The organism is Limosilactobacillus ingluviei DSM 15946, from assembly GCF_001435775.1.
GTDB lineage: Bacteria > Bacillota > Bacilli > Lactobacillales > Lactobacillaceae > Limosilactobacillus > Limosilactobacillus ingluviei.
In genome coordinates, this window is the sequence record NZ_AZFK01000011.1 from 1 (window position 1) to 42,472 (window position 42,472).

Annotated in this window: 44 protein-coding genes; 12 read left to right on the top strand and 32 right to left on the bottom strand. The window is 48.7% G+C overall.

The window, feature by feature from the left end:
* Nucleotides 1-92: 92 nt before the first annotated feature.
* The 16 genes from FC43_RS01875 to FC43_RS01950 form a co-directional block, all read right to left on the bottom strand.
* Complete coding sequence (locus tag FC43_RS01875; RefSeq protein WP_019205295.1) at nt 93-515, bottom strand: F0F1 ATP synthase subunit epsilon; 423 nt, start codon at nt 513-515, stop codon at nt 93-95.
* Nucleotides 516-526: 11 nt separating this feature from the next.
* A complete protein-coding gene (atpD, locus tag FC43_RS01880; protein WP_019205294.1) occupies nt 527-1,948 on the bottom strand; it encodes a F0F1 ATP synthase subunit beta in 1,422 nt (473 codons plus the stop codon).
* A 23-nt stretch (nt 1,949-1,971) separates the two neighbouring features.
* Nucleotides 1,972-2,892: a F0F1 ATP synthase subunit gamma gene (locus FC43_RS01885; protein WP_019205293.1), complete on the bottom strand. Its 921-nt coding sequence runs from the start codon at nt 2,890-2,892 to the stop codon at nt 1,972-1,974.
* A 32-nt stretch (nt 2,893-2,924) separates the two neighbouring features.
* Nucleotides 2,925-4,463, bottom strand: a complete 1,539-nt coding sequence (atpA, locus tag FC43_RS01890) for a F0F1 ATP synthase subunit alpha (protein ID WP_019205292.1) — start codon at nt 4,461-4,463, stop codon at nt 2,925-2,927.
* 31 nt (nt 4,464-4,494) lie between these two features.
* Nucleotides 4,495-5,037, bottom strand: coding sequence for an ATP synthase F1 subunit delta (atpH, locus tag FC43_RS01895; RefSeq protein WP_019205291.1), 543 nt, complete (start codon nt 5,035-5,037; stop codon nt 4,495-4,497).
* Nucleotides 5,027-5,536, bottom strand: coding sequence for a F0F1 ATP synthase subunit B (gene atpF, locus FC43_RS01900; RefSeq protein ID WP_019205290.1), 510 nt, complete (start codon nt 5,534-5,536; stop codon nt 5,027-5,029). Before atpF ends, atpH begins: the two co-directional genes overlap by 11 nt.
* 41 nt (nt 5,537-5,577) lie before the next feature.
* The gene (atpE, locus tag FC43_RS01905; protein ID WP_019205289.1) at nt 5,578-5,790 is read right to left on the bottom strand and encodes a F0F1 ATP synthase subunit C; all 213 of its coding nucleotides are present in this window, start codon (nt 5,788-5,790) and stop codon (nt 5,578-5,580) included.
* Between the two features lie 24 nt (nt 5,791-5,814).
* Nucleotides 5,815-6,525: a F0F1 ATP synthase subunit A gene (atpB, locus tag FC43_RS01910; RefSeq protein ID WP_056953651.1), complete on the bottom strand. Its 711-nt coding sequence runs from the start codon at nt 6,523-6,525 to the stop codon at nt 5,815-5,817.
* Nucleotides 6,526-7,038: 513 nt separating this feature from the next.
* Nucleotides 7,039-8,310, bottom strand: coding sequence for a uracil-xanthine permease family protein (locus tag FC43_RS01915; protein WP_056953653.1), 1,272 nt, complete (start codon nt 8,308-8,310; stop codon nt 7,039-7,041).
* A gap of 195 nt (nt 8,311-8,505) precedes the next feature.
* On the bottom strand, nt 8,506-9,252 hold the full coding sequence (locus tag FC43_RS01920) for a YibE/F family protein (protein ID WP_056953655.1): 747 nt from the start codon (nt 9,250-9,252) through the stop codon (nt 8,506-8,508).
* Nucleotides 9,249-10,361 carry a YibE/F family protein gene (locus FC43_RS01925; RefSeq protein ID WP_056953657.1) on the bottom strand — a complete coding sequence of 371 codons (1,113 nt, stop codon included), beginning with the start codon at nt 10,359-10,361 and terminating at the stop codon, nt 9,249-9,251. Before FC43_RS01925 ends, FC43_RS01920 begins: the two co-directional genes overlap by 4 nt.
* A 129-nt stretch (nt 10,362-10,490) precedes the next feature.
* Nucleotides 10,491-11,126: a uracil phosphoribosyltransferase gene (gene upp, locus FC43_RS01930; protein ID WP_056953659.1), complete on the bottom strand. Its 636-nt coding sequence runs from the start codon at nt 11,124-11,126 to the stop codon at nt 10,491-10,493.
* Between the two features lie 101 nt (nt 11,127-11,227).
* A complete protein-coding gene (locus FC43_RS01935) occupies nt 11,228-12,244 on the bottom strand; it encodes an L-threonylcarbamoyladenylate synthase (protein ID WP_056953660.1) in 1,017 nt (338 codons plus the stop codon).
* Nucleotides 12,245-12,278: 34 nt separating this feature from the next.
* Nucleotides 12,279-13,127, bottom strand: a complete 849-nt coding sequence (gene prmC, locus FC43_RS01940; protein WP_019205281.1) for a peptide chain release factor N(5)-glutamine methyltransferase — start codon at nt 13,125-13,127, stop codon at nt 12,279-12,281.
* Nucleotides 13,120-14,202 (bottom strand): peptide chain release factor 1, encoded by a 1,083-nt coding sequence (gene prfA / locus FC43_RS01945; RefSeq protein WP_191979088.1) that lies wholly within the window; start codon nt 14,200-14,202, stop codon nt 13,120-13,122. Before prfA ends, prmC begins: the two co-directional genes overlap by 8 nt.
* 8 nt (nt 14,203-14,210) lie before the next feature.
* Nucleotides 14,211-14,801 (bottom strand): thymidine kinase, encoded by a 591-nt coding sequence (locus FC43_RS01950; protein ID WP_056953665.1) that lies wholly within the window; start codon nt 14,799-14,801, stop codon nt 14,211-14,213.
* 198 nt (nt 14,802-14,999) lie between these two features.
* Here FC43_RS01950 and FC43_RS01955 point away from each other — a divergent pair, with 198 nt between their 5' ends.
* The 4 genes from FC43_RS01955 (at nt 15,000) to FC43_RS01970 (ending at nt 17,971) form a co-directional block, all read left to right on the top strand.
* Entirely contained in the window at nt 15,000-16,337 is a 1,338-nt protein-coding gene (locus FC43_RS01955) for a Mur ligase family protein (protein ID WP_056953668.1), read from the top strand.
* Between the two features lies 1 nt (nt 16,338).
* On the top strand, nt 16,339-17,070 hold the full coding sequence (locus FC43_RS01960; RefSeq protein WP_056953669.1) for a type 1 glutamine amidotransferase: 732 nt from the start codon (nt 16,339-16,341) through the stop codon (nt 17,068-17,070).
* 14 nt (nt 17,071-17,084) lie between these two features.
* On the top strand, nt 17,085-17,378 hold the full coding sequence (locus FC43_RS01965) for a hypothetical protein (RefSeq protein ID WP_019205276.1): 294 nt from the start codon (nt 17,085-17,087) through the stop codon (nt 17,376-17,378).
* Nucleotides 17,379-17,467: 89 nt separating this feature from the next.
* Nucleotides 17,468-17,971, top strand: coding sequence for a DUF1440 domain-containing protein (locus tag FC43_RS01970; RefSeq protein ID WP_019205275.1), 504 nt, complete (start codon nt 17,468-17,470; stop codon nt 17,969-17,971).
* Nucleotides 17,972-18,043: 72 nt separating this feature from the next.
* On the opposite strand, the gene FC43_RS01975 is transcribed toward FC43_RS01970, so the two are convergent.
* Genes FC43_RS01975 through FC43_RS01990 form a run of 4 tightly spaced genes read right to left on the bottom strand, consistent with a single transcriptional unit; the run spans nt 18,044 to nt 23,122 of the window.
* Complete coding sequence (locus FC43_RS01975; protein ID WP_235807566.1) at nt 18,044-19,078, bottom strand: serine hydrolase domain-containing protein; 1,035 nt, start codon at nt 19,076-19,078, stop codon at nt 18,044-18,046.
* A gap of 16 nt (nt 19,079-19,094) precedes the next feature.
* Entirely contained in the window at nt 19,095-20,927 is a 1,833-nt protein-coding gene (locus FC43_RS01980; RefSeq protein WP_056953673.1) for an ABC transporter ATP-binding protein, read from the bottom strand.
* Nucleotides 20,920-22,659, bottom strand: a complete 1,740-nt coding sequence (locus tag FC43_RS01985; RefSeq protein WP_056953675.1) for an ABC transporter ATP-binding protein — start codon at nt 22,657-22,659, stop codon at nt 20,920-20,922. Before FC43_RS01985 ends, FC43_RS01980 begins: the two co-directional genes overlap by 8 nt.
* Nucleotides 22,652-23,122: a MarR family winged helix-turn-helix transcriptional regulator gene (locus tag FC43_RS01990; protein ID WP_019205271.1), complete on the bottom strand. Its 471-nt coding sequence runs from the start codon at nt 23,120-23,122 to the stop codon at nt 22,652-22,654. Before FC43_RS01990 ends, FC43_RS01985 begins: the two co-directional genes overlap by 8 nt.
* Nucleotides 23,123-23,323: 201 nt before the next feature.
* On the opposite strand from FC43_RS01990, the gene FC43_RS01995 reads away from it, so the two are divergent.
* Nucleotides 23,324-24,580, top strand: a complete 1,257-nt coding sequence (locus FC43_RS01995) for an LCP family protein (RefSeq protein ID WP_019205270.1) — start codon at nt 23,324-23,326, stop codon at nt 24,578-24,580.
* A 230-nt stretch (nt 24,581-24,810) separates the two neighbouring features.
* Here FC43_RS01995 and thiI read toward each other — a convergent pair whose 3' ends face one another.
* From thiI to ezrA, 3 genes are all read right to left on the bottom strand, one after another.
* Complete coding sequence (gene thiI, locus FC43_RS02000; protein ID WP_056953706.1) at nt 24,811-26,013, bottom strand: tRNA uracil 4-sulfurtransferase ThiI; 1,203 nt, start codon at nt 26,011-26,013, stop codon at nt 24,811-24,813.
* A gap of 44 nt (nt 26,014-26,057) precedes the next feature.
* Entirely contained in the window at nt 26,058-27,206 is a 1,149-nt protein-coding gene (locus tag FC43_RS02005; RefSeq protein WP_056953676.1) for a cysteine desulfurase family protein, read from the bottom strand.
* Nucleotides 27,207-27,413: 207 nt separating this feature from the next.
* Nucleotides 27,414-29,123 carry a septation ring formation regulator EzrA gene (gene ezrA, locus FC43_RS02010; protein ID WP_019205266.1) on the bottom strand — a complete coding sequence of 570 codons (1,710 nt, stop codon included), beginning with the start codon at nt 29,121-29,123 and terminating at the stop codon, nt 27,414-27,416.
* A gap of 300 nt (nt 29,124-29,423) precedes the next feature.
* Between ezrA and rpsD the strand changes: the two genes are divergently transcribed.
* The gene (gene rpsD / locus FC43_RS02015; protein WP_019205265.1) at nt 29,424-30,032 is read left to right on the top strand and encodes a 30S ribosomal protein S4; all 609 of its coding nucleotides are present in this window, start codon (nt 29,424-29,426) and stop codon (nt 30,030-30,032) included.
* 257 nt (nt 30,033-30,289) lie between these two features.
* Here rpsD and FC43_RS02020 read toward each other — a convergent pair whose 3' ends face one another.
* Together FC43_RS02020 and thiD are read right to left on the bottom strand one after the other, a co-directional pair.
* The gene (locus FC43_RS02020; RefSeq protein WP_056953678.1) at nt 30,290-30,661 is read right to left on the bottom strand and encodes a DUF1304 domain-containing protein; all 372 of its coding nucleotides are present in this window, start codon (nt 30,659-30,661) and stop codon (nt 30,290-30,292) included.
* 23 nt (nt 30,662-30,684) lie between these two features.
* Nucleotides 30,685-31,491, bottom strand: a complete 807-nt coding sequence (thiD, locus tag FC43_RS02025) for a bifunctional hydroxymethylpyrimidine kinase/phosphomethylpyrimidine kinase (RefSeq protein WP_056953681.1) — start codon at nt 31,489-31,491, stop codon at nt 30,685-30,687.
* A gap of 184 nt (nt 31,492-31,675) precedes the next feature.
* Between thiD and FC43_RS02030 the strand changes: the two genes are divergently transcribed.
* Both FC43_RS02030 and FC43_RS02035 read left to right on the top strand, forming a co-directional pair.
* Nucleotides 31,676-32,404: a DUF6198 family protein gene (locus tag FC43_RS02030; RefSeq protein ID WP_056953683.1), complete on the top strand. Its 729-nt coding sequence runs from the start codon at nt 31,676-31,678 to the stop codon at nt 32,402-32,404.
* Nucleotides 32,405-32,436: 32 nt separating this feature from the next.
* Complete coding sequence (locus FC43_RS02035) at nt 32,437-32,844, top strand: VOC family protein (protein ID WP_056953685.1); 408 nt, start codon at nt 32,437-32,439, stop codon at nt 32,842-32,844.
* A 52-nt stretch (nt 32,845-32,896) separates the two neighbouring features.
* On the opposite strand, the gene FC43_RS02040 is transcribed toward FC43_RS02035, so the two are convergent.
* The 4 genes from FC43_RS02040 to FC43_RS02055 form a co-directional block, all read right to left on the bottom strand.
* Nucleotides 32,897-33,739 (bottom strand): helix-turn-helix domain-containing protein, encoded by an 843-nt coding sequence (locus tag FC43_RS02040; RefSeq protein WP_056953687.1) that lies wholly within the window; start codon nt 33,737-33,739, stop codon nt 32,897-32,899.
* A 297-nt stretch (nt 33,740-34,036) separates the two neighbouring features.
* A complete protein-coding gene (locus tag FC43_RS02045; RefSeq protein ID WP_056953689.1) occupies nt 34,037-35,170 on the bottom strand; it encodes a D-alanine--D-alanine ligase family protein in 1,134 nt (377 codons plus the stop codon).
* Nucleotides 35,171-35,246: 76 nt separating this feature from the next.
* On the bottom strand, nt 35,247-36,206 hold the full coding sequence (locus tag FC43_RS02050) for a DUF2785 domain-containing protein (protein WP_056953691.1): 960 nt from the start codon (nt 36,204-36,206) through the stop codon (nt 35,247-35,249).
* 49 nt (nt 36,207-36,255) lie between these two features.
* On the bottom strand, nt 36,256-36,549 hold the full coding sequence (locus FC43_RS02055; protein WP_156648224.1) for a glycine cleavage system protein H: 294 nt from the start codon (nt 36,547-36,549) through the stop codon (nt 36,256-36,258).
* 134 nt (nt 36,550-36,683) lie between these two features.
* On the opposite strand from FC43_RS02055, the gene FC43_RS02060 reads away from it, so the two are divergent.
* Nucleotides 36,684-37,322, top strand: a complete 639-nt coding sequence (locus tag FC43_RS02060; protein WP_162258977.1) for a phosphatase PAP2 family protein — start codon at nt 36,684-36,686, stop codon at nt 37,320-37,322.
* Between the two features lie 79 nt (nt 37,323-37,401).
* On the opposite strand, the gene metK is transcribed toward FC43_RS02060, so the two are convergent.
* Nucleotides 37,402-38,586, bottom strand: a complete 1,185-nt coding sequence (metK, locus tag FC43_RS02065) for a methionine adenosyltransferase (protein WP_056953698.1) — start codon at nt 38,584-38,586, stop codon at nt 37,402-37,404.
* Between the two features lie 180 nt (nt 38,587-38,766).
* On the opposite strand from metK, the gene FC43_RS02070 reads away from it, so the two are divergent.
* Nucleotides 38,767-39,498 carry a hypothetical protein gene (locus FC43_RS02070; protein ID WP_056953699.1) on the top strand — a complete coding sequence of 244 codons (732 nt, stop codon included), beginning with the start codon at nt 38,767-38,769 and terminating at the stop codon, nt 39,496-39,498.
* Between the two features lie 50 nt (nt 39,499-39,548).
* On the opposite strand, the gene FC43_RS02075 is transcribed toward FC43_RS02070, so the two are convergent.
* Both FC43_RS02075 and FC43_RS02080 read right to left on the bottom strand, forming a co-directional pair.
* Nucleotides 39,549-40,088 carry a DNA-3-methyladenine glycosylase I gene (locus FC43_RS02075; protein WP_056953702.1) on the bottom strand — a complete coding sequence of 180 codons (540 nt, stop codon included), beginning with the start codon at nt 40,086-40,088 and terminating at the stop codon, nt 39,549-39,551.
* 95 nt (nt 40,089-40,183) lie between these two features.
* A complete protein-coding gene (locus FC43_RS02080) occupies nt 40,184-41,614 on the bottom strand; it encodes an MFS transporter (protein ID WP_420865125.1) in 1,431 nt (476 codons plus the stop codon).
* A gap of 117 nt (nt 41,615-41,731) precedes the next feature.
* On the opposite strand from FC43_RS02080, the gene FC43_RS02085 reads away from it, so the two are divergent.
* Both FC43_RS02085 and FC43_RS11220 read left to right on the top strand, forming a co-directional pair.
* The gene (locus FC43_RS02085) at nt 41,732-42,193 is read left to right on the top strand and encodes a Fur family transcriptional regulator (RefSeq protein ID WP_019205251.1); all 462 of its coding nucleotides are present in this window, start codon (nt 41,732-41,734) and stop codon (nt 42,191-42,193) included.
* Nucleotides 42,194-42,217: 24 nt separating this feature from the next.
* Nucleotides 42,218-42,388, top strand: coding sequence for a hypothetical protein (locus FC43_RS11220; protein WP_019205250.1), 171 nt, complete (start codon nt 42,218-42,220; stop codon nt 42,386-42,388).
* Nucleotides 42,389-42,472: the final 84 nt, after the last annotated feature.

Consider the following 42,472-nt stretch of genomic DNA (forward strand, 5'->3'; position numbering starts at 1 on the left):
TGGGGGTAGACCAATTATTCTTCTAAAAGTTCATCAGTACCAGTTGACGAAGAACCGAAAAAAGGCTGAGAAAATTTCTCAGCCCTTGAAAATTAATTGCCACCAGAAACCCGCAACCGGTTAAGGGCCCGGGCAAGGTGAACTTCGGCCCGGGCAAGCTCATCAGCATTGTGCACTTGCTTAGCGTGTGCAATTTGCTTCTCTGCCCGTTCCTTGGCACTTTGGGCCCGAGCAACGTCGATCGTTTCGGCCAGTTCGGCACTGCCCGCAACAACCGTTGCAACTTGCCCGTTAAAATCAATGAAACCCCCGTTGACCGCAATCACGGTATCTTCCGTTTCACCGGCGTGCTTTAACCGTAATTCATCAATTGCCAAAGCGGCAATGATTGGTTGGTGGTTCTTCATTAACCCCATTTGCCCCTCACTGGTCTTCATTACCAGCAAGGTTGCAGGTTCATCATAGATGGTCCCATCAGGAGTGACAATGGTGACGTTGAAAGTCGACTCAGCCATGGTCATCCCTCCTAATCGTTAGCCGTCGTGTCCGCCTGCATCTTCTTTGCCTTGGCAACTACTTCGTCAATTCCCCCGACTAAACGGAAGGCTTCTTCAGGTAAGTCATCGTACTTCCCATCCAAGATTGCCTTAAAGTCCTTGACCGTTTGTTCCAGTGGCACGTATGCCCCTGGTTGACCCGTAAATTGTTCAGCCACGCTGAAGCTTTGGGATAAGAAGTTTTGGATCCGCCGGGCCCGAGCCACGACCGTCTTTTCTTCATCGGACAATTCGTCCATCCCTAAGATCGAGATAATATCTTGCAATTCACGGTACCGTTGCAACACGTGTTGCACCCCAGTAGCCACTTCGTAGTGTTCTTTTCCGACAATTTCTGGCGCTAACGCCGTTGACGTTGATGCCAACGGGTCCACGGCCGGATAAATCCCAATTTGGGTTAACCGCCGTTCCAAGTTCGTCGTCGCATCCAAGTGAGCGAACGTCGTCGCTGGGGCCGGGTCGGTGTAGTCATCGGCTGGCACATAAACAGCTTGAATCGACGTAATCGACCCCTTCTTCGTGGAAGTGATCCGTTCTTGTAACTGACCCATTTCCGTTGCTAAGGTTGGTTGGTAACCAACAGCTGAAGGAATCCGGCCCAGCAAGGCTGAAACTTCGGAACCGGCTTGCGTAAACCGGAAAATGTTGTCAATAAAGAGCAATACGTCTTGCCCCTTAACATCCCGGAAGTATTCCGCGATCGTCAAACCGGTCAGGGCAACCCGCATCCGCGCACCCGGTGGTTCGTTCATTTGACCATAAACCATGGCCGTCTTTTCCAGAACCCCAGAAGCCTTCATTTCGTAGTACATATCGTTCCCTTCACGAGTCCGTTCACCGACCCCCGTGAAGACAGAGATCCCGTTGTGCCCTTGGGCAATGTTATGGATCAATTCTTGAATCAAAACGGTCTTACCAACCCCGGCACCACCAAAGAGCCCAATCTTACCACCCCGCACATACGGCGCAAGTAAGTCAATAACCTTAATCCCGGTTTCCAGGATTTCCGTTTGGGTACTTAATTCTTCATACTTTGGTGCATCGCGGTGAATTGGCATCCGCTTTGCGTCTGGTCCAAATTCAGGACCATCGTCAACTGGTTCCCCTAAGACATTAAAGACCCGGCCCAAGGTATCATCGCCAACAGGTACACTGATCGCGGCTTCCGTGTTTTCAACGGTCATGCCCCGCGTTAACCCATCAGTTCCGTCCATGGCAATCGTCCGTACGACCCCGTCACCCAGTTCAAGGGCAACTTCGACCGTCAAGGTCTTGTCGTCGGCTTCTTGAATCTTTAAAGCCGTGTTGATTTCTGGCAGCTTTTCGTCTAAGGGAAATTCAACGTCAACAACTGGCCCAATGACTTGAACCACTTTACCAGTAGCGCTCATTTCATTTCCTCCAAAATCTCAATTTATTCTTGTGCTGTCATCCCACCGGTAATTTCAGTAATTTCCGTCGTAATGGCAGCTTGACGTGCCCGGTTGTATTGTAATTGCAAGGTCGAAATAATTTCATCGGCATTATCTGAAGCGGCACTCATCGCGTTGGCACTTGATGCGTGTTCGCTGGTTTTGGCATCTAAAATCGCCCCATAAACCAAGCTTTCCGCAAACTGGGGCACCAACTTACCAATTAATTGTGGCAAATCCGGCTCCAAGTCGTATTCAGCCCCGACTATCTTCGTCGCTTCGGTATCTTCTTGCAATGCTAATGATTCTGCTGAAATTGGCAAGACCAATTCCACCCGGTCCCGCGAAACGATCCGGTTCACAAAATGACTGTATGATAATAATAACTGATCATACACACCATCGGCGTACATCTGAACCGCATTCTTGACAATGTCATGCGTTTCGCGATACGTCGGCACGTCACTGATCCCAGTGGATTCAAAGACAACGTTCATTCCGCGTTTCTTAAAGAACTCGGTCCCAGTCCGACCTACCGTCAAAAAGACAGTATTGTCTTTATCCAGGCCCGCTTTTTTCATCTTATCCAGGGTCGCCTTAATCACATTACTATTGTAGGATCCGACTAATCCCCGGTCTGACGTAACAACTAAGATCCCAGTCTTTTTAACTGGACGCTTGGTGAAAAGTGTCCCCAAATGATCTTTATCATCGGAAACCCCGTTCTTTAAGGTCGCGTTATGAGATTTAACCAAGGATATTAACACCGACTTAACCCGGTCAGCATAAACTTCATAAGTCTTCGTGTGACCTTGGATTTGGTTGAGCTTGGCGGTGGAAACCATGTTCATGGCAGCTGTAATCTGCCGAGTGTTCTTGGTTGATTCTAAACGCCGCTTAACCGCAGCTAATGAAGCTGGCACTAAATCTCACCGTCCTTTCTTAGCGGTCAATCTTAGTCGTTGGCCTCTGTTTGATTATTTGCTTTTTTAGTAACTTGGAAGCCAGCAGCAAATTCCGCTACGGCCTTTTCCAATGCGTCGCCTTCTGGCAACTTGCCACTAGCTTTAATGCCATCATACAAGTCTTGGTGGTTGGCATGCATAAAGGCAGCTAATTCTTCTTCAAAACGCAAAACGTCTTCCACCGGAACCTTGTCCAAGAAACTGTGCCCTAAGGCAAACAACGTAACGACTTGTTGTTCAATTGGTTGCCCGGCGTGCAGACCTTGCTTTAAAACCTCAACCGTGCGTTCCCCACGCGCTAACTTAGCTTGCGTGGCCGCATCCAGGTCCGACCCGAATTGCGCAAAGGATGCCAATTCGTTGTAAGAAGCAATGTCCAACCGCAAAGTCCCAGAAACCTTCTTCATGGCCTTAATTTGCGCATCCCCCCCGACCCGGGAAACGGAAGTCCCGGCATCGATGGCTGGCCGCTGCCCAGCGTAGAAGGAGTCGGCATTCAAGAAGATTTGCCCGTCGGTAATGGAAATCACGTTCGTTGGGATATAAGCCGAAACGTCCCCGGCCTGCGTTTGAATGATTGGCAGGGCCGTCATGGACCCCCCACCCATATCATCAGACAACCGTGCAGCCCGTTCCAGTAACCGTGAGTGGGTGTAGAAGATATCCCCTGGATAAGCTTCCCGACCCGGTGGCCGCCGTAAGATTAAGGAAAGTTCACGGTAGGCATCGGCTTGCTTGGAAAGATCATCGTAAACAATCAAGACATCTTGACCATTGTACATAAATTCTTCCCCCATTGCGGCCCCAGCGTAAGGCGCAATGTAGAGCAATGGAGCCGGGTTAGACGCACTAGCTGAAACCACGATCGTGTAGTCTAAGGCCCCATAACGCCGTAACGTTTCAACTTGCGTACGGACCGTAGATTCCTTTTGCCCGATTGCCACGTAAACACAGATCACGTTTTGGTCCTTTTGGTGAATAATCGTATCAATGGCAATCGAAGTCTTACCAGTCTTCCGGTCCCCAATGATCAATTCACGTTGCCCCCGACCAATCGGAACTAAGGCATCAATCACCTTAATCCCAGTTTCCAACGGAACGGACACACTCTTCCGTTGCATAACCCCTGGGGCTTTCTTTTCGATTGGGCGCGTTTTGTCCGTAGCGATTTCCCCTAAACCATCCAACGGACGACCTAAGGGGTCAACTACCCGGCCCAATAAAGCATCGCCAACCGGAACTTCCATAATCCGGCCGGTCCGCTTTACGGAATCACCTTCGCGAATGCCCGTGAAGTCCCCTAAAATAACGATCCCAACATCGTTACTTTCGAGGTTTTGGGCCATCCCGAAGACGCCATTACTAAATTCGAGCAACTCACCAGCCATGGCATTTTCCAAACCATCGGCCCGGGCAACCCCGTCACCTACGTAGGTTACCGTTCCCGTTTCTTGAACGGAAATGTCATCTTGGTAGTTGGCGAGTTGCTTTTTGATGAGTGAACTGATTTCCTCAGTTTTAATGCTCATACAAATCTCACCTCTTCAAGTCCAAAAATTACTATTTAACGAGTAAACGACGAATCTGCTCAATCTTGGACTTTAAACTGCCGTCCAAAGTCTTGTGTTGGGCAGTAACAATTACGCCCCCCAAGATTGATTCATCAACCGTTTCGTGCAAAACAATCTCTTTTGCCCCATACCGGGTTAAGAGGTTTTGCTTGAGTTGAGCGCGCCGTGGTTCATCAAGTTGCACCGCTGTAACTACGTCGGCATGAACTCGTTTGTTTTGCTGATCGTACCGGCGTTCAAACTCATCAATAATTGCGACCATTGCATTCATCCGGCCGTAATCAAAAACCATTTGGATCAAGTTGGTCGTCAGTTGACTGGCCCCTTGTTGCAAGGCTTGAACCAAGGATTCTTTTTGGCTAAGACTAAGCTTAATGCTAGTTAAAAGGGTCGCTAAACGTGGATTTGCTTGAAAAATCTCACGCAAGCTCATGAGTTCTTGGTGGACCTGTTCCAACTCTCCTTGTTGATCGGCAAGTTCAAACAAGGCCCGGGCATAGCGGTTGGCAACCGTTTGTAGATCAAGACTCATGTTTTACCAACCCTTCAATATAAGAATCAATTAAGGCTTTTTGATCATCTGCATTTAATTGCTTTTGGATGAGCTTGGAAGCAATCTCAATAGACAGGTTTGCGACATCGTCCTTGGCACCACGCAACGCATCTTCGCGCGCTTGCTTTGCATCTCGTTGAGCTTGTTCCTTGAGGTTTTGCGCATCAGCTTGCGCCGCTGCTACAATTTGGTCCCCCTGGGTTTGGGCTGACTTTTTCGCTTGGTCAACAATTTGGGCGGCTTCTGCTTGGGAGCCTTCCAACTGTGCCTTGCGCTTAGCAGCCAATTCCGTTGCTTCCATCCGAGCTTGCTTGGCGGAATCAATGTCTTGGGCCACCGTCTTCGCCCGCTTTTCCATCATTCCCGTTACTGGTTTCCACACGTAGTGCCATACCAATAAAGCGGTCAGAATAAAGGAAATCAAGTAGAAGAGCATGTCCCCGACGTATAAGCTATTGGACTCTGCAATTACCAGCATCTATTGACACCTCCTTTACAAAATGATTTAAAAACCAACAACTACTTGTTCATTACTAAGAATGCGATAACGATGGCCAGGATTGGCATGGCTTCAATCAAACCAACCCCCACAAACATCGTCCCACGCAACGTACCAGACATTTCTGGTTGACGAGCCATCCCGTCGATCGTGTGGCCAATAACTAACCCGTTACCGACACCAGCACCAACAGCTGCCAAACCAGCAGCGATACCTGCAGCAATTGCACCCATTGTATTTTCCTCCTTAAGAAGTGGTTATTCCGCGGTTACCTTCCGAGAAATATAAACCGTCGTTAATGTTACAAAGACATATGCCTGGATTGAACCGATGAAGACTGAGAACCCTTGCCAAATCATTTCCATCGGCAAGCTGACAATCATCGTTGGCAACCCATGTGAAAAGGCCAGTTGCGCCAGCAACTTCAGCAACATTTCACCGGCAAAGATATTACCAAAGATCCGTAGACCCAGCGTTAAGAAATTAGCAAATTCCTCTACCAGATTAATGGGAAGCATTAACACGCTCGGTGTGAGGTATTCCTTAAAGTAAGCTTTAAAGCCCTTTTGCGAAATACCTGCAAAGTGCGTCAAGGTAATAACACACAGCGAGAACGTTAAGGTTACCACCGGATCAGCCGTAGGACTCTTGATTAGTTCGTGACCATTCCAACCGACTTGGAGAATCAGCCCCAGTTGGTTTGCAATGAACAAGAAGACGAACAGCACAAAGGCTAAGAAGCTGTAATTGCCCACCTGTTCCGCTGGCATTTGTGAGCGCACAATCCCATTCGTGAACTCAACCAACCATTCAATCACGTTTTGACCGCCCGTTGGCTTCATTTGCAAATGCCGTGAAAGTCCGAACAAAATAAAGAAAGTCAACAGACAAACGAGTAGGCCCGAGAGGACGTTGGTTGCATTAAAGGTCAAACCGAACAGCTCAAAAGTAAAAGCATCACCGCCCATTTACATCTCACCTCTTTTCCTTATAACATTCAAAGTTGTAATTTATTGCCATAAGTCACTAAAAAAGCTTAGACACCTAAGTTACAGAAAATAATATAGCATTGTTTAAGAAAAAATTCAAAACACTTCTGAACTAAAGAAATCGATTCCAAACTGCTCATTTCAGACGGTAATCGCTTTCACATGATTCACTTTTGAATCCGGTTTCATAATTTTTATAGTGTTTTTATCGGGCTAGCGCCGACCCCAGTAATTTCAAATTAAATTACCATATGATGGCATTAAAAGCCCGCTAATTTAGCGGTTTGCGCTCGTTACTCCGTCTTTTGATTTTATTTTGGTTCGCTTGATTATTAATCGAGGGAAAAATCAATTTTGTGAAATCAAAAACGATTCTGTCAATCGATTTCACCCACCCTTTCCAAGGCATTTTCATCGGTTTGTCGCGCTCATAATTTTTTCGTGAATTCACAAATTAAAAAAGTCACGATGTTACTCGCGACTTTTATTAGTTTAAGCTTTGGTCTCACTGCGTGCTTCTTCGGGGAGAACCAAGTTTAAAATAATCCCCAAGACCGCCGCAACTGCTAACCCCGAAAATTGATATTGCCCCAGTTGCAAGTAGGCATTTCCGATCCCGATCACTAAGATGACCGAGGCAATCATTAAATTGCGCTTTTTATCAAAATTAACGTGGCGTTCAATCAAGACGCGCAACCCAGATGAAGCAATCACCCCAAACAACAGGAATGAAATCCCCCCGATTACCGGGGCCGGAATTGATTCAATCAACGCCGACAGTTTCCCAACAAAACTAAAGAAGATCGCAAAAACCGCGGCGCCTGCTAAAACATAAACGGAGTGGACCCGAGTAATGGCTAAAACACCGATGTTTTCCCCATACGAAGTAACCGGTGGCCCCCCGACAAACCCGGCAATGATTGAAGCCGTCCCATCCCCAGCCAAGGTATGATTTAAGCCAGGATCTTTAAAGTAGTTGCACCCCGTTAACTCATCCAAAACCATAATGTGGCCCAGGTGTTCCGTCATCGTCACAAACGCGATTGGCGCCATGCTTAGAATGGCCCCCCAGTAGAATTGCGGATGATAACTGACAAAAGGAATCTGAAACGCTGGCAAGCTAAACCAATGAGCCGCTTGAACGCCTGAAAAATCGACAATCCCAAAGAGGCAAGCGATCACATAACCACTAATAATCCCGAGTAAGATGGGAATCAGACCCAAAAAGCCTTTAAAGTACATATTAAAAATAATCGTGATCAACAAGGTTAACAGCGCCACGACAAAGTACTTTAAATCATAGTGTGTGCCGTTCATCGTAGCATCTTTGGCCGCCGTTCCGGCTAACGAGAGCCCGATCACCATGACAATTGGTCCCACCACAATTGGTGGCAACACCCGGTCAATCCACGCTGAGCCAATCGCCGAAACAATCAGCGAAACAATCAGATAAACACAGCCAACCGCAATGGTCCCCTGGGCAATTCCCGGATAACCGGTTGTTTTCATCAAGGCCAGCATTGGCACAATAAACGAGAAACTAGAACCCATATAGGCGGGAATTTTATGCTTCGTAATCAGTAGGTACATTAAAGTCCCGACCCCCGAAGAAAACAGGGCAATCCCTGGATTTAAGCCCACCAAGATCGGTACCAGCACGGTCGAACCAAACATTGAAAACATATGTTGCAATGAAAGTCCCAACCAGTGCCCCGGCGTTGGCCGTTGATCGACGTCCAAAATTACGTCACGCTTGTTTTGCATCGTGCAAACTCCTTTCAGCAAAAAAGCCCTTGGGTCCATTTCGACTCAAAGGCTACTAACCGTTACTGAAAGCATAACGGGTATTACTGACCTTTGGAGCCTCACGGGACCCCCTTAAAGGACTCGATATCAATTATCGGTATTTTACCGGCCTTTTCCACCACTGTCAAGCAAGGATTTTCCCGGCAATTAGCTTTACACATGTCGCCGCCGAATCATCACCAACGCCGTCGTCGGCACCGTAACAATCACCGCTAAAAAGGAAATCAAGACCAAGGTCAACTCATGAACAAAAATCTTATTGTTCAATACCGCGCCCCACGTGTAATGCAGACCAAAAAACCAAATCAATAGGGCCAGTAAGCCCCCCACAAACCCAAAAAATAAGGTATTTAAGGTCGTCCCAATAATTTGTCTGCCAATCGCCAGTCCATTGAGAAACAAACGTTGATCCGGCAGGGTCGGATGCTTTTGCAAAATTTCGGCCAGCCCCGCCGCGACTGCCATTGCTGCTTCAGCAATCGCACCTAACGTCGCCAAAAAAGCGGCTGCAATTGTGACCGATAAAAAAGGGACCCCAATCGTCAACGACATCCCCTCTAAATCATCACTGTCTTCCAAACCAAAACCTTGTACCTGCACCCCATGTTCAACCCCAATTATGACCAATAACATGATCATCGCAACCAAGCAGGCGGTCCAAAAGGCCGGCAGCGCAACTTGCAAATCATCTTCTCCCATAAAGATTGTCACTGCTAGCACCACCAGTCCGCTGCCAACTGCCACCCAAACCGCCGGAACCTGCAACGCAATCAATAAAATGGTTAAATATAGGAAACCAAAATTAAGCAAAAAGCTCAAAAAGGCCATCCAACCTTGTTTGCCACCCACTAAAACCATTAACCCCAACAAAACTAAGCCTAAGGCCGTAATCGTTGTCATTTTACCTTCCTCCTTCCTAATAACAGGGCGGCAAAACAACTTACCAGCGGAACGGTTAAGACGATCCCAATCCCAGAAACTAAGCTCTGGACCATTCCCAAGCTCATATTCATATTAAAGGTATAGGCTAAGGAATTGCCGTTTTTTAAATATAACAAAGCAGACGGGAAGGTATCCGCCATAAAAATCAAAAACAACACATTTACCAACGGTCCCATAATCGACTTTCCCACGTTGCGACCAGAAAGAAACAGTTCACGCACGCCAATTGCAGGATTTAAGGTAGTTAATTCAAACAATGTGGCAATGATATCAGTTGCTTCATCCATCACCGCTCCTAACGACCCCAACAGCGTCTCAGCCAAAAATAACGGCCGGGGAATCTGTGTCACGTACTGCATTGACTCATAATAAACCCCTCGTTCACCCGTCATTTGCAAAAGCAAATAGCTGATGCCGACTGCTGTTGCGGTTCCCAAAAAGGTTGCAACCAAGGTCGCAACCATCTTTTTGCTCCACCCTAAAACCAGACTAAGGCTGCTAAAAGCAAAGAGGACCGCCAAACTGGCAAACAACCAGAACGCGTTCCAACTTTGAAATTTCAAATCCAGTTCAATTGCCAGCCCTAACCCCACGGAATTGATCAAAACTGATAATAAGGCAAAGCCGCCTGCCCGCCCCAAGGTTAACAGCAAGAGCGCGGTCACCAGCCAGAACAGCATTATGACGGCTCGATCACGTTTCCGGTCACCAAGGGTCGCTCGGTACGGTCGGTGGGCGGTCTGCAACTGGGTCAAAAAGACTTCATCCCCCACACGATAGGCCTGGTTCAATCCCATCGACTTCACATACTGATTGTTAATTTCAAACGTTTTTCCTGCCTGCCGTCCGTTTAAAAGCCGGAGCCGCAAGCGTTGGGTCACTTCTTGGTCCTGGTTTTCAAACTGATCTTGCGTCCTAGTAGTGTTAAGGGTGTGAACCGCCTCAACGCGCGCAAGCGGCGGCTGGTACAGGCGTTGGTCGTGACCAGTAAACCACCACAAACCCAGGCCCATTAAACCCAAAAAGACCAAGAGCCAACGGCGGCGCTTGGTCAGCCATTTCTTCATTTTCGTTCACCTCAAGTTAAATTTCCTTCTGAGTTTACACCCATTTAACAAACTTAAGGGGCACTTTTAGCCTTTTATAAGAAAAAAGCCCCAAGACCATCAAAATGATCTTCGGACTTTGCTAAATGCTTACTTGGTCCCAAACAACCGGTCACCGGCATCGCCAAGACCAGGAACAATGTAGCCATCTTCATTCAGGCGTTCATCTAAGCCCGCGGTGTAAATGTCAACATCGGGGAACGCATCCCGCACGGCCTTAACCCCTTCTGGGGCTGCAACTAAGCAGGCAAATTTCATATTCTTTTCCGCACAGCCCCGCTTCTTCAAGGCTTCAATTGCCATAATCGCGGACCCGCCGGTAGCTAACATGGGGTCCACAATAAACAATTGCCGTTCTGAAATATCATTTGGCAACTTAACAAAGTATTCGTGGGGCTTTAAAGTTTCTTCGTCCCGGTACATCCCGATAAAGCCAATCTTGGCCGCCGGAATCAATTCCGTCATCCCGTCAACCATACCGATCCCTGCCCGCAGAATTGGCACGATCGCGACTTTTTTGCCAGCCAGTTCCTTTTGGGTCGTTTTGGCAATTGGCGTTTCAACTTCCACGTCCTTTAACGGCATTGAACGCGAAACCTCGTACGCCATTAATGTTGAGAGTTCCTTGACCGTCTCGCGAAAGACCTTCGTCCCAACCTTTTTGTCCCGAATCATCGTTAACTTGTGTTGGATCAGTGGGTGATCCAATACTTCAAATTTGCCCATGATACACACTCCCTTTTGGTTTCTCAACCATTGTACCAAAAACCAACCGGCTTGCGGGAGAAAATTCCGACTATTTTCGTTTGCTACCGGTTTCAGACCACTTAATACTTGAAGTATTGTCCCCCAGCGGACTTATTCAAGCGGTTCATATAAGCCAAGCCCAAGCCGGTTTCCGGGAACGCCTGCACCAAAATCTGCTTGATCGTTGGGTGGTGATCAAAGGTCCGCAACCCATCAAACAAACGGTGGGCAGCCGTCGTTACATCCGTTCCTAACGAAAACGTCAAATCGGTTGCTGGCAATTGAAGTTGCTGCAAAATCGAATCAGTAGCCATCACGCCCACCGGGGCCGCCTGCTCTTGCAACCATTGCTTGACTTGCTGCCAATCCGCATCAGGCCGCACCATGTACACCTGCGCATTCGGGGCATAGTGCTTATACTTCATTCCGGGTGCTTTGGGGATCTCATCTTGCTTAACTTGGTGATGGTTCAATTCGATCGAGCCAATTACTGCCTCAATGTCGGCTTGGGTTACCGCCCCCGGCCGTAAAATTACCGGCTGCGCCGTCGACAGATCCAGGACCGTCGACTCTACGCCGACCCGGGTCGGACCGTTATCTAAGATCCCGGCGATCTTGCCGGCCAAATCATGATAAACGTGTTGGGCCGTAGTTGGACTCGGCTTCCCTGAAGTATTGGCAGATGGTCCCACTAGTGGAACCCCGGCTTCCTTAATTAAGGCTAGCGTCGGGGCACAGTCTGGGTAGCGAAAAGCAACGGTTGACAAACCACCAGTCACCGTTTTTGACAGTACGCCGGGCTTAATTTTTAAAATGATGGTCAATGAGCCGGGCCAGAAATGGGCCATTAATTGCCGGGCTGCCGCCGGAATTTCGGCGGCATATTGTTCCACCATTGCAACGGAATTCACGTGGACAATCAAAGGATTATCACTGGGCCGTCCCTTAGCTTGGTACACCTTTTTCACCGCTGCTTCATTCGTCGCGTCCGCCCCAAGGCCATACACCGTTTCAGTTGGAAAAGCAACCAGTTCTCCCGCGCGAAGCGTAGCGGCAGCGGTGGTAATTTCCTCCGGAGAAAAAATTTGTGTCTTCAAAATGCCATTGACTTCCTTTCTGATCTTTTATTCCTTATTTACCAAGGTCCACCCGAATCATCCGCATCCGATCGGCCATGTCATGCTTGGTTTGAATTTGGCCATCCGCGACTGTCCGGTGGAACAAGTCTTGAATGCGCTGCTCTTGCTTATACCCCGTCTCACCAAAGAGGACCCCACCAGGTACCAAATGTTCTGGTAATTCAGTAAACAGGCGCCGGTAAAAGCCTAAGCCCCCTTCTGAAGCAAATAAGGCCAACGGGGGGACATATTCGATCACTGAACGATCCATCTCATTGACTTCATCAACGGCAATGTAAGGGGGATTAGTTACAATTAAATCGAATTTTTGCCCGGCCAAGCCCGCAAACAGATCACTTTCGACTTGCCGCAGGTTGGTTCCGTGTAAACGTTGATTAGCCAAGGCAACTCGCAACGCACTGGTTGAAATATCACTCAAGGTCACTTGCCAACGGGGGCGTTCCAAGGCCAAAGTAATCCCGATCACTCCGCTGCCAGTTCCTAGGTCTAGCACGCGCAAAGGCCGATCAGCAGGCATCGTCGCTAATACCCACTCCACTAATTCTTCGGTTTCGCTTTCTGGAATTAAGACGTCCCGATTAACCACAAACACCCGACCAAAAAAGGGCGCCTTGCCAACAACATACTGGGCTGGTTCAGCATTGGCAATCCGCTCAACCGCCCGCGTAAACCGAAACGCCTCATCAGCAGGCATAATCTCCCGATTGTGCAAGACCAAATCCGTTAGTTTCCAGTCATGGATCATCTCTAAAATAAATTGCGGGGTGGCCGGATCCATTCCGGCTGCCTTCAAAAAAGAAGAAGCCCACTGCTGGGCTTCAAAATAGGTCCACTTACTCATTACGCAATTGCTCCAACTTTTGGGTTTGGTCAGCAATCATCAGCGCTTCAACAATATCATCCAAATCGCCGGCCATAATTTTATCCAATTTGTTTAAGGTCAACCCAATCCGGTGATCCGTCACCCGATTTTGCGGGTAGTTGTACGTCCGAATCCGTTCTGACCGGTCCCCGGTCCCAATCGCATCTTTGCGTTGGGCATCATAAGCGGATTGCTCTTTTTGTTGGTAGTAGTCATAAACCCGGGCCTTTAAAATCCGCATGGCCTTGGCCCGATTTTGTTGCTGCGACCGTTCATCTTGCATCGCAACCACAATCCCCGTTGGTAAGTGCGTCATCCGCACCGCCGAAGAAGTCTTGTTGATGTGTTGCCCACCGGCCCCAGAAGAACGGTAAACGTCAACCCGAATGTCTTTCGGATCAATTTCAATTTCAACGTCTTCAGCTTCTGGCATGACCCCAACGGTCGCCGTCGACGTGTGGACCCGCCCCGCGGATTCCGTAACTGGGACCCGTTGGACCCGGTGCGCACCGTTTTCAAACTTCAGCTTGGAGTAAACATTTTCCCCGGTAATCATCATGGCAATTTCTTTAAACCCACCAACTTCGGTTTCGGTCTGGTCGATGATTTCAACCTTCCAGCCTTGTTTTTCCGCGTAACGCAAGTACATCCCGTAAAGGTCAGCGGCAAATAAGGACGCTTCATCCCCACCAGCGGCTCCCCGGATTTCCATAATGATATTTTTATCATCGTTGGGATCCTTAGGAATCAATAGCACTTCCAGTTCCTTTTCCAAGGTCGCTTGGCGGGCTTTACTTTCAGCCAATTCTTCCTTAGTCATTTCCGTTAATTCGGGATCGGAGGTTTCCCGCAACAACTCTTCGTCATCTTTAATCGTTTGTGTCACCGTTTGGTACTCATGGTATTTTTCAACCGTTTCCCGTAAACTTCCCTCCTCCTTGGAGAGCTTCATGAACCGCTGACTGTCAGCAATCACTTCGGGATCAGAGATCAGTTCGTTTAATTCATCATACCGATCTGCGACCGCTTGTAATTTATCAAAGATTTCGTTCATTTGCATTCTTAATCAATCTCCTGTCCTGTGGATAATGCGGGGTGGAAGTAGTGATGGCGACAAACTGGGTAGTAGGACTCATTGCCCCCAATTTGGACCTGCTCGCCTTCATAAACTGGCTGACCGTCGTGAATCCGTAAATTCATAATCGCCTTATGTTTACAGAACCAGCAGATTGTCTTCATCTCTTCAATTTTATCGGCATAAATCAAAAGGTACTTGGAACCTTCAAACAGCTCATTTTTAAAATCATTTTTTAACCCAAAGGCCATCACGGGAATCTTTAATTCATCAACAATCCGGGTCAGTTGCAAAACATGCGCCTTGGTTAAAAACTGGGCCTCATCAATCAACACGCAATAAAGGGGGTGTTTAACCGCTTTAACCAATTCATAGATATCAGTATCCATCATCACTGGCGTGACCTGGCGTTCTAACCCAATACGAGAGGCAATAATCCCCCGCCCCGCGCGGGTATCAACCCCACTGGTCAAAAGTTGCACTGGTTTGCCCTGTTCTTCATAATTGTGTGCGACTTTTAAAATGTCAATTGACTTGCCGGAATTCATTGCTCCGTATTTAAAAAACAGCTGTGCCAATTCTTTCACCCTTTTTTAATTGCATAGTGATCTATATTATAGCGAAGATTGCCCCATTTTTAAACCGTCTTCGCCGGGAAGCTTAAAAAAATCTGGTAAAATCCTTGGAACTAAGCCAAAGAAGGGATTGCTTTTCTTTTGATACCAGAACGCTTATAATTTCTAAATGTGATTATTGCGAAATGAAGGAGGCGCCTTATGTCGCTCAAAAGTTCAATTGCTGAAGCCGCTGGCCGATCCAGTTACTGGTTTTTACACAAGTTTTTCAACGGGGGCAGCTCCCTGCCGGGAAAAATCACGCTAAAACTGGATCCCAATATTCTCCAAGCCTTCAGCCAAAAATACGACCTGGTGATCGTGACCGGGACCAATGGCAAGACCTTAACCACGGCCTTAAGTGTCCGGGTCCTCAAGGAAAAATATCCGCAGGTCCTGACCAACCCTACTGGTTCTAACATGGCTCAAGGGATCGTCACCACATTTATTACCGCTCCCCGGCCCAAGCACAAGGGGTTAGCCGTCTTGGAAGTCGACGAAGCCAACGTGGTCCGGGTCTGCCAATACATTACGCCGATTGCCTTTGTAATTACCAATCTCTTCCGTGATCAAATGGATCGCTATGGTGAAATCTATACCACTTACGACAAAATTTTGGCGGGGATCAAATTGGCTCCTCAAGCTACCATTATTACAAATGGGGACGAACAGATTTTTAATACCAAGTCCTTACCTAATCCGACCATTTACTACGGCTTTGACCATACTGAAAAGGGCGACTACATGGCGCCAGCCAATACGGATGGCTTGCTTTGTCCCAAATGCCAGCACATCTTACATTACCATTTGCGGACCTATGCTAACTTAGGGGATTACTTCTGTCCGTACTGCGGCTTTGCTCGGCCCCAATTAACTTATACCGTGACCAAGCTGACCGAACTGACCCCAACCAGTTCGACTTTCGAATTGGACGGTCAAGAATACCGAATTGGGATTGGTGGTTTATACAATATTTACAATGCGCTGGCTGCGTATGCCTTAGGGCGCTTTTTGGGGGTTGAACAAGCCCAGATCAAGCATGCCTTTGAATCTGACGAGCGGGTCTTTGGCCGCCAAGAAATAATTAAGGTTGCTGACAAAGAAGTCACCTTGATTCTAGTGAAAAATCCGGTGGGGCTGAATCAAGTTTTGGACATGATCTTAACGGATCCCGAACCATTTAGTTTTGGTTTTCTTCTAAATGCCAACTACGCGGATGGCATCGATACCAGTTGGATTTGGGATGGGCAATTTGAAAAGCTCAAAGATCACGCAATTCCTTACTTCATGACCGGTGGTGAACGCTACAAAGATATCACCACCCGACTGACGATGGCGGGGATTGAATTAAATACGCATGAACCAGACCTGACCAAGGTGATTGACGACATCAAACAGATGCCAACCCGCCATGTTTACTTGCTGGCAACTTACACGGCGGTCCTGCAACTACGCAAAGAACTGGCGGACCATGGCTACATTAAAGGGGGAATGGATTAAGATGGCGCAATATCATTTACGCTTGGCGCACCTTTACGGTAATCTTTTAAATACGTACGGTGATGAGGGCAATATTTTGGCATTAAAGTACTATGCCCAACAAATGGATGCCGAGATTGAAGTGCAACTAATCAGTATTGAAGAAGATTTTCACGCTGATGACTTCGATTTAGCGCTCTTCGGCGGTGGCCAAGATTATGAACAACTCGTCGTTTCAAAAGACTTACCGCATAAAGCGGCGGAGTTAAAGAAATTTATCGAAGCTGATAAACCGTTGTTGGCAATTTGTGGGGGCTATCAACTCCTGGGCCAATACTATGTTGACGCCAATGGTCAAAAAATTCCGGGGGTGGGCGCATTAGATCACTACACCCTGACGCAAAGCCAACAGCGGACCGACAGCGCTAACGCCACCCGGTTCATCGGCGACATTACGATTAAAAATAAGGAAACGGGCCAACTTTACCATGGCTTTGAAAACCACAACGGGCGAACTTTTTTAGGCCCCAAAGAGCGCCCCTTGGGGATTGTGAAAGAAGGGCATGGCAATAACGGTGAGGACCAAACTGAAGGCGCCATTTACAAGCATACCTACTGTTCCTACTTCCACGGGCCGATTTTAACGCGCAACGGTGAACTGGCGAAGCGAATGCTGCTGCAAGCCCTGGAATTAAAATATCCAACGGCTGACTTCAGCCAACAAAAAGCGTTGAAAATCGCTCCCACTTTCTAACGGGAGGCCCCAAAATGAATCTTTTTTCCACTTTAATGGTCCTGATCTTTTTTGCGGAATCTTTTTGGGAAATCCGCCTGTATTCCCGGCTCTCCCAAAAAGCTCCCACCGTTCGTCAGCCGGCTGAACAGGCGCGCCTCGCTAAAGTCATGCGGCTTGAACGGCGGTGGAATCTTTTTTCATGGCTATTGGTTCTCGCGGCCTTAATCTTACCTGAGCACCTGTTTATGCCCTTAGCGTGCGTGTTAGTGCTTTGCGAAACTTTAGTCGTAATGCGCTTGGATCAGGAAGATCGCCGGCTTAGTTAAGTTGATAACAAGCAAATTGATCGCCTTTTGAAATTAATTATGATAAATTTTTCTTTGTAATCAATTTCATCGAAGAATGAGGTGACAAAATGGCACAAAAAATTAATTTGAAGGCCGCGGTGGCCGCTGGGATTGCAGCCGGTTTAGTTTCTGGTTTGGTCAAACTAGGCTGGGAAAATCTTATGCCCCCGCGGACGCCCGAACGGGATGCGACTAATCCGCCCCAAAAGCTCTTGGAACAACTTGGGGTGCCTAGTGAAGTTACCCACGCGACCTACACTTACGCTGGTCACCAGCTGCCTTGGGTTAGTTATCTGGTCCATTTTGGCTTTTCGGCTGGCTTTGGGGCCCTGTACAGCGTCGGAGGCCAGTTGGCGCCGTGGCTTAAAACCGGCCGCGGCGTTCCATTTGGCTTAGCCGTTTGGGATGCTTTCCACGTTGAGTTAATGCCCCGCTTGGGAACTGTCCCGGCCGCGAAAGACCAACCCCTTGAAGAGCACGTCTCCGAAATTTTAGGCCACGCAGTTTGGATGTGGTCAACCGACCTCATGGCGACGCAACTCTATCAACAGTTTAATCACCACGCGGACTAACTTTAACGCAACACAAAAGTGGCCGCCTTGCCAGCTCCCTTCTTGATAAGGGGGCGCAAGGCGGCCACTTTTTTATTCTAGCTGGGCTTGTTCATTTAAGTAGGTAGCAAAAAGCTGATCGCGGCGGGCAAGGTAAGCCTGATTGTGCCCAGTCGGATGAACGCGATTCGTCAACCCGATCAACCCCTGCTTGGTTTGCTGGTCAATCAACAAAAAGGTCCCTGTAAACCCGGTATGGCTTGCAATCAGGTGGCGGGGCGTCCCCCGGCTGGTGAACAGCTTCCAACCCATCGCCCGGTGGTGTTCACCGGGTAAGGCGGTTTGGTCGCTAAACATCATCGCAACACTGGCCGGCGTGAGGAGACCGTTTAAATTCGTTGTTATTAAAGCCTGGACATAGGTCAGGACCCCGGTTAACGTCCCGAACAACCCTGCACTGCCACAGTGCTCTTTTAAAACCGCAGCTTTGGGATCATGTACCTCCCCCCGCAACAAGCCCCGGTGCGCCGTAATGGCCGTTGGCACCGTCTCATTTGGCTGCGGCCGAAAGGTGAGTTCGGACGCTAAACCAAGGGGAGTAAACAGGACGCGGGTCGCCAACGTTTGAATGGGCACCCCCGTAACTCGTTCGGCAATTAAGCCGGCAAAGATCAGCCCCAAGTCGGTATAACAAATATTGCGCTTGGCATTTGGGCCAAACTGCTCCGTTTGTAACAAAGCCGTCAACAGCTCCGTTTGGTTTAGGCGCTCCCGGTGCGGAATATAGCCTTCAATTGCCGCCGTGTGGGTTAACAATTCCCGGAGCGTTACGCTTTGGCCCTTGAGTTCAGGGAGGTACTTTTGAACTGGATCATCCCAGCGCAATTGCCCTTCTTGTACCAACCAGGCGATTACCGGCGTCGTTGCCAACACCTTGGTTAACGAGGCCAAATCGTAAAACATTCCCGGCTGCAACGCTTCGCGGGTCGGCTGTAATTGAGCCCAGCCTTGCTCTTTGGTCCAAACCTGGTCTCCTTCAAATAGCGCGTAGGAAAGCGCCGGGACGACTTGATCATGGACCAACGCTTCCAATTGGGCCAAGGTTTGTTGGTACTTATCTTGCCACACTGCTACCATCTTCTTCCTAACTTAATTGATTCCCCATAAATTGGCTATTGTACAGATCCGCGTAAAAGCCGTGCTTCGCCATTAAAGTCTGGTGGTTCCCCGTTTCAATGATGTGCCCTTGGTTCAAAACAATAATTTGTTCCGCTTTTTGAATCGTTGACAGCCGGTGGGCTACAACAAAGCTGGTCCGGTTCTCTTGCAACTTGCGCATCGCCCGTTGAATCAAAACTTCGGTCCGCGTATCGACCGAACTGGTGGCTTCATCTAAAATCAAGATCTCAGGATCCGCTAGAAAGGCCCGCGCAATCGTTAACAACTGCCGTTGGCCTTGGGAGATGTTTGAAGCAGTTTCATCCAGGATCGTCGCATACCCTTCCGGCAACTCACGAATAAAATTATCCGCCCGGGCCAAGCGGGCCGCTTGATAGACTTCTTCATCACTGGCATCCTCACGACCGTACTTAATATTATCAAAAATCGTCCCCGTAAACAGCCAGGTTTCTTGCAAGACCATCGCCATATGACTGCGCAATTCTTCGTGGGGCATGCCCTGAATATCTTGACCCTTCAAAAGAATTTGTCCGTGGTCGAGCTCATAAAAACGTTCCAACAGGTTAATGATGGTCGTTTTCCCCGCCCCCGTTGGTCCAACAATGGCGACCATTTCATTGGGTTGGGCAACTAAATTAAAGTTTTCAATCAGCGGTTCCTCCGGCCGGTAGGCGAATGAAACGTTTTTAAATTCAACCATTGGGGCTGTTGCAACCAGTGACGTGGCCGGGTGCACCGTTGGTGACAGCTCTGGTTCGTCCAAGACCTGAAAAATTCGTTCGGCCGAAGCGATTGTTTGTTGAATTGTGCTGGACAAATTCGCTAACTGAGTTAAGGGTTGGGTAAATTGGTTGACGTATTGAATAAAGGCCTGCACATTCCCCAAGGTCAACTGCCCATGCGCAACCCGGATCGTCCCAATCACCACGACCAGGAGGTAGCCAATGTTTTTAATAAAATTCATTAACGGAAAAATCAACACCGAAAAGAATTGCGCCCGCCAGGCGGCTTGGTAGTATTTTTGATTGGCCTGGGCAAACTTTTGAGCTTCATCTGCTTCGTGATTAAAGGCGCGCACAATCGTATGGCCAGCGTACACTTCTTCCACTTGGGCGTTAATCGTTCCCAAAGCCGCTTGCTGCTTGGCAAATAATTTTTGCGCGGTCGGGGCAACGAAACCGACCACTACCGCTGACAGTGGTACGGTCACCAAAGCAACCAGAGTTAATTGCCAACTGATTGACAGCATCAAAATCAAGGCCCCTAAAATCGTCAACAAACTGGTGATCAGCTGGATAATACCCTGCTGTAAAGCCGAAGCAATATTATCCATATCATTGACCATCCGGCTCATAATTTCACCATTGTTGGTCGTATCATAATACTTCACGGGCACCCGCGCCAACTTGGCCTTTAAATCGCGGCGCAGATTGTAGACCGCGCGCTGCGAAACCCGGGTCATAATGGCCTGTTGAGCAAAGCTAAATAGTCCTGATACTAAGTACAAGGCTAGGACTACCCCCGCAATCCGCCCAATTTTGGCAAAATCAATCGGCATTTGTGCCACTGCTTGGCCCGCCTTAAGCTGCGCGTAACCCTTCATCAAGCCGGCATAGATCGTAGTGGTGGCTTCCCCTAAAATCTTCGGCGCAATAATTGATGTTACCACTGAACCAATGGCCATCACGACCGCAAATAGCATCGCCCAGCGCCAAGGCTTCAGGTAAGTTAAGAGCCGCTTGGCAGCCGGCCAAAAGGCGACCGCTTTTTCCGCTGGTCCCCGATGGTGATTATGCATCTGCTTCATCCCCCTTCTGTAACTGCGAAGCAATAATTTCTTGGTAGGTTGGATTAGTTGCCTTTAAGGTGGCATGATCACCTTGACCAACCACGTGTCCATCTTCCATTACCAGGATTAAATCTGCATCGGCAACGGTTGAGACCCGCTGGGCCACAATTACCTTCACCGCCGGTTGTAAGTGCTTAGCAGTCTGCAAGGCGTGCCGTAATTGCGCATCCGTCTTAAAATCAAGCGCCGAAAAAGAGTCATCAAAAATGTAAACCGCTGCCGGTTTAATAATCGTCCGAGCAATCGCCAACCGTTGGCGTTGACCACCCGAGAAGTTTGCCCCGTCTTGTTCGACAACGGCATCCAGGCCCCCGGCCGCTTGAACAAAATCTTGGGCTTGGGCTACCTTGAGGGCCTGCCAAATTTCCTCATCCGTTGCGTCCGGTTTACCAAATTGCAAGTTGGAGCGGATTGTCCCCGAAAACAGCACCGCTTTTTGCTGGGTGATTGATACCAAAGCGTGTAAATCGTGTAACCGCAGCTGATTAATTGGTTGGTCGCCGATCTTGATTTGGCCACTCTCAACGTCAAATAAGCGATCGATCAAATTGACCAGGGTCGACTTTCCCGACCCGGTTCCCCCAATAATGGCCACCGTCGTCCCCGCTGGCGCAATGAAGTTAACGTCTGTTAAAGAAAGCTTTTCTGCGCCCTGGTAACGAAAATTGACGTGGTTAAAGCTTAAACTGGCTGCTTCACGTGGTAAAGCAACTGCTTGCGCTTGACTAGGCTCTTGCACCACAATCGGATAATCCAATACTTCGTTCACCCGCTTGGCCGCCGCTGCCCCCCGGGGAACAAAAACAAATACCATTGCCAACATCATAAAGGAAAATAAGATTTGGGCCGCGTAAGTCAAAAAGGAAACCAAATTACCAACTTGCATCTGCCGCTCGGCAATTAAATGCGCACCGTACCAGATGATCCCCACGTTGGTCAGGCTTAAGATCAAAGTCATCACCGGAAAAAGGAACGCCACTAAGGTATAGGCCTTGATCCCCGTTTGGGTGTAATCCTCATTTGCGGCTTGAAACCGGCTTTGCTCGCGTTGATCTTGGTTGAAAGCCCGGATCACCCGAACTCCCGTCAATCCTTCCCGAAAAACTAAGTTGATCCGGTCCGTCTTCTTTTGAATACTCCGAAACAGTGGGATCGCCCGTCGCATCACACTGCCAACAGTGAGGGCCAAAATCGGTAAACTAATTAAAAAAATGACCGTCAGCTTGGGCTCCCGGTGGTAAGCTAAGACAATCGCTGCCAACATCATCACTGGTGATTGCAACATCATCCGCAAAGTTTGAAACATTACCGTTTGAATCTGGACAATATCATTAGTTGAACGGGTAATCAATGATGAATCGCCAAGGGTGCTGACTTCTTGGTTTGAAAATTGCAACACCTTGGCAAAAATTTGGGCCCGTAATTTTTGGCCGACCCGCATGGCTTGGGTTGACGCGAAATAGGTATTAACCGCCGCAGCCAACAGCCCGAGTAAGGCGACCCCCAACATAATCAGACCGGCATGCTTGATATAGGCTAAATCATTTTTCACCACGCCCCGGTCAATCAGTTCCGCCGTAATCGTTGGCAAGTAAAGATCAGCACATACTTGCCCCAATAAAAATACAACCGCCAGTAACGTCGGTAACCATTCCAAGTTCCGCTTGGCAATTTTAAGCATGGTCATCCCCCTTTGCGTCCCTGATCTGTGCATCATAAGTTTTGATGTTTTCAATCATTTGCTGCAAAATCCGCTGCAAAACTGCCTTGTCCGCTGGCGTAATTTGTGCAAATAATTGCGCCACAAACTGATCGTGCTCCGCCTTGATCTCCTTAGCGCGAGCTTGACCTTTGGCCGTTAACTGCACCCGTAAAATTCGGCGGTCAAACGGATCGCGGGTCCGTTGCACATAGCCATCCGCTTCTAGCCCGTTCAACGCTTCCGTTAATGACCCCGGCTTCAAATGAACCCGGTCAGCTAATTCCCGCTGGGATAGGGACGTTCCGGCATAACTCACGAGGCCGATAATCCGGTCTCGTCCCCGGAGGCCGGTTCCTCGCCCCTTGCGATGCCGCGCTTGCATCAACCGCCCCATTTGCATCCGGAGCTGCCACCAACTCTGCATTAATTCTTGATTACTCATTAAAGCCCTCCTAAATTTAGTTAGGTATCTAATTATTAGGAATCTAACGAATTTAAGTATACCCCCCTTTACCGACCTGTCAAGCAAGCTTAACCAGCATTTTTTACATCTTTTTTAAATCCGGCTGAGCAAATTGACGCGCGATAACGGTTTTGATAACGTAAAGGAGTTAGTAATTTTATTTGACTGAGGTAACTTGAAATGAATGATGAACGAGAAACCCGCGCTGCTTACCGCCGGGAATTAGAACACCGTATTAACCAGCGGGTCGCCCAAACCCCACAACAGGGTGGCAATGGCAATCAGCCCCCCCGGCCCCCGCAACGCCCCCACCATCACGGCGATGCGTTTAAATGGGTCCGGCGGGTCGTATTAGCAATTATTTTGCTCTTCTTGGCCTTGGGAGGTTACGAGTATACTAAACTGCATTCTACAGCCGAAGGGATTTTTGCCACTGGAGATGGAAAATTAGATACCAAGCTGCGCAACGGGGATCCCGTCTCCGTCTTGGCCTTGGGAACGGACGTCGGCGCCCTTGACCGGGGAAACAAGGGGGGCAATACCGATACCATTGAATTAATTACAATTAACCCCAAAAAAGAAAAGATTACCATGACCAGTATCCCACGGGATACCTTGGTCAGAGTCGACACTAGCGAAGGCGCTGATTACGTTAAGATCAATGCAGCCTATTCAATCGGCGGCGCTAAGCAAACCGTTAAGCAAGTCGAAGAGCTCTTAGACGTCCCGGTTGATTACTACGCGGTCATTAACATGGGCGTTTTGGAAAAAGTCGTGGATGCCGTTGGCGGGGTTGACGTTGATAACCCCTTTGCCTTTACCTATGAAGGCCACCACTTCAAGAAGGGCAAGCAACATTTAAACGGGGCCTTAGCTTTAAAGTATTCGCGGATGCGTTATGATGACCCGAACAATGATTATGGCCGCCAAAAACGGCAGCAACAGGTCATGAAGAGCGTCGTAAATACCTTTAAACACAAGGGATCACTATCAGCGGCCAATAAAATTTTGAGCGCCGTAAAGGACGGTATCAAGACCGATGTGCCAATGGACTCCATCGGGGGGCTCTTTACCAATTACCGGGTTGCAATGAACAACGTGGCTACCTACCACTTCCAAGGAAAGAACGCGATGATTGATGGCGCCTCCTTCCAAATTGCTTCTCCAAAGGAAATCAATCGGGTCTCACGCTTGGTCCGCTTACAACTCGGCTTAAAGCCCAAGCACGTTACCAATATCGAAACCCGGATGTATAACATGCAAACCAATTACGATGGTTACAATAATATTGACTTTATCTTACCGAATAATGCTACTTACAACGTCCCGGGCAGTGGGACGCCAAGTGCAACCACCATCAGTACTACGACCAGTTCCAATAACTGGTTGTCAACGGGGAATTCAATGCTGAAATCAAGTCCAACTTTAGGAAATTAAGCATATTAGCCAAAAGGCGCTGCGAAACTGACTTAACTCAGTTTCGCAGCGCCTTTCTTCATGCAACGACAAACCCCCAACCGGGGAGAGCCGATTGGGGGCGAATGGATGTCGGAGTCTCTTGAATACTTCCCGACAAAAGATGTTTTTGAGGGAGGACTTTCTCCTCCGGTTAGAAATATACCAAGAAACCCAGCTAAATGCAAGCAAGAAACCGAATTTGCCCTTACTTACAGTAATTCCGCAAAGACATCCTCATTTTGATTTAAGAATTCTTGGCCCGCGTGGATTTCTTCAATTTGAATCCCCGCTAAAGCGCGTTCCATCAAGCCATCAACATCCAGCCAACTTTCATACTTAGCGGCTTTTGCCATATTCGGCTTTGTCTTCGGCGAGGGCGGAGTAAAGACCGTACAACAATCTTCGTACGGCAAAATGGACAGCTCGTAAGTATCGATGTCTTCAGCAATCTTAATAATTTCGGTCTTATCATAAGACAAGACCGGCCGGAGAACCGGCATGTTCGTGACTTCTTCAATTGCCCGCATCGATTCCATCGTTTGGGAAGCCACTTGCCCGAGGGATTCACCATTAAAGATCGCCAGTCCCCGCCGGCGGTTGGCTAATTCAACCGCCAAGCGCAACATGAAGCGCCGCTGAACCGTCATTAAATAACCTTCCGGCACTTTTTCCTTCACCGTCTCTTGAATTTCCGTAAACGGAACTTGAATAAACCGGATACTCCCAGCATATTGCGCCAGTTTTCCCGTTAATTCCTTCGCCTTGGCCAAAGCCTGTTCACTCGTATACGGCGGACTATAGAAGTGGACCATTTCCAAGGAGACGCCCCGCTTTAAGGCTAAGTAAGCTGCCACTGGCGAATCAATCCCCCCAGAAAGCATCATCATCCCTTTGCCAGCGGTCCCAACTGGTAACCCACCAGCCCCCTTGATAATTTCACTGGTTAAGAAAATGCCGTTCAACCGGACTTCAACCCGGACTTCGATATCCGGCTGATGCACGTCAACCGTTAGTAACTCCGGAAATTCTTGCAGCAGATAACCGCCCAATTCCCGGTTCATTTCAAAGGTTCCCATGGCAAAATCATGGTCACTGCGCTTGGTTTCAACCTTAAACGTCATTGGTCGATCGACTTGCTTTGCAATCAAAGTCTTCGCCGCCTGACAAACCGCCGCAAAATCCTTTTCAACCCGCAGGGACGGCGAGAACGTCTGAATCCCAAAGACCAACTTCAGGCGCTTCATCACTGCCGTGCTGTCCGCCCCGTTTAAAATAATGTGCAACCGATCGGGATTTGCATGAACTTTTACTTCGCTAAAGTCATGCAAGGCTTTCCGGACGTTATTACCTAAGCGGTCGATAAAGTTCTTTTTATTGCGCCCCTTGGTGGAAAGTTCCCCGTAGCGCACCATAATTTCATCGTATTGGAGTTGTGCCAAAAAATCCCCTCCTTACCTTAATCAATAATTTTTTGGAAACCGGCGTAAACCTGGTCAAAAGCCTGATTGAACGCGACGGCATCGGCCAGCGTATTCTGATCCCCTAAACTGATGCGCACCGCTGATTCAGCCAGTCTGGTCGGCACCTTCATCGCCGCAAGCGTGCTGGCTTCCGCCTGTTTTTTCGACGAGCAGGCACTGGTCGTCGAAATATAAATGTCGTGATCTTCAAACGCATGCACGACCGTCTCGCCGCGCACGCCTTCAATGGCAAAACACAAAACGTGCGAAGCAAATTGGGGCGTTAGATCCGAAAAAAGATGTACATGGTCAAATTGCTGGAGGTGCTTAAAGATCGCCGCCCGGACGGCTTGTTCTTGTTTAACACTTTGGGCTTCTTTTTCCTTCACCAGCCGAATCGCCCGGGCCATCGCCGCAAAGCCGGCTACGTTTTCCGTTCCGGAACGTTGCCCCCGTTCTTGGCCCCCACCGTTAATCAGGGGCGCTAACTGGCGACCTTGCTTGGCATACACAAAACCGGTCCCGCGCAAAGCATGGAATTTATGCGCCGAGAATGTTGCAAAATCCACCCGGTCAGAAAAGACCACGTCATCTAAGCCCTTTCCCAACGCTTGCACGGCATCCACCATGAAATGGACCCGCGGATAGGCTTGCAAAATTTCGCCAATTTCTTTAATCGGCTGGATCGTGCCAATTTCATTGTTTACCGCCATAATTGATACCAAAATCGTATCTGAGCGTAAGGCCGCCTGTACATCCGCTGGCTTGACCCGACCAGTTTGGTCAACGGGCAAGTAAGTTACTTCAAACCCCAACTCTTCTAATTGCGCCATGGCGTTGCGCACCGCCGCATGTTCTACACTCGAGGTAATAATGTGTTTGCCAAACTGCCGCTTCGCCAAGGCCGTTCCTTTAATTACCCAGTTATCCCCTTCGGAGCCCCCCGAAGTAAAAATAATTTCACTTGGTAAGACCCCTAACAGTTGAGCAATCTGGCGGCGCGACTGCTCCAACAGATTCCAAGCGGGCTCGCCTAGCTTATGCAAACTCGAGGGATTGCCCCAAATTTGCTTGGTAACTTGATCAAAAGTTGCGAGGACCTCCGGCCAAACCGGTGTCGTGGCACTATTATCAAAGTAAATCAAAAACGTTCCTCCTCATGTCGTTAGACCAACGGGGGCTGCTGGCTACCCGCGATCTACTTGACTGTTTTACCTTCGCTAACCTTGGTTAGAAAACATGGTGACCCAGTCAAAAGGTGGGATCTAAAAATCCCCGGTTCAACTCTAAACGACAATCATTATACAAAAAAACCAGCTGGACTAAAAGCCAACTGGTTCTAAATCAAAAAATTAATTCGTTGCGTGATCAACTTCGTCAAAGTAACTCTGCTCTAACCGTTTGAAAGCTCCTGGCTCGGCTTCTTCAATCGCCGTCCCAATCGTTTCGAGGCTCGCCGTATATTCATACTGATCAAATTGGGTCTGGGCCTTTTGAATTGCCGCTTCGATTGACTCGTGGTCTACGCTTAAGCGGTGCGCATATTGAATCATCCGCTCCGTCAATTCAGCACTGTCACGCAATTCATCCGTTTTTTCTTGGAGGGTTTGCAAATCTTCTTGCACCATCAAGAGTTGCTTGGTAATTTCTTCCATATCAATTTGGGGCCGATCCATCGCTTGTGACAACTTCTTTAGTTCACCAGCCACAACGAAAAAGTAATCCAAGTAGGCTTGCGGAATCCCGGGTAAATTTAAACTCTCGACCCGGCGCTTCGTCGTTTTTAACGTTACTGCAAACCGTTGTAAGGCTTTCTGAGCGCGTTGCTCATCTTCTTGTAAACCAACCACCCCATGATTGATTTCAGTTTGTTGCTTTTCAATCGCCGCCAATTCTTCTTCCGCTGCTTGCAGCTGCTTGAGCACCTGACTGTCCACCGCCGTTTGTGCATCGACAGCTTGTTGGGCCTCAGTCAGTTCTGCCCGCAACTGCCGGAGTTGCTCATTTAACCCCCGGGCGTCAGCCATTTCATTGTGATTCAGCGTATAGCTCAAGCTCAATTTGTCCAATTCATTTAGCAACTGCCGGTTCTGCTGTTCCGCATGCGCCAAGTGATCAAGCGTGGGCGTCAAAAGCTGAGCAACTTGGGGCCGGGCATCCAACTCTGTTTGCATTACTTCATATAAGTGATCAATGGCTGGCGCTAAATGTTCATTAGCAGCCTTTACCGGCGCAATTTCAAGGGTAGCCAATTTTTCAAGGGCAAACTTTTGCTCCTCCGCCAAATCCTGAATTTTAACCAAGAGGTCAGCTTCACTAAAATTGTAGTGTTCTTGTTTTAGTTGTTGATAGCCGTTCGCCAGTTCGCTTAATTGGTCAGGGTAAGTGGTGTACAAAGGCTTATAGAGTTGGGGCACCGTGTCCAACAAATCAGCAAAGACTGCCGTTTCCGCCTTTAAATCATCCAAAATTTCTTGGGCCGCCTCATGATCCCCTTGGTTGGCAATCGTTGCAAAGCGTTCAAACTTTTCTTCTAAACTAACTAAGCGATCATGTAAAGCGGCTTTGCTTTCACCGTACGCAAAGGCTTCCTCATCTAATTTGCGGCCGTAGTCATTGTACGTTTTGCGCAATTTGGTTAACGCCACCGTTTGATCCTTTACCGCCGCGTCCAATTGATCCAACGCCTGGTTAATACGTTGGTATTCAGCTTCAACTTTTTGAACCTGCGCCGCTAAGTCCTTCACTGCGCCGTTAATTGTAAACAGGGCCGTCGTCTTTGCTTCATTGCTTAAAACCGCGGTTTGTTCCTTTGCCTTTTTAACGGCTGGTTGCAACTGCTGATCAAAGCGTTCCCGCAACTCCGTAAACGATTTGAGTGACTCCCCCATTAGGGCCTTAACTTTATCTGGCCCTAAGCGTGTGTCAATCTGTGACAATTTCAATGCGGCCAACCGCTGCTCCAAGTCAGCCAGCCGCTTTAAAGTTTGGCGCTGGTAAACAAACAATCCGATAATGACTGCTAACGCCACTACCAGCACCCCAATTAAAACTTGTACCATGTTTATCCCACCTACATAAGAAAATCCTTAGTCTCAGTATAGCATACAGCTCAAGCTTTCGGGTCTTGCTAGGGCAAGTTCAACTATTTTTTTGCTTGACGCAGGTCTTGAGCTTATTGTATGATACTTCTTGTGTAAAATAATGCAGCAGTATGGAGCAAGCTCGTCAACAGCCTGATGCCAACTTGGTGTTTCTAGTACCCCAGCTGCGAGGGTGAACGATCTGATCAGGCTGCACGAATGTGAACCATACAATCGGCTTATTTTACTCCAATTCAAAATATTTGGAGGAATTTAATTATGTCACGTTACACTGGTCCAAGCTGGCGGTTATCCCGTCGTCTTGGGGTTTCACTTTCTGGTACTGGTAAGGAATTAGCACGGCGCCCATACGCTCCTGGTGACCACGGGAACGACCGTCGTGGGAGCATTTCTGAATACGGGACGCAATTGCGCGAAAAGCAAAAGCTGCGTTTCATGTACGGGATGACGGAACGGCAATTTAGCAACCTCTTCAAGCGGGCCGGCAAGATCAAGGAAGGTACTCACGGTACGAACTTCATGATCCTGTTGGAACGGCGGTTGGACAACATGGTTTACCGGCTTGGGTTAGCCACTACTCGGCGCCAAGCTCGTCAATTGGTTAACCACGGCCACATCATGGTTGATGGTAAGCGGGTTGACATTCCTTCTTACGAAGTTAAGGTAGGCCAAGTAATCTCCGTTCGCGAAAAGTCCAAGAACTTGGAAATCATCAAGAACGCGGTTGAAGCTGTTGTCGCTCGTCCTTCCTACGTGGAATTTGATGCTGACAAGCTGGAAGGTTCCTTGACGCGGCTCCCAGCCCGGGAAGACATGAATGCTGACATCGACGAAGCCCTCGTCGTTGAATTCTACAACCGTCACTAATCCCATTAGGACGGTTACCCAAAACACCGGCAAATTTGTCGGTGTTTTTTTTTGCAAAAAAGAGAGTGGGAAATAACCTGCTCGGTAAGCCGGATGGATAAGCTAGAACGAAGGTTGGCGCGGTACGCATCGTTCTTCGTTCGTACTTATCCACTAGGCTTGCGGTTATTTCCCACGTGATCTGGGTAATATTCAAAAAACAGAGGCTGGAAGAAAACTGTGTTTTCTCCCAGCCTCTTCTCTGCTTAATTTTCTGATTAGCCTAGCCAAGCAGCCAAAACGGCTCCCTCCGCCAAGACGGCAGGCAACATTTGTAACACCCAGACCTTTTTGCCGACGGTTAACCCACCGTAACCAGCAACTACAATCACAAATAGTAGTAACAAGCTCCAAACCTCAAACCGGACCGCCCCACTAAAGAACCACAGCGTGCTAATCAATAAGAGACCCAACATGCCATTATAGATTCCCTGGTTAGCCATTGCGACCCGCGCTTCTGGCTGACGCGCGTATTCTTCACTCAAACCAAAGGCCTTGGCTTGTTGGTGCGGCTTGGCAAACATTTCGAGCACCATAATCCCAAGATGCTCTAAACCAACCAAGCAGACTAAGCCAATTGCAATCGTCACCTTAACTCCTCCCCTTCAAGCTTTTATTCGGTCATTGCTGCCCAATGATTAATTGGACCATATTGATGGCCCACCGTCAAGCCATTTGCAATTGCAGCATGCACCAATTTATTTGCCCGTCGGATAGCTGCGGCGACGGTCGCCCCCTTGGCCAACTCAGCAGCAATAATCGCCGAAAAGCTGTCTCCCGTCCCGTTAACGCGATCAGTCGGGACATATAGTTGCGTCAGCCAAAAGGTCGTTTGATCCTCTAGACGGACAAAATCTTTGACCGGCGTCGTTTGTCCTGCCACGTGTTGGCCCTTGATCACCACGTTCTTTGCCCCTAGCGCTTGTAATTCTTCTGCCGCCGCCTCAATTTCAGCCGGCGTAGCCAACTCCTTACCAGTCAATTTCTGGGCTTCAAAAAAGTTAGGCGTTAAAACGGTCGCCAACGGGATAATCCGTTCCCGGAATAATTCATAGGACGATTGTTCCAACAGCATCGCCCCATGCTTGGTAATGATGACCGGATCAACTACCAGCGGCCCGAACTTGGCTTCATCGTATGAATCGGCCACCACGTTAATCACTTCATCGTTGGCCAGCATCCCGGTCTTAGCGGCGCGAATTTGAAAATCCGCCGCTAACACTTCAAATTGCTTGGCAATAAATTCTGCCGGCATGACTTGACTCGCATAAATACCGTGTGAATTTCCCGCTACCGCTGCGGTTAAGATCCCGTGACCATAAACCTGATCTGCAAAAAAGGCATGTAGGTCCGCGGGCATTCCCGCACTCCCGTCCGAATCGTGCCCCGCAATCGTCAACGCTTGAATTGTTTGTTCCATTCCACATTCCTCCGTCAGACCTGAAGTTCCTGTTTTTAATGATATTTTAATTCTATCATAAGGATTGTCAAATGTTGAATTGAATATTTTGATCTTTTTGTGTCAAGCGGTTGACACAGAACTAAAAGAAGCATAGAATCAATGATCGTAAAGTGAAGTTTTTCACCAATAGGAGGAAAAAGACATGCAAGAATCCCACGTGGTCAATACCCGGTCGATCTCAATGACCGCCAGTATTGCTTATTTTGCCCTTTCGATTGTCATCAATTCGATGGGGAATGTGTTAACCCTTGTGACAAGTTCACATATTCACCCCCAATTTCTGGGGTCAGCTTATTGGACGGCGGCCGAAAACAACCTCGGTTATGCTATTTTAGGTAAGGATAACCCCTTAGCGTTATTCTGGGCCTTTATGGTTCTAGGAATGTTAACGTCCGTTTTAAACGCCATCCTAATGAAGAAATGGGATTGGAAACGGATTGGCGGGAATTTTATCTTTATGTTACCCTTCTCGATCTTTATCCAATGGTTCTCCAACATCTTTAATCGGATCATGCCCGACGCCCATTCCCTTGGGATGGTCATCTTGTACGTGGCCATCAACTTTTTAGGGGTGGCATTCATCGGGGTAGCCATTTCAATCTACCAACGGGTCAACCTCGTGCTTCACCCGGCTGATGATTTATACCAGATTTTGCGGTTCCGCTTTTGCAAGGGAAATGCCACCATTTCCATGTGGATGTCTTATATTCCGCCAACGCTGTTTGCCCTAATCGCATTACCAAAGATGGGCTTAGCCAACTTCGGGTTGGGGACCATCTTTGCTTTACTGTTCCAAGGCGCGATTACCGGCTGGGCTGATCAGCATATTTTTGGTCGCTTAACCCACCAGGCCTTAGACCTTGGCAACTAAGTTTTACACTGATTTGAAAGGAAGTTTTACTAATGGCATTTAACAAGAGTTTAGCAGGTTACTTTGATGATTTACAACACGTCGGCATGCCAACCGATGATTTGCCAAAGACGGTCGCATTTTGGGAAAAACTCGGCTTTAAAATGACCGGGAACTTTGATACCGATGACCAAGGCAACCAAGTCGTCTTCATGAGCTATGCCCACTTGACCCTTGAAATCTGGACCGGGGATGGCGCGGTCCACCAAACTGGGGCCATCAACCACCTCTCCTTAAATACCAGCGATGCCGATGCGGCATTTCAAGCTGCCAAGGCCGCTGGCTTTAAGATGAAGGAAACGGAAGTACAACACCTCGACTTCTGGGACCACGGGATCAAGTTCTTCAACATCGAAGGCCCCAACAGTGAGACGATCGAATTTTGCGAAATTGTCAAGTAACCAGTAAGGAAAATAAGGAAGCAGTTGGCACACACGCGCCAACTGCTTCTTTTTATTGTAAACCATCAATTTCTGCTTGCACTGCTTGGGCTTGAGCTTCTTCACCGTTAATCAACAACAAGCTCTTGGCAATCGTAAAGTTTTGCAAGGCCGTTGCCCGGTCCGCTAATAATTCCGCCGCCTTTGCCGTGATTTGGTAGTAATCACTTAGCAAGAACATCGTCAGGTCTTCCCGGCAGATGTCAATCCCGCGTCCAGCAATTGTCATCGCATCATTCGGCTGCTTCAGCTTCAAGTAGAGGTCGGCAATGTTGCGGTAAATGATAATCCATTGCCGCTTGCCCCCCGTTAATTGCTTTTCGTCAATCAACGTCACGGCCCGCTGCAAGAACTTCAACGCCCGCTCTTCATTGCCCCGCTTTTCGTAAGCCATTGCCATCCCCACGGTTGTTAAGGCCCAGTAGATATTGGCACTCATGGTTGAGAACTGGGTGAGGATCAATTCAAAATTGAAAATAGCCTCGTCAACTTGACCGGTTGCCACTTGCAAGACCCCTAACAGGTAGTAGTAACGTTGCTTATCAAAGTCATTTTGCAATTTCTTGACTTTGATCTTCTTTAAGCGGGCTTCCGCTTCTTCGTAGTCCTCTTGGACAATCAGCAGGCTGATTTCATCGAATTGCGAAGTCATTGAAACATCGTCATTTTCGATAATCTTATCAACCGGAATATCTAAGCGGGCACAGATCGCCGTTAAAATATTCATCTTCGGAATCCGATTCTGCTTTTCCATTAAACTAATGGTGGCTTGCGTACAGATCCCTTCCGACAATGCCGTTTGGGACAGGCCCCGCTTCCGGCGAATTTGCTTTAAAACATCACCTTTTAAACGCATAATGATTCCTTCTCCCTATGGTATTCGCCTGGTAACAAATACCGTTTTTTATTTCTTGACCATACTTTACCACAAAAATTATGTGAGTGAAAAACATAAGCCTTAAAAAATATAACATATTCTTTTTTAATAAGAAAGAGTAATCAATCAACTTATGCTTTGCGGGGTTTGCTTCCCAAATCTACTTATGATTTCAAAAAAGAGTGGGTGATCAACAGATAGTTAATCACCCACTCTTAATTTAACGCCTGATTCTCATTATTTCTTCAATCACCCGTTAAATATTAATAAGAAATCTTAATGGTACCGTTTTTCCCCAACGTGTTCTTCACCCAAGCTCTTGAAACTATAACTAATCTCGTTGTTGTGGTTAAACTCTTCAATCCCCAATTGGATCAAGCGGTCAATCAATTCTGAGTAATCAATCCCCGAAATCTTCCACATTTGCGGGTACAGACTGATGTTGGTAAACCCTGGCAAGGTGTTGGGTTCCCCTAAGTACGGGACATCGTTTTGGTCGACCAAGAAGTCTAAGCGCGCCATCCCCTTTAATTCCAAGGCCTTGTACGCTTTGAGCGCCATCGCGGTAATTTCTTCACGCAACTTGTCGGACGATGGTACCGGCAAGTCAAAGACCACGCCAGAAGCATCAACGAACTTATTGTTATAGTCGTAGAAATCATCACCTGCTGGAACGCTGATCCCACCCAACTTCGAAGCAATCGGTTCTTCATTTCCTAAAATCGAAATTTCAATTTCCCGTGGGTGATCCAAGCCTTGTTCAACTAACACCTTAAAGTCATAGCCAAAGGCATCGGCCAAGGCCGCATCATATTCGGCCGCACTAGTCACCTTATGAATCCCAACTGAAGAACCTTGCTTGGCTGGCTTCACAAAGACCAAGCCCCCCAATTCTTCTTCAATCCGGTGCCATGGGTAATCAGCCCGGTTATCCGGCGTCAAGAGGATGTATGGGGTATTGCGAATCCCCGCGTGGTCTAAGATCCGCTTGGTCAAATCCTTGTCAAAGGCCATCGCTGACCCCGCAATTCCCGTCCCGATGTATGGCTTCTTTAGCAACCGGAATAAGCCTTGGACCGTCCCGTCTTCACCGAGGTTCCCGTGAATGACTGGGTAGAAAAAGTCAATTGGCCCGGCCGCTTCTAAAACCTTGATTGGAGCCAATGGTGAATCCAAGTCCATCTTCGCGTAGGCTTCTTGCACGACTTGGTCCTCCGGTTCCCCATCAAAAATTCGCCGGGAAGCTTCGTCATCGATCAAGATCCCATCTTTGGTAAACATGAAAAGCTTAACGTCGTACTTTTCTTTATCCATCGCATCGTAAATGTTGTGCGCGGATCGCTTGGAAACATCGTGTTCAGAAGAGTTCCCCCCAAATAAAAGGGCGACGTGAAGTTTATCTTTTGCCATAACTATCTCCTTTATTCAATTGTCAATTTAAAACCGTAACTCTTGGAAACTATATTATAACATAAGCGCTACCATTTTAACCACGGTTTTCTTGTTCCATAATCGCCTGCACGACTTGGGCCGGCAAAGCACTATCCAGCAATAATAACTGGAGCAAGTGCCGGTAGTTAAAAACCCGGTGCCAAGTTGCCGGCTTATTCGGGTCTTGTTTATCCATTTCCTGTCGCCAAGCCTTGAGATCTTCAATAAAATAACGCGCATACAACGGGTGCGTCTTTACTGCTTGGGCGATGAAAGCGGCTCCTTCATCCGGCTCGCCCATCGTTAATGGCGCCCGCAAGCGACGATAGGCCACCAAGTAGGCAGCTACCAAAAACAATTTATCGCCGCGGTTAAGCCGCTCGTCGGCACAAATTTCATTGCATAAACCGGCATAGGCCGCAAAGGTTTGCACCCATCCGGCCCCTTCCACAAAGCCCCGTAAATCCTTTTCTCCCAGCATCGCCACGACCAACCGATTACTGAGCCGTTTGAGAGTCGCAACCTCAATCTGGCGCTCCTGCTGGCGCGCCGCATATAAGACAAAACGCAGGAGCACTAAGGTCAAGCTGCGCGCGTATACCCCAGGACTGTTGCGTTCCAGCAAATGATCGTATAAATACTTGCTTTGACTCAACTGGACTGCCAACCACTGCAACTGGTCATTGGTCAAACGATGATGATCAATCGCCCAGTTCATCCAGCTGACCACTTGATGGCGCAAGTGCCCGTCGGCCGTCTGGATCGCCACGAGTAAGTCAGCCAAAAAATCGTCTGACACGCTGCTGGCCTGCGGAGCGCCATCCGTCATCATCAAATGCATTTCGACAATAAAAACCGGATTGACCGTTGGCGTTTCCCGTGGGGTCCGCCGGTGCCCTTTCAGCTTATCAGCTAGCTTGGCTAACTGATCCCGGGCTTCGTAATAAATTTCTCCCGCAGCTAATTGTTCGTGAATCATCACGGCTTGGCGTTCGAATTCACCAAATTCCTTCACTACCCTAACCCCTTTTTTCTGCTTTTCTTCATTCTAACACAGCCCGCTTCTAAACGGTGATCAGGCGAAGCAGCCAAGCACTCGTTTGCCCCGTTGGTTCAATCTGCCCTTGCCAACCCGGATTCAAGGCCACAACTTGGCCAGCGACCGGACTATTTAAAGTCACAATCCAATGTTGGGCTTCAATGGTGGCAAAGGGGAGGCCAACTTTTAAAACCGCCCCCGGCGCCGGAAAATCTAAAAAATATAATTTGCCCAGTTGGGTTAACGCCGTTGGGGTTAACCCCAGGGTGATTTCATTACCCGTTCGTTTAACCCACCAGGGATCAGTCAAAGTTGTCATCGCATTGCCTCCGTCCAAGTTAATGTTTTCAGTGTAGCCAGCCGCCCAGTCCTCGTCAAGCACCGGCTGGCATGCTAAAATAAGGCCATTCACTAAATATGTAAAATTTCTCAATGTTCAAGGAGGCCTTTTCTTTGAAACGAATCCCTTGGCGCTACTGGTTGCTAATCACCAGTGGCTTGCTCTTTTTACTGGATTGGTACCTGGTCGCAAGTCAAAATTCGGCGGTCTTAGCCTTTGACCATCACGTCCGGTGGCTGGTCAATACCCACCGCACCCCTGCTCAGACCGCTTTTTTCACCCACTTTACCCGCCTGTTTGATCCCTGGCCCGCTGTGGGGTGGGCAGGCTTATTTGTCCTTTGGTTGAGCTGGCACCGGCAATGGCGGTGGACGGCCCAGTTTAGTCTTGCGCTTTGCAGTGGCACTCTACTCAACAAAGTCATCAAACACTTAGTTAACCGTCCGCGGCCCAGCGCGGAAGTCTTAATGCATTACGGTGGCTTTTCCTTCCCCAGTGGGCACTCCAGTGGGGCGGCTTTACTGTTGGGCGGGATTCTCCTCGTCTTATTAGCCAGCCCCCTCTCCCGACGGACCAAGGGGTGGGGCAGTCTTTGCTTGGGCGGCCTAATTATCTTAGTGGGCTGCTCCCGGATTTACGTTGGCGCCCATTTCCCCAGCGATGTGCTCGGGGGCTGGTGCCTGGGGATCTTCGTCTTAAGCCTTTGGCAGATTGTTTTTACGCATTTTCTGCCGCACCCCACGGCGCTTTAAGCCTTTAAAAAGCAAAATGCCAGTGACTACGGACGCAGCCGCCGTCACTGGCATCTTGTTTATTATCATTTAACAGTAATTAGCCTAAGATCGCCTTTAATGCTGCGACCTTATCCAATTGTTCCCATGGCAGTTCAATATCGGTCCGCCCGAAGTGCCCATAAGCCGCCGTTTGCTTGTAAATTGGCCGCTTGAGATCCAACATTTGAATAATCCCGGCCGGCCGCAAGTCAAAGACCTGTTGGATGGCTTTAATCAATTCTTCTTCGCTCTTGGTCCCCGTTCCAAAGTCGTCAACTGAGATCGAAACTGGCTTGGCAACCCCAATCGCATAGGCAATTTGGACTTCTAATTGCTTGGCGTAACCAGCGGCTACCAAATTCTTGGCAATGTAGCGGGCCGCATACGAAGCCGAGCGGTCAACCTTTGTGGCATCCTTGCCGGAAAAGGCCCCGCCCCCGTGGTGAGCCGCCCCACCATAGGTATCAACAATAATTTTCCGGCCCGTCAAACCGGCATCCCCTTGGGGCCCACCGATCACAAACCGGCCCGTCGGGTTAATGAAGTACTTGGTCTCATCATCCAGCAGTTCAGCTGGGATGACTGGTTGAATCACTTGCTCTAAGACATCGTGGCGAATCTGGTCTAAGGTAACGTCGGGTTCGTGCTGGGTACTTAATACCACGGTATCAACCCGCTTGGCCACGTGATTTTCATCGTATTCAATCGTCACTTCCGCCTTCGCGTCTGGTCCCAAGTACACTAACTGCTTATCCTTACGCAACTTGGTAATCCGCTGCATTAAGTGGTGACTGAGCATCAATGGCAATGGCATGTATTCGGGCGTTTCGTCCGTGGCATAGCCAAACATCAGCCCCTGATCACCAGCCCCGATTTGATCCAAGGGGTCCACCCCACCATCGCGGACTTCCAAGGAGTCGTCAACCCCTTGGGCAATGTCGGCCGATTGCTCATCCAAGGAGACAATGACGGCACAGTTATCGCCGTCAAAGCCGTACTTGCCATTCGTGTAGCCAATTTCCTTGATCGTTTCGCGAACCACCTTTTGGATGTCAACATAGGCCGTCGTTGAAATTTCCCCGAAGACCAGGACCAACCCGGTCGTTACGGACGTTTCGACTGCCACCCGGGCTTCCGGGTCCTGAGCCAACAGGGCATCCAAAATCGCGTCAGAAATCTGATCGGCAATCTTGTCCGGGTGCCCTTCGGAAACGGATTCGGACGTAAATAAGTGTTTCTTCATTTTGATAATTCCCCCATATCTTCAATAACTGAATGTGCGGTTACAAGGCAGCGGGTGTCAACCACCCTCCCATCGGGAATTTGCTTCATAACGCGTCAATCTTAACATATTTGCCATCAGCTATTCAATGCCAGCCAGATTAAAGTTATACTAAAGGAAAGTTTTGGGGAGGAATTTATCGTGCGCCGTTTAAACAGCCAACAATACCACGTTGCCTTTGACCAGTGGCAACAAATCTTAGCTACTGCCGCCATTGTTTTTATCAGTTGGTCCTTCGCCCCCTTCAGTTATGCCGTAGGGGTGTCTGGGACCCACTTTAACGCCCACATGGGGATGTTATTTTTGTATGAATTTTTGATTGCTTACAGCTGGATATTATTGCTCAAGCACCGCTTTCAAGCCCCCCTCGCTTGGCCACTGTTGGGCCTAAGTGCGCTGTGTGCAATCGCCGGGTTTATCACGATCCCCTTGGTCATGCTCTTGCTCTTATTATTGCCTTTGTTTACGGTCCTGTTAACCTGGCCAACCCTGCAGCTGCAAAATGAGTTAGGGCTGTTCACCTGCGGGGCATTACTGATGCTCACCGTTCCGGTGGGCGTCGCCTACACCAGTTTGCACTTTATTTCCTGGGAAATCGTAACCTACCTGCTACCGGTAATGACTACGACTTGGTGCTTCTGGGCGCCTTTCTTCATGCCCCGTTCCAACCGGCGGGCCCTGGTAATGCTGATTGCCCTGTTGATTTTACTAATTTCTTTGCTCTCGCATCCCCTCCGCTGGCCAATTTTAGCCGCCGGATTGATTAGCTTAGGGTGGTGGTTATTTACCATGTACAAAAAGACCCCGGAACCTTCCTTATTGTTGACCTGTCTAACCCAAATGCTAGTAATCGTCTTTACTTACTGGAGCTAAAATCACGGTGGCGGTAAGCTGAATCAACAGCTTACCGCCACCATTTTTCTTTACTCCGGTAACCGACCGTTAATTATCCCGACCGCACACAACCACGCAAAAACGGTCTTAGGCCCTGTCCGTTGAAAACCTTGGGCCTTTAATTGCTTCGCAAAGGTCGTCGCAAGCGGCATCGTAGCTGGCAAGCAGCCAGCCTGATCCGGCAGCAATCGCAACACCTCCCCGCCGGTAACTGCCCACGCTACCGGCGAAAGATAGCGGCCGGCTTGATGCCATTGAGCCAGCAATTGCGCATTGTGACAACAAGCTTGAATTTTGGCCCGGTTACGAATAATCCCTGAATCATTTTGCAGCCGGTCGACATCCGCGGTCGTAAACGCGGCGACCGCTTCAATTTCAAAGTTGGCAAAGGCCGCTTCAAAGGCTGCGCGACGTTGCCAGACTTGTCGCCAAGCGAGCCCGGCTTGGAAGATTTCTAGACATAGCCATTCAAACAACTCGTTTTCGCCATAGACCGGCCGCCCCCAATAATGATCGTAGTAATCCTTCATGAGGGGGTGCTGAACCCAGGTTGGGTAGTGCTGATTCATTTTGCTTCACCTCGCTGATTTAATGGAACAGCAATTTGCTGTCCTTATCTTATATATACGTCAAACCAGGCGATTTATGATGAATATTTTTAAATTTATATTGTTGCCCGATGCTCGCGCAACCCGAACGCCAACAGCAATCCCAAGCCGGCCAAGCCCAGCATCACCAGACAAACTTGCTGGTAGCCCCCGATGGCAGCGGGCAAAAGTGCGATGCCACGGTGCACAGCGGCTTGCGTTTCCTGGGTCAACAATAAGGTCATTACCGCAACGCCGGTGGAACCAATCAACTGCCGAAAAGTGGTAATCACGGCCGTCCCGTGCGCCACCAGTGCGTCCGGCAAGGCATTCGCCCCGAGGGTAACCGCTGGCATCATGACGAAGGCGTTGCCCCCTTCAATCACCATCGCCGCCCCAATCATTGGCAATAGATGGCCACTGGCAACCTGCCACCAAGCTAACAGCCATCCGCCAGCAATTAACCCCATTCCCAGCATTAAGGTTGGCTGAAAGCCCAAGCGATCGGCTAAGCGCCCCGTCAGCGGATTTAACAGGCTCAACAGCGCGGCCCCCGGAACCAAGGCCAATCCTGACCAGAACGGACTCAAGTGCAATACTTCCTGGTAGTACAAAGGAAAAATAATCGTGGTAACAATCAAGGCCACATACGCCAAGGACGTCAGTAAAATTGCCAGGTCATACTTAAAATTCAGCAATACGCGCAACTCTAAGACGGGCTGTGGCAAGTGAAATTGGCGCCAGGCAAACCCAGTTAGCATCGCTAGGCTAAGCAAAACTCCTGCACCATACCAATGCCAAGCCACTCCCGGCTTGCCAATTTGATCGATCCCTAGCATTAAACCTATGATCCCCAATAATAAGACCAATGAACACCAATCCAACTCCGACTGGCGACGCGGCAAGACATCCCGAATTGCGCCCCCGCGCGCTACCAACAAGACAAGGGTGATGACGACGGCAAAAAAGATGAAGACCGCCTGCCAAGCAAACATTTTCAGTAAAATTCCAGCCACAATTGGCCCGCACGCTAAGGCTGACCCCATTACCAACCCCGCCAAGCCCATCGTCGTCGCGCGCTGGTCCTTGGGAGTGATCTCTAAGAGGACCGTTTGATACGAAGGAAATAATAAGCCAACCCCGCCGGCTTCCAGAATCCGGCCGACCATCATGATCCCAAAACCGGCCGCCCCCCAAGCGGCGGGGGCCGCGACAATAATCAGCGTTCCTAGGTCAAACATCCCGAGCGCCAGAGTGAACATAGCCGGGAAACTCAAATTGTTCAACAGCCAGGGCGAAATCGGCATACTGATACACATGACCAGCATAAACCCGGTCGTCAGCCACTGAATTACATCAGCTGATAAGCCAAAACTGTGCATCAAGGTCGGGTACGCGGTCGAAAGGGCCGACTGACTCAACGACATGGTAAACGTCCCGAGCAACAAAGTAACGATAAACCAGCCCCGCCGATACGGGGTACCCGTTTGATCAAGGGTCGTCATCAAAAATTCCTTCTCCCTAAATTTAGAATGATTCTTAACGGAGATCATTATAGGTTTCCCAAATATTTCTGTCAATGCTATAATAAAGACAAAATAAGAAACACAAAGGGAGGGATTAACTTGGCACAAAATGAATTAGCTCACGCGCTTGAAATTTTAAAATCACATAAGGTCCGTTTGACCCCCCAGCGCAAAACAATTCTAAACTATTTGATTACCCACCACACTCACCCCAGTGCGGAAATGATTTACGAAGATCTCAAGCAACATGACGACAGCATCAGCATTGCCACGGTGTACAATACCGTCCGGTTGCTCGTTGACTACCATTTAGTCATTGAGCTCAAAAACGGGGATGGCTCCACCCACTTCGATTACTTTGGGCAGCCGCATTACCACGTCGTGTGCGAAAATTGTGGTAAAATCGCCGACGTGTTTGCGCCGGAGTTCAGTCGCTTAAACCAGCAGCTCGACGAAATCACCCGGCAGCAGACCCACTACTTGGTCAACCGGACGGATATTGAAGTCAAGGGCTTATGTCCCGAATGCCAAGCTAAACTTGGTTTATTGCATAATCGCTAAGGATATCTTTTTGAGGTGAAGACAGTGATTTCAAACGAACAACGTGCCCACGAAATTGCCATCGCCCTGATGGCCAAAACTGCGGATCCCAAGCAGCCGATTGAGGCTTACCACGACTACATCAACTATTTGTTGCCGATTCTCAAGGAAATCGACAAGGATTTTCCCATGGGGATCAAGGAGCATTTAGAATAGCGTGGGCTGGGGCCGCGCTTTTTTATATTCCCGAAATGTCAATTTAAGTTAGAAAAAAAGTAGTTGCTCATCAGTGACGTGCTC

Excerpts from the sequence above, each read along its gene's own strand:
- FC43_RS01875 (WP_019205295.1), bottom strand. The coding sequence starts at position 515 with ATGGCTGAGTCGACTTTCAACGTCACCATTGTCACTCCTGATGGGACC.
- atpD (WP_019205294.1), bottom strand. The coding sequence starts at position 1,948 with ATGAGCGCTACTGGTAAAGTGGTTCAAGTCATTGGGCCAGTTGTTGAC.
- atpA (WP_019205292.1), bottom strand. The coding sequence starts at position 4,463 with ATGAGCATTAAAACTGAGGAAATCAGTTCACTCATCAAAAAGCAACTC.
- atpH (WP_019205291.1), bottom strand. The coding sequence starts at position 5,037 with ATGAGTCTTGATCTACAAACGGTTGCCAACCGCTATGCCCGGGCCTTG.
- atpF (WP_019205290.1), bottom strand. The coding sequence starts at position 5,536 with ATGCTGGTAATTGCAGAGTCCAATAGCTTATACGTCGGGGACATGCTC.
- atpE (WP_019205289.1), bottom strand. The coding sequence starts at position 5,790 with ATGGGTGCAATTGCTGCAGGTATCGCTGCTGGTTTGGCAGCTGTTGGT.
- atpB (WP_056953651.1), bottom strand. The coding sequence starts at position 6,525 with ATGGGCGGTGATGCTTTTACTTTTGAGCTGTTCGGTTTGACCTTTAAT.
- FC43_RS01915 (WP_056953653.1), bottom strand. The coding sequence starts at position 8,310 with ATGCAAAACAAGCGTGACGTAATTTTGGACGTCGATCAACGGCCAACG.
- FC43_RS01920 (WP_056953655.1), bottom strand. The coding sequence starts at position 9,252 with ATGACAACGATTACGGCCTTAGGCTTAGTTTTGTTGGGGTTAATGGTT.
- FC43_RS01925 (WP_056953657.1), bottom strand. The coding sequence starts at position 10,361 with ATGAAGAAATGGCTGACCAAGCGCCGCCGTTGGCTCTTGGTCTTTTTG.
- upp (WP_056953659.1), bottom strand. The coding sequence starts at position 11,126 with ATGGGCAAATTTGAAGTATTGGATCACCCACTGATCCAACACAAGTTA.
- prmC (WP_019205281.1), bottom strand. The coding sequence starts at position 13,127 with ATGAGTAAGTGGACCTATTTTGAAGCCCAGCAGTGGGCTTCTTCTTTT.
- prfA (WP_191979088.1), bottom strand. The coding sequence starts at position 14,202 with ATGAACGAAATCTTTGATAAATTACAAGCGGTCGCAGATCGGTATGAT.
- FC43_RS01955 (WP_056953668.1), top strand. The coding sequence starts at position 15,000 with ATGTCGCTCAAAAGTTCAATTGCTGAAGCCGCTGGCCGATCCAGTTAC.
- FC43_RS01960 (WP_056953669.1), top strand. The coding sequence starts at position 16,339 with ATGGCGCAATATCATTTACGCTTGGCGCACCTTTACGGTAATCTTTTA.
- FC43_RS01965 (WP_019205276.1), top strand. The coding sequence starts at position 17,085 with ATGAATCTTTTTTCCACTTTAATGGTCCTGATCTTTTTTGCGGAATCT.
- FC43_RS01970 (WP_019205275.1), top strand. The coding sequence starts at position 17,468 with ATGGCACAAAAAATTAATTTGAAGGCCGCGGTGGCCGCTGGGATTGCA.
- FC43_RS01980 (WP_056953673.1), bottom strand. The coding sequence starts at position 20,927 with ATGCATAATCACCATCGGGGACCAGCGGAAAAAGCGGTCGCCTTTTGG.
- FC43_RS01985 (WP_056953675.1), bottom strand. The coding sequence starts at position 22,659 with ATGCTTAAAATTGCCAAGCGGAACTTGGAATGGTTACCGACGTTACTG.
- FC43_RS01990 (WP_019205271.1), bottom strand. The coding sequence starts at position 23,122 with ATGAGTAATCAAGAATTAATGCAGAGTTGGTGGCAGCTCCGGATGCAA.
- FC43_RS01995 (WP_019205270.1), top strand. The coding sequence starts at position 23,324 with ATGAATGATGAACGAGAAACCCGCGCTGCTTACCGCCGGGAATTAGAA.
- thiI (WP_056953706.1), bottom strand. The coding sequence starts at position 26,013 with ATGGTGCGCTACGGGGAACTTTCCACCAAGGGGCGCAATAAAAAGAAC.
- ezrA (WP_019205266.1), bottom strand. The coding sequence starts at position 29,123 with ATGGTACAAGTTTTAATTGGGGTGCTGGTAGTGGCGTTAGCAGTCATT.
- rpsD (WP_019205265.1), top strand. The coding sequence starts at position 29,424 with ATGTCACGTTACACTGGTCCAAGCTGGCGGTTATCCCGTCGTCTTGGG.
- thiD (WP_056953681.1), bottom strand. The coding sequence starts at position 31,491 with ATGGAACAAACAATTCAAGCGTTGACGATTGCGGGGCACGATTCGGAC.
- FC43_RS02030 (WP_056953683.1), top strand. The coding sequence starts at position 31,676 with ATGCAAGAATCCCACGTGGTCAATACCCGGTCGATCTCAATGACCGCC.
- FC43_RS02035 (WP_056953685.1), top strand. The coding sequence starts at position 32,437 with ATGGCATTTAACAAGAGTTTAGCAGGTTACTTTGATGATTTACAACAC.
- FC43_RS02040 (WP_056953687.1), bottom strand. The coding sequence starts at position 33,739 with ATGCGTTTAAAAGGTGATGTTTTAAAGCAAATTCGCCGGAAGCGGGGC.
- FC43_RS02045 (WP_056953689.1), bottom strand. The coding sequence starts at position 35,170 with ATGGCAAAAGATAAACTTCACGTCGCCCTTTTATTTGGGGGGAACTCT.
- FC43_RS02055 (WP_156648224.1), bottom strand. The coding sequence starts at position 36,549 with ATGACAACTTTGACTGATCCCTGGTGGGTTAAACGAACGGGTAATGAA.
- metK (WP_056953698.1), bottom strand. The coding sequence starts at position 38,586 with ATGAAGAAACACTTATTTACGTCCGAATCCGTTTCCGAAGGGCACCCG.
- FC43_RS02075 (WP_056953702.1), bottom strand. The coding sequence starts at position 40,088 with ATGAATCAGCACTACCCAACCTGGGTTCAGCACCCCCTCATGAAGGAT.